Below are 57671 nucleotides of genomic sequence, written 5' to 3'. Positions count from 1 at the left end.
GGATAATGCCAGCCATACAAGTATTGACCATCGACGACGACCTTAGGTTCATTGAATGTGAACCAATGATCGACTCGGTCACCAAATAGCTTGAAGCATTGTTCAGCAAACTTAACAAATAGCTCAACAACATGCTTAGACTCCCATCCATGATACTTGTCATAGAGTTCGACCGGCAAATCAAAGTGATGCAAGTTAATGTAGGGTGTAATATGATGTGCCAACATGGCGTCGATCACGCGGTTATAGAAGGCGACACCATCCCGATTCAAGCTCGCCGTTTCAAAATCATCAATCAGCCTGGTCCACTGAATCGAAGTTCGCAGCCCTTGAATGCCAGCTTGTGCCATCAGCGCCAGATCTTGTTCATAATCGTTGTAAAAGTTCGACGCCGTATCTGGTCCAACACCCTGATCAAATTGGTCAGGTTCCGTTGCGAACCAGTAATCAAATACATTCTGATGTTGCTTATGAAAATTACCTTCCGTCTGAGGGCCAGATGTCGCAGCTCCCCAAACAAAATTAGTGGGAAAAGTTACCATGCTTGTATCCTCCTACACCTGCTGGGACTGTTCAAAATCAACGGCAGCTCCACGTAAGTTAGCTTCATCCGTATACTGACACAATGCGAGCTCAGGCTTGAGCGTCGCAATTTCAACTTGTTCATAGATTCCAGCTAACGCCCGCTGAATCCCTGGAATCAAGTCTGGGTTATTTGAAACACCGCCACCGAGAATAATCTTTTCTGGATCAAAACTATATTGCAAGTTAAAAATGCCTTGAGCCAACGCGTCATACATTGTCTCAATTTCGTGGCGTGCTGCGATATCACCCGCATCCGCCAACTGATACAACTGCTGGCCCGATAGCGCACCCGTTTGACCGGTCATTTCCTGATAACGGCGAATCGCATTCGGAACGGTCCCTAATTCACTCAACGTACCGGTTGCATCGATCTTCGTGTAACCAAATTCACCACCAAATAGATGAGCGCCATGCCAGATTTGATGATTGAAAATCAACGCACCACCGACACCCGTACCGATCACGAGGAAGGCTAAACTGGCTGCACCTCGTCCAGCACCCGTGGTTGCTTCTGCCAACGCCGCGCAATTCGCATCATTTTCCATACTGACTGGTAAGTTGAACAGCGCTGTCAATTCAGCCTGAATCGGAAAATTATGAATGTATGGAATCGCACTCGCACCTTCGATCACACCCGTGGCTTTATTCACGGATCCTGGCGAACTAATACCAACGCCCACAATGTCTGCTTGTGCCTTCATCGCGTTAACTTCTCGCTGCAACAAATCCATAAATGCCGCCTTAGTTGTCGGCGTTTCAATCGCATGGTGGGACATCAATGTGGCGTCTTGCCAAATCGCAAATTTAATCGAAGTGCCACCAATATCGATCAATCCTAATGGTGCCATCATGAGCGCTCCTTTTCCGTGAATAATAACGTCTTGATCTCTGCTGCTGCTAATGTCGTCGAATCGACATCAGTTAAGGGCTCTTCAAAGAAGTTGACGGGTTCCGCCTGCAAATCGCCTACTGACACGCTCAATGGCACTTGGCGATCGCCTAAGTTATAGCCGCGTAACGTCATTCCCGTGCCGGTATTGGCTCGTTTCAAGCTGGTCACTGCAAATTCCGGCGTATTTACCTCAAGATACTGATGATCCGCAGCCAACGTGCCAGCGTGCCGTGTTGTCTGTTGAACACTAAATGGTGTCTGAGCACCTTGAGCACGCTGATAACTAGCCACCTGTTGCGCTTTTGAGCCATCCGTCAGTTCAACGCTGTAGTTAAAGGTGAATTCACCCTGACACTGGGCCTCTGGTGTTGCAAAATAACCCCAATCACCCATCTCGCCCACACAACGAAGCATCGTCAACGCAATCGTATTATCTTGCGGCAAGATCTCATACTCATTCAAGCCAAAGTTACCGACTGTGACACCATTAGCTTCGTTGAAGACACTCGCAAAGGCTTGTTGATGTTGTGGATTGGTTGGATTCTGCCAATTTTTAGCAGGATGGTTAGGTCGCGTGACCGTTTCATAAATCGAGTCAGCGACGTGCGTTTCAGCGACTAGTGCCGTCTTGAAGAGTACTCGTACCCGATGATCCTTAGCCTGATTATTCAGATGTGATTCAAACTGTAATTGGCGACTATGCGGATTCAGCCGAATCTTGGTCGTGATAGTTAGCGGCACTTTCTCAGCCGACCGTTTTGCAGTCCGCTTTGTGATATCAATCACCGCTTGCGTTTCTTGGGCTAACTGGTCATCCGCCGAAACTGGGACTTCAAGATAATTAGTCAGCTCCAATTCACTACCTAATTCGTCCGCATGAACCAAGCGCACATCCATCGGAAAGTCCGTTGAATAATAAGCGTGATTATCCGCCGTCTGCCGATAAATATACTCATTACCCATGTCACCCGTATCTTCGAAGACCAACATTTGATGATAAACTTTGCCCGTCTCGCGATTAGTCATCGTTAAGCTACCATCGTCTTCGACCACGACCTTTAGCCATTCATTACTGATCAATCGGGGTTGGGCCTTCACTGCTGAATCTGCCACACCTGCCTGGGTAGCTGGTTGTAACGCTAGTGTGCGCCATGCACAAGCTGGCATATCAACCATATTCAGTTCGATCGTCAATTCGATTGCCTGGAAAGGTTCGCGGAACCGATCCTTAGGCAAGTCATAGTGAAATGCCACTTGTTGATCAATCAGACGGAACGGTACACTTTGGCCATGGGCGTCCACGACCATCAATTCTGGAAGCGTCTTTAATTGTTGGACAAGTTGGGCCCGTTGTTCTTGAATCGAGCCAGCGGCACTAAAATCAATCCGATTCCATTCAACAACGATCCGCGTCAATCCAGACTTTGTAAATCCAGTCGTATTGACCACCACAAATGGTTTTGCTTGCGCACCAAATTCAACGGTATTGATTTTCGCCGTCAGCGTCATCAATGCGTCGTGGGTAATAAATCGAGCCACTTCTTGCGATTTTGCGAATCGCGTTAACATTTCACGATGAACTTCGTCGACAGAACAACCACAAATACTGTCATGTGGGTGATTCTGTAATAACAATTTCCAGGCATATCGAAGCCGATCGTGTGGGTAATCTTGCGCGGCATAAGCCATGGTCGCTAAGGGTTCGGCTTGATTTTCTAACAAGCGTTCGTTTTTAGTGTTTTCCTGCTTCAAATAAACGCGGCTCGAAGCTGTATTGGCCAAGGTATACCAGCCATCCGTCTCCTGACTCGTCAGCTCCCCATGAATCGTACTTAAATCTTGAGGTAATTCCGCACTCAGCGTTGACAGATAGTCAGTAAAGTTCGTATGAATAAATTCATAATCTGGATAGAGTTCATTGGCAACTTTAATTGCCGCCGTAACGTCTAGTTGAACTGGCTGGTGGTCGACACCATTCATCATCAGTAAGTTATCCGTCGAGGCAAATTTTTCGGCATCCGCCAACTTTTGATCCCAGAAAGCCTTCGCAGCGGTTTTCTCGACTGGAATCTCATTCCCATTACTATACCAATTAGCAAATAATAAGCCTAAAATGCGTGTGCCATCAGGACCTTGCCACCACATTTCAGAATATTGTGACGCATAGTCCGCATCGCCAACCTGATTATTAAACCCAGTCGGTGTCACGCCGCGGCCAAATGCGGCAGTCTTCAAGTTGGCTAAGGCCATTATTTGTGGCGTTTGACCCATGTTACCGAATGTATCTGGGAAATAACCGAGTGGGACTTCCTGCCCGTATTCACGTGCTTGGTCACGGCCAATAATCATATTCCGCACGTTAGATTCAGGACTGATGAGGAAATCGTCCTGGAGGATATAGAATGGTCCGATGCGGAGCTTACCCGCCTTGATGGCAGCTGCGAGTTCTGGTTTGCGTTCTGGACGAACTGCCAGGTAATCATCCAAAGCAATCATTTGGCCATCTAAGTGAAAGCTATCGAAATCTGGGTCATGTTTGAAAACATCTAACAAATTATCGATTAATGTGACTAATCGCATGTGGTGCTGCTCAAAAGGCATGTACCACTCGCGGTCCCAATGACTATGGGAAATGATAAAAACTTTTTTCTTGGTCATATTTAATTACCTCTCAATTTTGAATCCCAGTGTTGTCAGTAACAATTCGCAATACATCATATTGGCCCACGAGAACCACTCGCGAGTGAATTGAGTATCGTCATCCACGTTGAACGATTCATGCATCAAGTCCGTGCCACCAGTGGTCTTAATTAACGTCTGTAACGCAGCTAGCTGTTGGTCACGACTATTGGTCGTCAAGCCTTCCATGGCAATCGCAATTGGCCAAATGTAATGTGCTGGTGTGTGGGGGCTTCCTTGGCCCGCTGCCAAGTGACCGCTGTAATAATACGGATTTTCCGGACTCAACAAAGTCTGGCGAGTACGTTGATAGTTAGGATCCAGCAAATCACAATAGCCGAGGTACGGCGCGCTCAACAAGCTGGGAACATTACCATCGTCCATTAATTTGGCATGACCGAGACCATCCACTTCATACGCATAGACTTTTTCACCATTCGCGTTCGTGGTGTACCCATACGTTTCAATCCCATCACGAACTGCGGTTTGGAGTCGGCGTGCTCGAGCAACGATATTAGGATCATCTAGGACGCTACTGAAGATAACTTGTAGATAGTCCAAGATCACAACGGCAAACATGTTCGCCGGAATCAGATACCCGTACTCACACGCATCATCGCTTGGACGAAAACCGGACCAGATCATCCCGGTGTCCGCAACTGGCGTCCCCAGACCATCCCGTTCAAGTGTATCTTCAGGGCGATCGACAGTCCGCACAAAGCGGTATGGTGAGGTGGCATGATGTTGCTCAGTCTCAAAGGTTGTCAGCAGCCTTTTGACACCGGTTACAAAATTGTCATCGAATTGGGCAGTTACCCCAGTATTTTTATACAACAGATAGGCCAACTGAACCGGATAACAGAGTGAATCGATCTCAAACTTCCGTTCCCAAATCCACGGTCCCATCTCGGTCTGATCGGTCTGATGACCGTGTCCATTGGCCGTCTCGTTGAAGGCGTTAGCGTAGGGATCGATCGCCATATTAAAGAATTGGCGTTGAACGACTCGCGTAATTAAAGTCGCAATTGCGGGTTGCTCATGTGCTAGTGCCAGATATGGTCGAACCTGGGCCGTCGAATCGCGTTGCCACATTGCTGGAATATCACCGGTCAAGATAAAGGCGTAACCTTGTTCATCATCTGAAATCGTCGTCTCTAGTGTGTTCAAAAACGTCTTTTGAAAGACCGTCCCTAACTGGGGATCGATTGGTTGACTCAATTGATTGATCTTATTCACAAATTGTTGAACGTGCGAATCTACATAGTTGGTTGTCATGTTTTCACCTCGTAATTTGGTATATCATTTCAACTAATTATAGCATGTACACCCTGATTGTCTATATCAAATATCAACTAATTCTTCCCTTTTATCGTCAAAAATGATATATTTACACTAAACTTATTTGGAAGAAAGGAACTTTTGATGTCGAAATCTGAACCACGCTATTTAACCATCTATAATCACCTAAAAGCACAAATCACTGCCGGCACCTTAACTGCCAATGAACAGCTCCCGACTGAATTACAACTCGCTAAAACCTTTAATGTCAGTCGAATTACATCTAAACGGGCACTCACAGAGTTGGAAAGTCAGGGACTGATCTACCGTAAGCAAGGTAGTGGTAGCTTTGTACAACCAACTGTACAGACTGCAGCTAGCAAGCAGATTCTACTGGTCTTACCGTTTCCCACGGACGCTGGGCTTGGCGACTATGCCTCTGGTGTCAGCGCCGCTGCAAGCAAACACCACTATCAAGCCGTTACGATGGATCCAAGCAGCTTTTTTCAATTATCAACGCTTGAGATCCAGCAAAACTATGCGGGTGTCATTTATTTACCCCAAGACTTGTATCAAGAAGCTGAGCAACTCTTTAAGCTGAAGCTCGCACAGGTTCCAATCGTCATTCTTGATAAGACCCTGCCTGAACTAGCGCTCCCCGTTGTCAGTGCCGACAACTTTAGTGGTGGGCAAATTGCCACGAACCACTTAATTGAACTAGGCCATCAGCAGATCCTATTCTACGCACAACGGAATCAGACCGTTCTACCAAGCTCGGTCTATGAACGCTATTTTGGCTATTTACAGGCACTGCACCAACATCAGTTAAATCCGGTGGCGGCCTTGGCAGATTTGCCTAAACTGAACCAGTACAGTGCATCAGACTGGTTAACGTTCCTGAAAGACCAGAACATCACCGCCATCGTTGTCGAAAACGACTTGATTGCGATTAAATTAATGAATGAGTTACGTCAAGTCGACAATCAGATTTGGCAGCAACTTTCAATCGTTGGCTTTGATAACATTCAAGCAGCTAATCTGACTTATCCAACACTAACCACTATCGCTCAAGATTTTAAAGGGATGGGCAAAAAGGCAGTAGACCTATTACTAGACGCACCAATGACAACTGAAACAATCCGTTTACCCGTACAACTCATCACCCGTGATTCGACTCGACCATTGCAACCAGCATCCAAGGAGGATTAACATCGTGAAAATTGATCAAATCGATATTCGTCAAGGAACCGCCAATCGCCCCCAACGCTCCAACGGGAATTGCCTGCCGTATAGCGGCGTCCCGTTTGGGATGAACTACTTTACCGTCCAGACTAATGGCAGTGAAGGCGCGTGGTTCTTTCAACCAGATACCCCTAGATTCGAAGGCATCCGCCTGACCCACCAACCCAGCCCCTGGATTGGTGATTATTGCCATCTCCTACTCATGGGCGTGCAATGGCAAGATCCCAAAAGCCGGCCCGACTTTTCTGGAAACTACCGGCCAAGCGAAGCAACTTTTAATGCGCATCACCTCGCGATTTATGACGATCATTTTAACGTCCAAACTGAGTTAGTGCCCTCCACGTATGGCGCCATCATCCGCTACGATTTTCAACAACTGGAACTTGCTCACCATGGACTTATGATCCAACTACCCGACCAAGGCAGATTCACGTACACGGCAACTGGCGTCCAGCTAACTGTTAGCGACTACCACGGTGGCGAAGATCCCAACCTGACGATGTACATCGAATTGACTATTCCTGGCTTCGACCCAGCTAGTTCTGGCTTCTATGATGACCAGAATGGCTGGCACCAAGCGACGACCGGCGATGGCCATCAATTAACACTCTTGTTAGCAACAACTCAAGCAACCATTGACTGTCATCTAGCGACCTCCTACATTAGCGCCGAACAAGGTCATTTGAACTTATCACGCCTTTCAGCCGCCGATTTAACGTCGCTCAAGAATGTAAGCGCTGCACAGTGGAACGATTATTTGAGTCGTGTCACCATTCAAGATCATCATCCAGCGCTTGTACAGACTTTCTACACCTGCCTCTACCGCCTATTTCTGTTTCCACAACGGTTTTATGAACTCGATCAAGACAACCAACCCATTCATTACGATACCAAGGCACGGATGGCCAAACCGGGCCTGCTTTATACCAACAACGGTTTCTGGGATACTGCCAAGACGGTCTACGGATTGTTCTCAATCCTAGCACCAGAATTATTACCACGCTTCCTGCAAGGGTTTCTAACTAGCTATCAAGAGACCGGCTTCTTACCGCGGTGGCTCGCACCAGATGAACGGGGCATGATGCCTGGCAATCTAGTGGATTCAATTATCGCGGAGAGTGCTCGAAAAGGGATTGCACTAGATTTGATGCCGGAATTGTTAGCCGCAATGCGTGATAGCGATTCTAAACCTGCTCAAAGCGAACGCTATGGCCGCCAAGGCAGCGACGACTACGAACGCCTCGGCTATATTCCAGCGGACAAGTATCCTGAAAGTGTCAACTGGACCCAAGATTATTCCTATAGTGACTACTGTATTGGTCAAGTGGCAGACGTTTTAGACGATACAGCCGTTGCTGATACTTACTGGAAACGATCCAAACGCTACTTGAACCTATTAGACGCTGAATCTGGATTTCTACGTCCTAAAAATAGCGATGGCCAATTCAAGGAACCGTTTGTCCCAGATCGCTGGGGAAGCGACTACACCGAGGGCAGTGCCTGGCAAAATAGCTATAGCGCCTTTCATGATATTCCAGGGTTAATAGCCGCACTGGGCGGCGCAGAACGCTTCGATGCGCAACTCACTACCCTGTGCAATACACAACCAAGTTATCATGTGGGCGGCTATCAGATGGTCATTCACGAAATGAGCGAGATGGCGGCGATCGACTACGGCCAACTCGCGATCTCTAATCAACCAAGCTTCCACCTGCCCTATCTCTTCAGTTACGCTGGCCACCCCGAAAAAACACAGGTACTCATTAAACAATTACGCAAATTATTTGATGCTTCGACGACCGGCTTTCCTGGTGATGAAGACAACGGCTCCATGGCTGGTTGGTTCATCTTCGCCTGCCTAGGCTTTTATCCAGTTTGTCCGGCTGATGCCACCTACGTCCTGGGAATTCCAGCGTTTGACCACGTGACATTGCACTTGGCTGACCATGATATTCAATTAAATACAGCTAATAATCATGATCATAATAATTTTGTTCAGCATGTCGCGCTAAACGGACATGACTACTCACAGCAAACGATCACGCATCAACAATTGATTAACAGTATCACCATCGATGTTCGGCTCGGTCTAGTCCCTAATCATTCGACCACTGATAATCACTAAACCAACGAGTAGCTCAAATTTCAGCACGTACTTGTCGTTATACAATTCAACGTGCAGCTGACAGAGAAAACAGGATCACCATAGCGGTTGATCCTGCTTTTGTCATACTGAATAACCAAATAATATACAATGACGATCTTTCGTGGTACCTTAACGATGAAGTGAGGAAGATGCAATATGCTCAAGAACAACAAGCAACCGTCTCTGTTGAAGTCAACCCAACTGATAAGCAGCTAGCCAGCGAACTCTTTGATCATCTAGGACTCAGTCCCTCAACTGCGATCAACATCTTCATTAAGAAAAGTATCGCTGAAGGCGGCATGCCATTTGAGGTCAAGGACCCCTTCTATAACACAGCTAACCAAGCAGAACTTCAACGTCGTTTCAATAAACTTAATCGTAATCAAACTCAGGACAATAAGCTTGATTAACCAGTCCTGAGTGATGATAATGGCCCACCAAAAAAGTAGTATCGTCTGTAAGTTCGCAAACGATACTACTTTTTTAGTGATGCTGACTGCCACGAGTATCCAGTCATCGGAGTGGGGTTCTAATGATACGGCCATGGCAGTGGCGTACTGGCTAAGCCTGTTGTGTCGCCTCTTCTTCTTCGTCCAACATGATTGAGTTGTGCGTATCATTGTCAAAGAAGTGTGCTTTGTTAATGTCGAAGCCCATCTTAACCTTGGAGCCCGGTTGATGGAAATCTCGTGAATCCACATTAGCAACGAATTCAGTATCTCCAACCTGACTGTAAAGCTGACTCGTCGCACCCAATAATTCTGAGACGTTAATCGTTGCTTCCACCGTTGAGTCCGGCCACGTATCAATGAAGATTTCTTCGGTATGAATATCTTCAGGACGAATACCAAAGACAATATCTTTGCCATTATAGCCGCGTTTATCCAACACCTTAGCCATCCCTTCAGGAATCGTTAGCCGCACGCCTTTGTGGTCATCAATGACTTTATCTTGGTAATGAACCTTGAAGAAATTCATTGCTGGCGAACCGATGAAACCCGCGACAAACATATTACGTGGCCGATCATAAATCTCTGATGGCGTCCCAATCTGCTGGATTTCACCAACAGACATAACGACCACACGATCCGCCATGGTCATCGCTTCAGTTTGGTCATGGGTCACATAGATCGTCGTCGTATTCAGCCGTTGATGCAACTTAGCAATTTCGGCACGCATCGACACCCGCAACTTAGCATCCAAGTTGGAGAGCGGTTCGTCCATCAGGAAGATTGGTGCATCCCGCACAATTGCTCGACCCAATGCAACCCGTTGCCGTTGTCCACCAGACAAGTCAGCTGGTTTGCGATCCAAGAATTCAGTTAACCCGAGAATCTTAGCTGCCCGGTCAACCCGATCGGCAATATCGGATTTGTCATATTTTCGGAGTTTCAACCCGAACGCCATATTACCGGCAACCGTCATATGTGGATATAACGCATAGTTTTGGAATACCATCGCAATATCCCGGTCCTTTGGCGAAACATCATTCATCACTTTGCCGCCGATTTCTAAGACCCCTTGGGTGATATCTTCAAGTCCGGCGATCATCCGTAACGTGGTTGATTTACCACACCCAGAAGGGCCAACAAACACAATGAATTCCTTGTCTTTAATGTGCAAATCAAAATCATTAACTGAGTTTATTTCGGCATTTGGATAACGTTTATAAATGTGTTCAAGATTAATTTCAACCATGATAAATCCCAACCTTTCTTTCACTTATTAGCTTAACGGAAAGCGCATTCATTATGAATGGACATAGTATCTGAAAAAGACGTCTATTTCCGGCAACTTGCCCAAAGTTAGACGACACTTGCACATTAGCTTTTTCCTGCGCCTGTATCTGCGACCAAATCTGCTGTTATAGCCCATTAATCTTGCGTTTTTTCGACCGTTTTGGCGGATCCGATTCCAGAATAGCCAATTAAAGCCCAAAGTTGATATATCAACTTTGGGCTAAACTAAAACTTGATTTGATTTGATCGCTGCTTATTCAAGCAATGATAGCGCCAGCGCAAAATCACCCACCGTTGCCGAAGCGTTATCAGGGAAGTGACTATGCACGATTAGATCTGATGGAACTTGCACATAACCATTATTCAATTGATCGAAGTACTGGCGAACCTTCACCATGTCGGCGTCATTAATGACAGATCCACCAAAAATAATTTTTTCTGGCGTCAGATTAACATACGCATTGAAGGCCATTTGAGCCGCGTAGTAATCAATATAGTCAAATACTGGATTATCGCGCTGTAAATTCTCACCACGTTCTCCAGTTCTCGCTTCAATGGTTGGTCCGGCCGCAACACCTTCAAAACAATGGTTGCCATGGAACGGACAACCGCCTACAAAGTCATCATCTGGGTGCATCATCACCGGCGCATGGCCCATTTCAAGGTGTGAGCAACCACCGATAAACCGCCCATTCTGGATGGCCCCACCGCCAATTCCGGTCCCAATCGTGAAGTAAACTGCCGCATCCACATCCTTCGCTTCACCGGCAATATATTCACCATAAACGGATGCATTCACATCGGTTGTGAAATAGATCGGTACCTGTAACGCTGCTGTCAAAATACCGACAATGTTGGTCCCAGCCCAACCTGGCTTAGGCGTTGCTAGAATATGTCCGTAGTCAACGGTGCCTGACTTAATACCAATTGGTCCGAACGACCCTAACCCGATGGCGTCAACAGGATTTGCTTTAAAAAAGTCAATACAAGCGGCTAAAGTTTCATCCGGCGTCAGGGTCGGAATTCGCTTCTTAGCGACAATTTCATACGTTTCATCCGCAACTGCTAAAATAAATTTGGTCCCGCCTGCTTCGATACTACCTAATCTTGTCTTCATGATGATTACCTTCACTATTTCTATTAGATTTTTTGTCATCGGTGGTGCAACTATGAACGATTAAACGGTGTCAAATGATTGTTTTTGCATTAACAACTACTCAACACCCCAGCCTTCCGATAATCGCCAGGTGACATGCCCGTTTGCTTCTTGAACAACTTGTAAAAATAACTAGAATTTTGATAGCCGACCGTCTCGGCAATTTGACCAATATCCTGATCTGAATCGCGCAACAGATCAACTGCCACGTCAACACGATAATCGTTAAGAAACTGGGCAAAGCTACGGCCGACTTCTTGCTTGAACAATTGGCCCAGATATACGGCATTTAAATGTAATTCACTGGCCACCATTGCTAGCGACAGCTGTTCAGAATACCTAGTTTGGATAATGTGGCGCATGGCCACAACATTCCTTGAAAACTGTTGGTTTCCTTGTTGTGCCGCCAACTTAGCGACTCGTTGTAATTGGGCCTTTATTTCACTGACATCCGTGGCATGATTGATCATCGTAATCACGGCTGATTTATTATCAAAAGCCGTGAGCCGATCACTAAGCACTAGCAAGACGACTAGTGCAAACTGGCGGGCTAACAAGTCTGAAGCATTAGCACGTTTCATGGCTTCAAACTGTTGGGAAAGCCATGCGGAAAACGTGGCCAAATCAACGCCATCCAAAGCTTTCTTAACCTCTGAATAACTAGGCAGTGTCAGCGGCGTATCTTGTTGGGTATCGGGTAGCATCATCCGTAACCCAGCTGCGGTTTCAAAGAAGTATTGACGGGCAATTTCACGACGTAATTGTAAATAACGATTATGCAACTGAGTCTCATCTTGGATTGGAGCCCCAATTAGAAATGGTCGCCGCTCCGCACCAATTTGATGTGGCGCTTCATTAATAAAAATATTCAGCTGGTCCGTGGTTCCTTGGAAGATAATGATAAAATCCTGTCCTTCAACGTAGAAGCCTTTGACCGCATCTAAAATTTGTAAATAACTAACTAGATCCTTTGGTGGTAACGGGTTCAAGACACCAATCAGTCTGACAACCGTCGTCGGATCAAATTGAATACCTAACGCATCAATCAGCTGTTGCCGTTCCATCTCCTGATCAGTTGTCACTAACGTCCGCGTTTGCGTTTGAACAGCTAGCGATGCAATCTGGTGTTGCTGCTGTTGGGCTTGTAATCGATCTAGTGCACCATGTAGCGTTTCTAATAATTCGTCCGTATCGATTGGCTTTCGCAAATAATTAACCGCATTTTGTTGCAGTCCTGCGCGCACGTAGTCAAAATCAGAATAGCCGGAAATAACGATCAGTTCCATTTCGGGTCGAATCGCTTTCGCAGCTGCGACAAAGTCAGGACCCGACAGTTCCGGCATATTCATATCAGAAATTAAAATATCGACTGGATTGTCGTGTAAATACTTCAATGATAATTTTGGGTTCTGCTCGGTATTGATAATCTCTAACCCTAATGATTTCCAATCAACTAGCAGCTTCAGGCCGCGTAATAGCATGTATTCATCGTCAACCAACATTACCTTTCGCATCATTTAATCCTCCCCATGATCATTGATCATCAAATTGAATATCGACCGTCACACCCTGCTCACCGGCACTACTAATTGACATCTTAAAGCTGTCGCCAAAGCTATCTCGCAACCGCAAATAGACATTTTGTAGTCCGATCGATTGCTGTTGATCTTCTGCCAATGGTTGGCGTATTTTTTGATTGACTGCGGTTACGGCTGCTGGAGTCAACCCGCGCCCATTATCAACAATTCTGACATGCACTAGCCCGTTCTCCCGCCAGGCTTTCAAACTCAAGGCATTGTCTCCTCGTGAAAAGTTGACGCCGTGCACAAAATAGTTTTCGACAATTGGCTGCAAGCTGAACTTCGGAATTTCCACACCAGCAACATCCGGTGCGACCGTAAATTGATAGGCTAACCGATCAGGAAAACGTACTTGGTACAAGAAGACGTACTTCTCAATAAATTTAACTTCCTGCTTTAACGTTGTACGTGAGGATAAGTCCGTATTATTCCGTAATAACGCGGCAAAGCTATAGACCACATTGGCCAGTTCTGGTTGGTTGGCCTCCAAAGCAGCCATTCGGATGTATTCCAACGTATTAGACATAAAATGCGGATTGATTTGCGCTTGCAACGCCTTACGATTGGCTTCTTGTTGGGCAATCTGCAATTGGTAGATGGTATAAATATGTTGATGAATCTCTTCTAGCATGGCATTAATCCCATCCGCCAACGTATGCAAATCAGTCGGTCGTACATTCATTGGCACGCGCGCATCCAAGTTTCCATCCGAAACCGCTTGGACGGTATCAACAATTGTATTGAACTGATGCTGATAACGCCGAAATGTGAGCCATAGACCCACACTGAGTCCGAACAACAAAATTAAGCCTAGTAAAATCAGTGGCAGAACGTGGCCAATAATTAAGCGCCCCAATAACTGCCGATTGAGAACCGTGGTTACAGTATCACCGGAAGATAACCGTTTCTTCGTCACATGATAATTTTGCAACATCGTCGTATTATCAGAGGCTAGTGCGCGTTTTAAATCATGCTGTTGCTGGGTGGTGACACGTTTACCTGCAAAGTAGAAGATCTCATCATCCGCATCTGATCGCACCACAATCTGAAAAGGATCCACCGCCCGAATTTGAGCCAATTGACGCTTGAGCTCATGTTGATCAAAGCTAATACTCAAGACACCATCCGTCTCAAGCGTCGTTTGATTAATCAGCGGCGCATTAATCGCAAATTTTTGATGAACGTCTTTCGCCGAATACAGCGCACCGCCCGGATTATCCTGAGTTGCCACAAACACCTTGTTTTGACTCAATAGCCGCAGCGTTACTTGGGTCACTTGATCATGCTGAGTAAAAAACTGGCGCGATTCAGTCGGCCAGAAGAAATATGGACTCCCCGCAATACTTTTATCAATGGCATAATTACTATAATCTGAAATCGAGGAAGTAAAATATTTCGTGATACTCGGCAAGTTATTCGCTGAACTCGTAATCTGGGTGGCAAATTGCGCGGCAACCTGCTGATTTTGATTCAGCATTTGCCCAATTTGAACGACCGCCGTATTCTCAGCCTGATCAACTTCCGCATCATAAGTACGAATGCTCACAGCCACAAAGACGGTTGTTGCTAAAACAACCATCACCGAAATGATGGCTGTATATACCTTGATCAGATGCGCAAAACTAGCTTGCATGATATGATTTTTCAGCAACATCTAAGCTGCTCCTAACATCTTATCAATCTTGTCATACCACCGCTGCGACAACCGATCTGCGCCCACCATATAGATTCCAGGGCTCAAGAATAGAATCATTCCTGGCCATTTGAGTGAGACGATGATTAATACGATTGTCGCGATAATAAACGTCAATAACTGAACAAAATTGCTAAAAAACTGAACAATGGCTAGTTTCAGGCTATCTCGAAACGCGACATCGTATCGTGATCGTAGCATTACCGTAAAAATCGATAAGCTAAAGTCGAAGACTAAAGCGGCAACAATGATGAACTGAACGAAAAGAATCCAAAAGGTGTGAATCGATAAACTCAAATATAAGTTATAGGCAAGAATCATCCCAATTCCTAGGAATAGCCAGGTGTGTAAATTAATTGACCAGAAGTTCTTTTTAAACCGGTGCCAACCTTCTTTGAAACTATAAGCGCGATAATCCCATTGTTTATCCATATGCATTTCAGTGACGGTTCGAAATGCCGGTCCCACTCCCAACACGATTAAACCAGCAATGGCATAAATCCAAAAGTATACCGTCATTATCAGAAAAATGAATACTCGTGTGAATATTTTATCTGCTGCACGTCCAATCATTAACAGTTCCCCCTATTTCTCGAATCTACTTGTATAGTACCAAAATTCATTTATTGATAATAGCGTTTCCACTTTCAATTAAGCGCGACAATAAACGCTTCATATGGTCGTAAAACCGTCTGGCCTAGTTGTCCTGGACCATCTGGATAGTTGCTGATGACCAGTGTTGACTTGCTCTGAGGCAGCTTAACACTGACAGCTTGCGCGCTATAATTACCGCAAACCAACCATTGTGTCTGTTTCCAGGTCCGAGTGTAAGCCATCACGGATGCAGGCATCGCCGGCAGTGCTTCAAATTTGCCGTTCTGCAAAACTGGTTCCTGATGACGTAGCGCAATTAATTGTTTGTAAACCCACCATAGCGATTGGCGACGCGCTTGTGCCGAGGCAACGTTGATTTCGCGATAGTTCGGATTAACTGAAAGCCAAGGTTGAGTCGTACTAAACCCCGCATAGGGATCATCATTCCACTGCATTGGTGTCCGGGCATTATCTCGATTGAAGACATTAATTTTCTGCATGGCCGTATCAGCATCGTCGCCCCGTTGCCGCAATTGACGATAGATTGTCCGCGCCTCCACATCGTCCACTTGATCGATCGAATTTACCGGACAATTCGTCATGCCAATTTCTTCACCTTGATAAATGAACGGTGTGCCTTTAAGGCCGTGTAACGTAATCGCTAACATTTTTGCGCTTAGCTCACGTTGCGGTCCCGTCGTACCAAATCGTGACACGGCCCGTGGCAAGTCATGATTGTTCCAAAACAAGCTATTCCAGCCATGGGTGGCCATAGTCGTCTGACACTCATACAAGGCATTTTTCAACCGTTCGACATCCAAGGGGCGTTCTTCCCATTTGTCACCGCCGATGCGTCGGTCGGCCCACAAATGGCCAAATTGAAAGGTCATACTTAATTCTTGATGCCGTTCGTCACTGTAGCGTAACGCGTCTTGTGGGCTTGCACTCCAAGCCTCACCAACTGTCAAGAAATCACGATCTGCCCATGTTTGACGATTCATCTCATGCAGATATTCGTGAAGCCGCGGTCCGTTAACCAACACCTTATTCAGCGGTTCCTTAGCAATCATATCGATGACATCCATCCGAAACCCACTAATGCCCTGATCAATCCAAAAGTTCATCATCTGATAGATGGCCTGCCGTAGCTTTGGATTCTGCCAGTTAAGGTCGATTTGTTTTTCGGAGAACAAGTGCAAGAAGTATTGTTCGGACTCGGCATCCCACTGCCATGCAGAGCCACCAATAAATCCAGAGGTCAGATCGTTAGGGACATGGCCGTCAACCGGATCCGCCCACACATAGTAATCACGTGTTGAACGATCAGAACCCTGCCGCGCACTAACAAACCACGGGTGTTCGTCACTAGTATGATTGACGACTAAATCCATAACGATTTTGATATTTCGCTTTGCTGCTTCACTGATCAATCGTGTCATATCAGCCATCGTGCCATATTCCGGATTAATCGCTTGATAGTCGGAAATATCATAGCCATTGTCCGCATTGGGACTCTGATAGACTGGACTCAGCCACAAAGCGTCTACCCCCAGTTCTGCGAGATAATCCAACCGGCTGATAATTCCAGGAAGGTCACCAATGCCATCACCATTACTATCTTGAAAACTTCGCGGATAAATTTGATAGACCGTTGCACGTTGCCACCAATGTTGTGTCATGTCATTGCCCCTCCTTCTTGTGTTCTCGCGCTATGTAGTCAAAGAGGTCGTAGTGCCCGGCACCCGACCTCTTTGTGGTAAATGATTTAAGTGTTATTGCTTAGCTAAGAAGGCATCATATTGCTTCTGTAATTCCTTCTGAACTTTGTCATAACCAGCAGCCTTGAGTTCCTTGTCCATCTTCTTAATCGTTGGTACTGGGTCGGCAGTCCCCGTATTTAAGATATCGAGATACTTACTCATCACGTTGGATAAGTTCGTAATTTCGGTCTTCAATGAACTTGTATCTGGGTTAAAGCCTAATGCTGCAGAGGTCTTCGCGTCCTTAATGGACTGATCACGCTTCTTAATCATCGCTTCAGTTGTAGAATCTTGAGTATAAAGATTCTTGTTATTACCCATCATCCAAGCACCAATGAACGTGTTTGGTTTGTACTTGCTTGTAATCTTGATCTTACCCTTAGCCTTGTCTGTGAAGTTCCACTGAGTCCCTTCAAGACCCCAAGTAATATTGTTGAGTAAGGTCTTGTTCGTATTCAGTAAGTTCAAGACTTGCATAGCTTCCTTCTTATGCTTGGAAGTCTTGGAGATTGTCCATACCGCAACTTGAGCTTGGGCTGAAGACTTGTAAGGATCCGTAACGGCCTTGGACTTCATCTGCTTGCCACCGGCGTTTCGAATCAAGGTTGAATCGCCATAATCGAATGGTCCTTGGGTTTCTTGACGAACGAACCAAGTGTTATCTTGCAAGTTGTATTGCGTGCTTGATGTTGCTGCATCCTTAGGAATATAGCCCTTTTGATAGTAGCTGTGGAGGGTCTTTAAGATCCCTTGCATCTCGCTAGTATCGTAAACATTCACGACTTTCTTATTTGCGCCACTAGAATCAATTGCGAATGGCAAGCCGTTTCCTAATGGGAAGTCCATGTGCTTTGGTGAAGCCCGGTAACCTTGTCCAATTGCGAAAGCTGCTACCCCAGGCTTTTCTTTATGGAACTTCGCCAGCGCTGTTTCCATACTTGCATAAGAATCAACATCGTTAATGTTAATGTTGTACTTCTTCAAGAAGTCACCATTAAACGTCAACATGTTTTGCGCATAGATGTTGGCATTAACTGGGAAGCCGTATGTCTTGCCCTTAATTTTCAGCCCTTTCCAGTAGGCTGGATCAACTTGCTTGTATGCTTTGTTAGCAACGCCGCCACTCTTAAGTTCGCTATCCATGTCGGCATAGGCACCCTTAAGGGCATTCGAAGTATAACTCTGGGCGAATGCCAAATCGTAACCGCTACCAGAAGTAACCATAACGTTGTATTTCTGTTCGTAATCGCCCCAGCCAATGAAATTCATCTTTAAATTGATATTCTTGTAAGTTTTATGAATTTCCTTGTTGGCACGCTTGATCATTGCGTCATAGTTCTTCGGCTTGTCACCCGGCATATACATATTGACGGTAGTGGCCTTACTTGATGAGTCACTGCTGGACTTACCACAACCGGCTAGTGCAACCGTTCCAAATGCCACGGCACTAACCAGGGCAGCGCCCTTTACAAATTTGTTCATAGCTGTTCTTCCCCCTCGGAAAAGTCTCTTTTTTAGTTACTGAATGATACCCCGAACAGTTTAATTGAATTGAATATCCAAGTCTGATAATTAACCCTTAACCCCACCAATCGTCATTCCTTTGACAAAGTACTTCTGGAAGAATGGATAGGTTAAAGCGATTGGTAATGTCGCAACGACAACGATGGCGAAACGCATCCCTTCACTTGGAACGCTGACAGCACCTGAAATTGCCCCGTTGGCCTGCATATTTTGTGTCATATACTGAATATTATTTGAGATCTTGATCAGCAAGTATTGTAATGGGGTGACGCTATCCTTGTTAATGTACAGCAAGGCGTTCATCCAGTCATTCCAATACCCTAGTGACGTAAACAGACTGATTGTGGCAATCCCTGGAATTGCGAGTGGCACCACGATACTTCTGAAGATCCGTAATTCACTACCACCATCAATTCGTGCAGATTCGATAATGGCTTCTGGAATAGATGTCTTAAAGAATGTCCGCATAATCAGAACGTTGTAAACCCCAAAACTCATTGGCAAGATCAAGGCCCAAATATTATCTTGAAGTCCTAACATCTGCGTCACAATCAAGTAAGTTGGCACCATCCCAGGAACAAACAACATAGAGATTAGTGCAAAAATCGTGAAGAATTTAGCATAAGCAAAGTCCTTACGAGAAATTGCATAGGCATAGGTTGAACTGAACAAACTATTCATAATCGTCCCAACAACCGTTACAAAGATCGTAACACCTAATGAAACTAATACTTGATGGCCCATTTTGGACAAGTATTGATAGCTCGCGAAGGTCCAGTGTTTCGGCCAGAATTGATAGCCGTACGTCGTAATATCCGATTCTTGCGTCAGCGATAAGATAATGATGAAGAAGAATGGCAAGATACACGACAAGGCAAAGATTGCCAGAAAGATGTTGAAAAACAGGTTGGCGCCAGGTCCGAACTTGCGAATTTCAACGGCTGAAATATGTTTCTTTTTACGCAATGACGGCACCCCCTAAAATAATGCTGATTCTGGTTGTTTACGCCGAACCACCCAGTTACATATAATAATTAACAGTGCCCCAACAACCGATTGCATTAACCCTGCAGCAGTCGACATCCCAATATCATTGGTGGTCGTCAACGCCCGGTAAATATAAGTATCGAATGTCTGGGTCACATTAATCAGTGTTCCTGATGAACGTGGAATCAGATAAAATAGCCCGAAATCACTACGGAAGATCCCCCCGATGTTCAGGATTAACATTAACGTCGCAACTGGTAAGATATGTGGTAGCGTCACGTTTTTGATCTGTTGCCACTTATTGGCCCCATCCATCATCGCAGCATCGTAGTATGACGGATCAATCCCCATCGCGGTTGCAAAGTATAGAATACTATTGTATCCAATTCCTTTCCAAACCCCTAAGAAGATAATGATAAACGGCCAGACCCACGGTGTATTATAAAAGTCCATTGGCGTCCCACCAAAAGCTTGGATGATATGGTTCAAAATACCTTTATCCGTACTCAAGAAGGCGTATACGAAGTAGGCCAAGATTGCCCACGATAGGAAATATGGAAATAGCATCGACGTCTGATAAACTTTTAACAGCCGTTGGTTTCGCATCTGACTCATGACGACTCCAAAGAAGATGGCAAAGAAAAAGTTAAGCAGTAAGAAGGTCAAGTTGTACCCAACCGTGTTACGTAACACGATCCAAAAGTCTGCCGATTTGAAGAAAAAGGCAAAGTTCTGAAACCCAACCCACGGACTATGCATCACACTGTAGATGAAGCCTTGATCCGAGTATTGAAAGTTTTGAAAGGCTACAACGTTAGCCAATACGGGAATGTAGAAGAAGATAATTAAGAATAGCGCACCTGGAGCAACCATGAGCAAGAATACGCGGTTATCCCATAAACGCTGGAAGAAATTACGCTTCTTGACGATTGGAACTACGGCATTTTGTGCCATCGGTTCTCCCTCCTTTCATTATTACACTTGTTATAGTAACCGCTTTCTTGAGCACCAACAATCAACTAATTTAAGGGATATATTCACAAATTCAAGATTTCTTCAAAATTAGGTATAATCTCGCCCACAAAAGCAACCATGCGGTGTTAACTGCGCGAATTAAGCTATGCCTATTACACCGATCACGCTTTGTGCTCGTTATTCTGTAGCATTAAAGATGATTAAATCATGCCAGTTGATGGATTCCTGTCCGTCAGCCGGTGATCTCCTATTCCGACCTCCGGGGCTGGCTGACAACGCTGGAACAGGGCGGACATCGATTTGAACTCACGCAGAAATTCACTGCGCAATTTCAAATACGAGTCTTCTTCTAGCCCGGGAAGACCACCCGGACAAGAAGAACTTCGCCTTTGAGCATTGTCAGCCAGCCCCTCCGGTCGGGAAGCCGCTCGAATGGCGGATGAACGGCCACCTAACTAGGTACAATTGACCACTGAATATTAGAAAATAGATCCTTCGATCAAGCTTTTAGTCGATATTGATGATGCTTTATGGCATTTTAGTACTGAGAAAATTACTGAATATGATTCACCAATTCAATGGACACTAGTCTTGAAATTGTTCGATAAAACTACCTTCGTTTATAATTTGGGATTGTGCTATATCAAACGACTAAAGAAAAATTCTGACAAGTTCAGTGAAGCTGTTTGTCAGAAGCTTTAGAGCAGAGTGAGGAACTTTAGCTATCATTGGAAACCAGTCTGATAGTTGAATGACAAAATGACTGTGTACCAAGAAACCAACGACTAATCCAATAAAAAGTTGGGCCCGCACGTGTCTGCCTTTCGAATACCATCCCCGGCTGGAGGGCGTTTCTGACAATGCTCAGCGATGAAATTCCACCTAGCAAGCGTTGTGTGCTTGGTTAGTGGAAGACCAGTATTTAAGACGTGGGTTGTCGGCTTAAATCTGTGTCCATCGCGTTCCAGCGTTGTCAGAAATGCCTGGAAGCCGGTGTAGGACGCAGCCATAAAGCAGGTTTACGCTAACTCGCACTGTTTCCAGCGGCCTCAGCTGGCAGCTCTTGAATTTAGAAAATGGCATGATTTAATCATGATTCATAACAAATTAACTCCCACAATGCGTACCGATCATGTGATTTAGTAGATCCCACCGTACTTTTGGTACAAAAAATGAGCTCTCATCTGAGAACTCATTTGACTCGTCTTAGTTAAAGGCGATTATTCCTTCAACAAATAATGGGTGCTGTCGCCTATTTTTATTAAAATGATAATTCGCACGCACTGACAATTTCTTTGTAGAGACCATGCCCAACTAATCCATTGTTGCGTTTATCCATCGGTAACACTGGTTCATGCAATTCTGCCAGTTCATCACGGCCTGCCAGCCACTCGTCAATCCGCCAAATGACCGTTTCACAGCGCGTAATCTGACCACCCAGGCGAACATCAATAATTTCAAATCCATTGCCACGACGTTGCTGATGCCACAATAGTCGAAAATCAACCAGTAGTTGTTGCAGGGCTAGTTTACATGCTTTCACCGCAGCTAATGCACGGTGCGCCTGCCGACCATCAGCATCGGCTGCTCCTAACGCCGCTACTGCCTTTAACGCACGTTGTTTGACTAGTACGGTCTGCGCTAGCTGATGATAGAATGTCACGGTGAGCCGGTTAGCGGCCCGTACCTTCACCTGATCAAGCGCATCAATTAACTGTTGATACTGACCTTCAATATCGATTGGGGCTAGATTGGCCCGATAACGTTGCAACATCAGATCTTCGTACAAGACAATCTTGCTCACATTATCTGCATCAACGTTGACCGTTTTAGTGAAATTATCAAATTGATCTAATAACCGATAAAAGGCCGGCTGCTCTCCTTGCGTCAATTGGTAAGCTTCGTCAATAACCTCTGGCGTCACATCATCGTGATACTGATAAGTGGCGAACGCCTGTAGGCCATACCAAGCTGCACTCACTGGCACTTCAGCCCCATCATCAAACCACATCGTTGCCACAACTTGTTCGATTTGACTTGCTTTAGCCGCTTTCAGGCCAGCATCAATCGTTGCTAACATTTTACTTTGATTTGGCGCTAGTGCGCTCCAGGTCCAGATTCCGCCGGCAAATGCGACATCATCGCTGAGTTCAAAGTGTTGAGCAAATCGATCTCGATAGGTCTGCTCGTCCTCATGATAGTAATCCCAATAGACTTGGCCAACTGGTGGCAAACTTGCTTTGAATGCCGAATCAAAGTGGACATCTGGATCGTACATTTCATGCTTAGCGGACGCAAACGTAAACCATAAATCACTCCACATATAAGCCTGTAATCCTAGCTGTTGCGTTAATGAAACCACTAGCTTGAGCTGTTGAAGAATTAGCGTTTCTTGATCGGTAAAGCCATTTTGGTCTAAATACCGGCCACGCCCTAATTGATAGGCTTCATCCATTCCAATATGAATTTTATTAGTGGTAAACGGGGCACTCGCCGCTTGTAATAAGTGTGTCAAAAATTGGGTTGTTTCCGGTGCACCGACTAATAAGGTATCATCCGTATCCTTAACCGCCATATGCGCATCCCACTTGAGCGCATTATGCAAGTGCGCTAGCGTCTGAACTGCCGGAACCACGGTTACCCCAAATTTATCACCATAGACAGCAATTTCATGCAATTCAGATTGGCGATAGCGGCCACGACCACGGCCAAAGTACGGTTCTTCAGGAATTTCAAATAAATCTTCAAGGTAGAGCCATAGTTCGTTATAGCCCATGCTAGCAAGTCGCTCAATCATTTGTTTGACCATCGCGACGGTTGGTACCCCATTGCGAGCAACATCTAACATTGCAGCCAGCACTTTAAATCGTGGGCGTTGTTGAAGTTCAAATTGCGGTTCATTTTGGGCCCGACCACACAGTTCAGCGGCGCCATGCATTAAATCTGCGGTACTCCCATAAGTTAGCGTTGCTTGACCATCATGCCGTTGCAATTGCACCCCCGCGGCACCTTGCTGACACGTTACAACCAGTTCCATCGCCGAATTTAACGGTTCACAGACCTTTTGAACTGCTTGTAATTGGCTCGCATCTAGTCCTCGCCATACAATCATTGATTCATCCTCCTCAACTACTTCATTAGCCTGGTTTTCCAGAACTATTTTTTGATTGAAATATATCATAGTAGCATCATGCACTAAAGGGTAGCGCTTACATTAACGTATAAAGTTGTCTGCTCGACTATACCAACTTACTGTATTAGCAGCACCTTACGCTTCATTTTTCATCATAGTCGGCGTCACACCGAAATACCGTTTAAATAGTTTACTGAAATAATAGGGATCCTGATAGCCGACCGTTCGTGCGACAGCGTTCACACTTAGCCCGCCTTTTTCAAGCAATGTTCGCGCCTGCTGCAATCGCAACTTCATTAAGTAAGTGCTAGGAGTCTCTCCTTTGACGGCCTTAAAAGTTCGCGATAAATAGGCTGCACTAACATGTAACGTGGCTGCGACGTCGCCCAATGTCAGTTCTTCTTGGTAATGGGCATTCAAATAATAGGTGGTCGCATTAACCAAGGCCGTTTGATCAACATTATTACTCTGGCTTTGCTTTCCGGCATAATCATTGCTGACCTTATTGTCAGGTAGCGATCGCAATAACCAGCACAGCTGTTCAATCACCATTGTCTGCGTTAATAAATCATGACCAAAGACAGTTGGCCGCTGGTTTTCGGCGATAATTCGACGAGCATTAGCCATAAATTCTGCGCGATATTCACCTAAGTTAATCAAACTATCCGAAAATGGCATATGATTAGGCGGCTGTCCTGGAAGTGCGATATGTCGAAACCCAATATGCAACTGTAAACTTTCAGAATTCGGGGGTTGGGTCTCTTGGTGATGGATGCCAGGATTAAACAGTAGCGCCTGACCCGCGACCACCCGCCGCCACTGACCCTCCACGTTGTAATCAGAGTAGCCAGTTACCATGATTGACAGCTCCAAAAAATCGTGTTGGTGATACACGTAAGTCCCTGGCTGCTGATTTCGAAAAGGAAAAGCATATAAGACTTCCGGTTCAAATGCACTTAGTGACAACACTGCTAGCACCTCCTTGCAAAAAAAGACATTAAATCAGTCAAAATAATCTATTTCCTATCAACACAAACATCCGCATAATTAATCTCGTTAAGTCGCCTAGGTTTGAATGACATTATTAACGGGAGGGATCATAAATGAATCCATATCAATGGGTCTGGCAATATGCACGTCGAAGTCAACTGCAAATCATCCTTGCCAGTATCCTGATCATCATCAATGCAATTGGCGTCGTGGCAGTCCCATTATTAGGCGGAATGCTTGTCGATCTCGTCATTAATCAGCGCCATCTGAAGCTATTATTACCATTACTGGCCGCGATGATTGGCATTACTTTAATCCGAACACTGATGCGCTATTGTTATATCATTTTGTGGGAACGCGTCGGCCAAAACTCACTGTTTGCGATCCGACATGACTTATTTACGAAATTGCAATCATTAGATGATCCATTCTTTAAGTCAGTCAGCAACGGCGACATCATGGCACGTCTAACCGGTGATACGGATGCGATCCGCCATTTCTTATGCTGGGTCACTTATAACGCTGCCGAATGTATTCTGTGGTTTCTGACCGCTGTTGTCGTGATGGGCTGGATCAATTGGCAACTCATGCTCGCCTTAATTATCCTGACACCGTTCATCGGCTGGCTAACTACCAGGATGAGCAATGAAGCACACGCCGTCTTCTTTAATATCCGTCAGAGTTTTGCACGTTTAAACGCCATGGTAGAAGAGAATATTTCCGGCAACCGAATCGTACGTGCATTTGCCCGTGAAGACTACGAAATTAACAAGTTTGAACAGCTTAATCACGATTACAAAAATAAAAATATGGCTTCAGCGGCAGTTTCAAGACGTTACCTACCCGCACTAGACTTTTTAGCATCCTTGTTAACCGTGATCGTTTTGCTACTAGGTAGTTTCTTCGTTATCAACCATCAGATGACGCTAGGGGAACTGGTCTCCTTTAATGGTTTCTTGTGGATGCTCAATCAGCCCATGCGGATGAGTGGCTGGCTAATCAACGATATTCAGCGTTTCTCTGCCGCAACAATTAAAATTCGCGCCATGTTAGCTGCTCAGCCACAAATCACCACTGAAGAAGTCCCATCCGTCGGCAAAATCCAAGGTACGGTCGAATTCCAGCACGTTGACTTTGCTTTTCCAGATGACCCTAAAAATAACATTTTAACGGACATCAGCTTCAAAGTGACCCCTGGACAAACCTTGGGAATTTTAGGTGAAACGGGATCAGGAAAGACAACGCTGATGAATTTAATTGCTCGTTTTTATGATCCCACGAGTGGGCGGGTCCTTATTGATGGTCAGGATGTTCGCCAATGGGCGGCACAAACTTTACGTGATCAAATTACGATTGTGACGCAGGATCTCTTTCTGTTCTCGGATTCGATCACCGACAATATTAACTATGGTAATCACGAGGCCTCACTTCCCTTCATCCATCAAATGGCCAATATTGCAGATGCTGATAATTTTATCAATCAGATGCCAGAAGGCTATGATACCGTGGTTGGTGAGCGTGGCGTGGGCCTCTCGGGTGGTCAAAAACAACGAATTTCTCTTGCTCGAGCATTGGTTAAAGATCCGCAAGTCCTAATCTTGGACGATACCACCAGTGCGCTTGACATGGAGACCGAAGCGACCATCCAGCAACGGCTCCAATCGGTGACTCAAAATAAGACGGTCTTCATCATTGCTTCACGCATCTCATCATTACGCCATGCCGATCAAATTATCGTCCTGCGTCATGGGAAGATTGTGGAGCAGGGTACACATGACACGTTACTCGAACAAGCCGGATATTACGCCGAAACCTACCAACGACAACTTGGACTGCTTGAAACTGCTAAGGGAGGTGAGGACCATGGCTAAACGCAATACGTATAACGAAGATGAATCCTTGACCACTCACTTCAACTGGCACGATTACGCCCGATTAGGTCACTATTTGCGTCCCTATCGTTGGCGATTACTCTTAGTGCTATTCACCATTGTCATCGGTAATATCGCAGTTGTCTTAGGGCCATTCTTGATGAAGGTCGCGATTGATACCGCAATTCCGAACCGTGATATGGCACTAATCTGGACACTTAGCGGCATCTTCTTAGCCAGCCTGTGCATTGCCTTTACTTGCTTTCGCTACCGTATTTGGGCAATCACTGAAATCGGACAGAATTTGTTGATCGATATGCGAACGGATTTATTCACACATCTTCAAGAATTACCGTTTGCTTACTTTGACTCCCGGCCACACGGTAAAATTCTGATTCGAGTCGTTAACTACATCAACACGTTGAGTGACCTATTAGCCAATGGATTAGTGAATCTGATTTCAGATATTATTTCAGTTATCGTTACACTGATATTTATGTTCACCATTAGCTGGCGGCTGACGCTTGATAGTCTGGTACTCATTCCAATACTCATCTTGTGGGCTTACGTGATTCAGAAGAAACAACGCCGGGCTTTTCGCCAATTAAGTAATAAGCAATCTAACCTTAATGCCTATATTCACGAGAGCATTGCTGGGATCAAGGTCACCCAAGGATTTGCCCAAGAACAGTCTACGATTCAGCACTTCGATCAGGTGGCTGATGATAATCGTGACGCGTACATGCAGGCGGTTAAGATTCAGTATGCTTTGAGCCCCGGCGTTCAAAATATCTCCACCATGACAACGGCCTTAATCTATTTCATCGGAATTCAACAGTTAGGCGTTGTTGTTAGTACCGGGACATTAATCGCGTTTATCGGTTATATTAATAATTTTTGGAATCCAGTTATTAATATCGGTAATTTCTACAACGACTTGATTACCGCCACCGCCTATCTTGAGCGGATCTTTGAAACGATGGATGAGCGCCCCCAAATTCAAGATGCGCCGGATGCTTTTGCACTACCACCGATTAAGGGCGACGTTCGCTTCAATAACGTCTCATTTCGCTACGATGACGAGGGTCCTCTGACTTTAAGTGATGTCTCGTTTCACGCACAAGCCGGTGAAACGATTGCCTTGGTTGGTCCCACTGGAGCTGGTAAGACAACCATCATCAACTTACTCTCGCGTTTTTACAACGTCACCGCTGGAACGATCACCATCGACAATATCAACTTGCAACAAGTTACGCTAGATTCGCTGCGACAGCAGATGGGTGTCATGCAGCAGGATACTTTCTTATTCTCGGGAACCATTATGGACAACATTCGTTATGGTCGCTTGGATGCAACAGACGACGAGGTTCAACAGGCTGCCAAAATCGCACATGCGGATGACTTTATTCGATCGCTCCCGTCTGGCTACCAGAGTATGATTCAAGAACATGGTGATAGCTTGTCTGCCGGCCAACGCCAACTACTCGCCTTTGCACGTGTCTTATTAGCAGATCCACGTATTCTTATCTTAGATGAAGCGACTGCCGCTATCGATACGAAGACTGAAGCACTCCTTCAAGCTGGCCTTAACGAACTGCTAAAGGGGCGAACCAGCTTCATTGTTGCCCACCGACTATCTACGATTCAACATGCAGATCAAATCTTAGTCGTTAACCACGGTCAAATCGTTGAGGCCGGACGACATGAACAGTTAATGGCACAACACGGCGAATATTATCAATTGTACGAATCACAATACCAAATGCTACAAGCGCAAGACTAATTCACTTAGACGACAACCACTCATGAGTATTATTTAATGAGTGGTTGTTTTTCTGTCGTTAAAAATAAATTGTCCATTGCTGGAACCATTAATTTTATGATTTCCTATCCGTCAGTTAGTTCTTATCAGTCATAAATTGACCATTCTGACCAACTTCACGTCAAAAAGATATAATTTGTGCACATCTTGATATAGTTTCTCCCTAGGAATATATCATGTAAGCGGTTAAAATTACACTGAAGTTAGCCGATTTATCCCAAAAGTTGTTGGTTGGACTATACCAAGTGGAGGTGAGCTCTTGGCTAAATACGAAATTTTATTTAAACAATTACGGATGGCCATTCTTCGCGGCGAATATGCGCCTAATGACCGCCTGCCAAGTGAAAATGCCATTGCCATCAAACATGGTGTGAGTCGAATCACCTCCAAGCGAGCGTTAAATGAATTAGCAGCCGCCGACTTGGTTTATCGCGTTCGAGGTGGCGGGACCTTCGTCAAACCACACAAAAGCACCACTCAGCGCCAAATTTTACTCGTACTACCTTTTCCTGAAACAACTGCCTTTGGCGACTACCAAAGTGGTATTAAGGCGACCCTGACCGGAACAACTTGGCAATTAAAATTAATGGCGAATGAAGCATTTCTTCAACTCGACTTGACGCAATTGGCTGATCAGTACGCAGGAATTATCTACTACCCTCAGAATCTCGCTACTGAATTACCGGTACTGATGACTTTATCGGCACAAAAAATGCCACTAGTCGTCCTGGATAAGACCCCCGCAGCACTCGCGGTTCCAAGTGTGACTAGTGACAATGTTGCTGGGGGCCGAATCGCTTGTGAACACCTTCAAAATCGAGGGCACCAGCGAATTGCGTTCTTACCTGAATCTCCATTCTGGCAGACTTTTACCGGCACTGTGAGTGATCGCTTTTTAGGCTATTTTAACTGCTTAAAATTGACCGCCAATGATACTGGGCTCCCCTTGCGATGGGCCCAAGCATTACAAGCTTGCACTAATCCCATGCAACTGCACGCCTATATTCAGGCACAAGGCATCACGGGACTCATTGCTGAGAATGATGTGGTGGCATTGCGCGCTCTACAGCAGTTGCAGCAAATCGATCATGGGATCGGGACATCACTGGCGCTAGTTGGTTTTGACAATCTGCCGGCAGCGGCCAGAAATCACCCGGCACTGACCACCGTGGTTCAAGACTTTGGGATGATTGGGGCCAAAGCTGTCGAAGCCTTACTCGACCAGATCAATAATCCCAAGCATTGTTTTGATCGCCAAATTGTCGTCAGCGTCAAACTCATGGTTCGCGAATCCACCAATACACATTAATGACTCAAATCTTTATCAGGGAGGCCCTTTTATGAATACACAGCAATTACTCAAAATTTATCCGCAAGCAACCGTTTCTCCCCTCCCATCAATGGCAAAAAATGTGGTCTGCATTACTATTAATAACGGTAAATATGTCTGTATTGATACGACTAACCTAAATCAACGTGAACTGTCATTGCTAGAATTATTGACACAAACTAAACCGCAGCCAACTGTTGAAGATAATTGGTCAGAATTTTTAATGGGCCAGCGTACTACGGCTCCTCACACGATAGCCAAAAGCCTGCAACTCTTACATTTTCGTGTCCGCTTTACCGATCAACATACGAACCGGTCTCAGTGGCTACACGCCTTAGCCGATACATTCGAGCATGTGCTACATCAGGCCTTTACAACCTCTAATACGGGTTATCTTATCCTTGCTGAGCCCCAGACGGATACCAAAAATGACCTAACCAGCTTACTTGCGCTAATTGACAACGATTTTTATACCAATACCCATCTGTTTATTGGTAGTATCCATACGGACAGTCATGATTTACCAGCCGCATTTACACTAGAACAACAGTTATTTACACGTAATCAACAAGACACCATTGTGACGTTAAGCGCCAGTTTATTGCCATTCTTAGCCAAGCAGCATCGCCCGGAACTTGAAGTTTTATGTCGTAATTTATGTTTAGATACCGATACTCAGCAGTTGATCAGTGCACTCTATCATACCCAAGGCAACGTCCGCCAAGCGGCTAGCCAATTATTTATCCACCGGAATACGCTGCTCTACCGCATCGAAAAATTCGAACGGTGTAGCGGCCTTAATCTTAAAAACATGGACGATCTGGTTTATTGTTACCTACTCACACTTGCAAACTAATTGAATTTTATCAAGAAGTTGACAGCAGCATGTTTTGAAGTATCGCGATTTTTATCGTTCACTATTTTGAACGGCCTACTTTTTGATCCCGTTTTTCAAAGATTGTTATGATCTTTTGCGTTAAGTTATACTCACTCATAATGCTCATTAATGTGTCTTGAGCATGGGTGAATAAAACCGAGTATTCGACAGTGTCACCTTCCGCTTCACCCTGTAATTTTTGAGTTTGTAGCCGATGCGCTATGAGTAATTTATCATTTGCCTTCTCCATATTAGCTCGCGCTAAATCGTAATCGGCATCACCGATATTATCTAGCGCCTCAGCGATAAATACACGCGCATCACCAGCGTTGATGATGATTTCCATCGTACTCTTTGCGGCTTCGTCTCTAGTTTCTTCCTCGTTCATACTATTTCCCTTCATTTTTTAAAATTTTAGCCGTTCGCCGCTTCTTCTTTAGCAATCTGCCCATCGTAAACTTTGAAGAATGGGAACCAAATAACCCAAGAAACGATAAAAATAAGAACGACTAGGATGATCGCTCCCACGGACGGGCTAACTAACCACGTTGAGACTGGAAATGGAATGTACCAGAGCTGCATCAACGCTTTAGGTATCGTCGCTAATCCGGCCTTCAATCCGATCCAAGTTATGATTGGAATGACGATTCCATTAATCCATAGCGGGATCATCAAGTATGGATTCCACACAATAATCCCGAAAACGACGGGTTCATTAATATTGAACAGTGATGGAACAACGCTGGCCTTACTCAGTGCTTTTAGTCGTTGCGACTTTGCTAAAAACAGCATCATTAACACGAGCGGCATTGTACAGCCAATACCACCGATCCAAGTCCAGCCGCTATAAATTACTTCACTTGTGAAAACATGCGTTGCAGATTTACCGGCAGCAATCGCAGCTGTATTAGCAGCAATACCACCAAGCATCAATGGTTGCATAATCGGCGCAAGCACCCACCCAGAGATCCCCATGGAATAAATAAAACAATAGATAAATAGAATTAACGTAAAACCATAAATCGTCTCAACGCCATTTGCTAGTGGTGAGAATACTGCTTGGATCATGTGATACATGTTGAAGTGACAAACATCAACTAAGATCCAGCCAATCGCAATAATCACGCCGATCGGTAACATCGAATCAAACCACGCCGTTACAAAATCTGGTATGACGCTATCTTCACTAAAAAATGAGAAACGTCCAAACATTTCTAAAACGACACTGACAAAGATTGCGACACTAATCGCGACAAACATCCCCCCAGCACCAAATTCGCTGAATTGAAAGGAAATTACCGTGCCTGATGAGGTAAACGTCGGATTTAGTAACATCATAAATAGTGCCACTGACGTCAAACCAGCAATCATCCGTTACTTGTTCAACTTTTTGTCGGTGAGATAGTTAAACGGCACCAAAAATGCAATAAAGATTGATAATAATCCGAATGTAAAATTGCTAATCGGCGTAAAATTCGGCCACCATTTCCAAAAATTGCCTGGAATATTAAGTAAACTAACGATCGAACCCACTAAAATAAAGGGTAAAACCTCTAGAACTGACTTCTTCAATGTGACAATCCACTGATTATTCCCAACAATTTGCGCTTTGGGTGCAAATTTATTATTGAGAAAATCCATAAACTTATTCATTTAGTACACTCCAATAATCGAATTTCATCAGCACACCTTATTGACCGAGTTCCGCACGTAAATGTGCAATTGCGCCCTGGCCATCTAGAATGGCATAGTAATCGGGCCGCATTAAAATCACAACGACATTCTCGGGTACCCGTGATTTAATCGCATTAAACTCCGCCTTCAGATGTGGACCAACCATTAGCGCATCAATTTCGTCTGCGTAGTCACTAAGCTCTGCTTCACTGCGCGCTTTAATCTTGTAATCCAAGCCTTCCTTTTTCACTGCTTTACGCATATTTGCGGCCATAAATCCGGAAGAAGCCCCGGAGCCACAAATTAATAAAATATTTTTCGCCATAATAATTACCCCCAAATAATTGTTCATTTACTTCTGAAACTAGCCGGTCTAAATAAAAAATCAGTTTGGCAACGTCAAACTGATTTTTTGTTTGATGATTAAAATCCAGACGAGCGTTAAAGTTTTAGCGAATCACTAACTAGTTCTTGATAAAGTGCACGCATGATATAAATGATTGCTGCAGTTAAGAAGAAGGAGAACGTCACGTCAGACAAGAAGTGCGCTCCAATAACGATTCGGCTGATCCCAACTAAGATGCCCCATACCACACCAAAGACCCACAATATTTCACGTGTTCGTTGCTTAGTTGCGAACCAAGAAAAAATCACACATGAAATTCCCGCCATCGTATGACCTGATGGGAAAGACTTATGACCATTAATGCCATTAGGATGAAGCCACGATGTAAAATTCGTCTGTGACGCGTTCAATTCATAAGGTCGGAATCGACCCCAGTCATTTTTCAACGTTGCATTGACCTCTTCAGCAAACCATACTGTTAGCGATGCAAACACTGCAACTAGTAAGTAACGCGCTAATTGTTGATCACTTTGTTTATGTAACCAATAATATTGAAGAATCGCTGTAAAGATAAGGTAGACAACCAAGCATATTAGAAATGACATCGCCAGTGAACCCGTCCCAGCCATTCCGTCACTATTAGCTAGACCAATTGGCCGATGTTTATGAACGTTATTAATCGCTGAAAATGTATAGCTTAGCACCACGTTTAAAAATTGTTTCATCTGCCACACTGACAGCGAGACACTACCGACGAATAAAAATACGGCAAAAACTTTATCTCTCAAATGTCGACAGGCGTAGGCTATCCCGATTTGACCACTCAAAAAGAAGACAATGTGAATTGGAGACTCACCAACCGTTTGAAATACGGTTCCAAAAATACTGTTGTAATTAATAACTGCATTGCTGATTTGCAAATCAAAAAAGGTCGCAATCACTAATAACACGACACAAACGAGGCTTGAGACAACCAACAGCTTATTTCTTGTATCTGTATTCAAAATCACACCTACTTTCTTAACAACATGATAGTTTTGCATTGTATAGTTATCGTAGGATTTTGGTAAATATTTTGAATCAATTATGTAACGAAGCTGTAAGGCCTCGTATTTTGGCGCCTCGCTGGCTTAGTTTTCAACGATTCAATTCAATTTGATTAGTTCCTGAAGGCCGGTATATCAATTTTAACGCTAGTATGTTTCACATAAATTAAGTTGTATTCCTTACAAACTTTCTGAAATTAAGTTGTGATATTCAATTTTAAATCCGTCAATTTAACCGGCTTTCTTTTCATAATCACTTTTACGGAGGCGACATAAAAAACGACCGAGTAAATGTCTTACCCGATCGCTTAATTGATATTGATTATCACTATTTTAATGTGTGTCGAACTGTAACTAAATCATTACCGTAACCGCAGCCGCCGCAATGATCAGCACTAATCCACCAATCGTAACCCACATTTCTTTGGTGGTCTTCTTCTGACCAAGGAACCAAATCCCAGTCAATGTCGCTAAGACAACGGAAGTTTGGGAAAGAATGAAGCCAGTAGCTAACCCGTTCATATCTGGTTGTGCAGAGATTAAGTAAGTCAGTGCAGCAAATGCGAAGAAGAAACCAGAAATGATGTGCGTGTATGAGACGCCTTCGACAAGGGCTAACTTTTCACCGCGAGAAGCTAAGAACAGTGCGTAAACAACGGAGACAATTACCATCCCAATTGCTTGCGGAACGAACGCTTCTTCACCACCGATACTAGTTGCTTGGGGTGCAGCTGAGTAGGCCCAGTAGCCGATTTCACCGACTGCCAACCAGATAACGGCTTGACGTAATGTCCGGGAATTACCAGCATCCTTATGTTCGGACCACACGGTTAAGTAAGCCCCGATAATGATTCCGACTAATGCTAAGCCACCAAGGACTTTATCCATCGAGCCTGGCCAGTCGCCAAGTGCAAAGACGCCCCAGAGTGAGGCTCCTAATAGTTGAAAGGCCGTGGTAATCGGCATTGCTCGTGAAGAGCCAACCATCGTGAAGACTTTGAACGTCACGATTTGGGCACTGGCCCAGCCAATCCCTGACAAAATCGAGAACCAGAGATTCATGCCACTTGGAAAGGCAATCCCTTGAGACCATGCATAGATCAGCGCGAAGATCAGCGTCCCAACAGTCGAACCTAAAATCTGGTTAACAGGCCGGCCACCGATCTTGGAAGCAATCGTGGGGTACAGCCCCCAACCAAGCAACGGTCCTAAGCCAATTAGTAAAGCGGTAGTATTCATTCCAATCCCTCCATTAATCGCCAGCTACCCTAAAAAGTAACGCCACTTTCCAATAAGATGTTTGAATATGGTGTCATTTCACCAGTCCGTACGAATGCCTTGCAGTCCGCTAAGTCCTTCTTCATTTCTTCATGAGGAATAAAGGTGATTGGCGTGTCTGGCAAGCGCTTCTTGATTGCCGTCAACATCTTAGGATTTTGAACTTTGATTTCTTCTGCCAAGAAGATTCGTTGAACTTCTAGTTCTTCCAAGACATTATTCAATACTTGCATGAAGCTTGGAATACCGTTATCAACGGCCAAATCAATCTTTTCAGTCGTGCTTGGTACTGGCATCCCAGCATCACCAATGCTTAACTTATCAAAATGACCCATGGTTGCGATAACTCGTGACAAATCTGAATTAATAACTTTAGTCTTTTTCATAATTATTTACCCTCCGCGGCTGTAATTTCATTTTTATAAGGAATCGATGGTTGAGCGCCAAACCGTTGTACGGCAATCGATGAGGCCCGGTTACCATAACGAATTGCATCTTCCAGATTACTGAAATCTTTGTCTAATACGCTGCTCATCGCACCAATGAAGGTGTCGCCAGCTGAAGTCGTATCAACCGCTTCAACCTTGAACGCTGGAATAACGCCGTGCCGGCCATTGATATCGTAGAAAGCACCCTTACTACCAATTGTAATAATGACTGCCGAAATGCCTAGTTCATGCAAAGCAGCGGAGGCCTTCATCATGCTGGCTTCATCCGTAATCGCAATGCCGGTCAACGTTTCAGTTTCAGTCTCATTTGGGACGATCATATCCGTCACTGCTAGCAATTCAGCGGGTACTTTTTCCATCGCTGGTGCAGGGTTCAAAATCGTTTTGACACCGGCTGCCTGCGCAATCTTGAACGCTTCGACCGTACTGTCTACAGCGCTTTCAAATTGAGCAACAACAAAATCACTTGCTTCAATGATATCCCGGTGAGCTGCAACGTCATCTGGTGTGAACGCCATGTTAGCACCGCCGTGAATCATGATTTGATTTTCACCAGCGTCATCGACCGTCACGTAAGCTTGCCCAGTAGACTGCTTCGTCATCTTGGTGATCCCTGCTAAGTTGATTTTTTCTTGGGTCAGTAAGTCCAGCATGGTTTTACCGGCATCATCATCACCAACTGCGCCAATAAAGTGAGTCTTCGCACCAGAACGTTGAGCTGCGACAGCTTGGTTCGCACCCTTACCACCACCAGCAGAAAAGATTTCTTTCGTGTGAATCGTTTCGCCAGGTTTTGGCATATTTTTAACCCGAATCGTCCGGTCTAAGTTGATACTCCCAATAACGGTTACCGTATTCATAATGGTCCCTCCAAATAGTTGAATTCGTCTGAATTAGTTTTTATTAAAACGTTTTATGAAAACGTTTTAATTAGCTCATAAAAAATATAACACATTTGAATTGTTAATTCAAATGTGTCGTTGAATTTCTGACAATCAATTTAACTGGTAAGTGGTGCTCTTCCCATGGCTGACGCGGGTTAGCGATCCGTTCAAGCAATTGGTTCGCAGTCGTTTGCCCTAGCTCAAAAATCGGTTGGGCAATCGTCGTAAGCTGCGGTGCGACATATTGACACATCTCGACGTCATCATAGCCGATCACGCTGTAATCTTCAGGGATTCTTTTACCATGTTCGGCCATCCCTAAGTACACGCCAAAGGCAATTTCATCGTTGACGGCAAAGATCGCCGTTGCGGGCGTCGTAAAAATTTCTGGCACAACTTGGCGACCACCTGCTTTAGAGAGTGGCGTCGCAATGACGTGAACAGCCTCCCGCGGATACACACTATAGAATCCACTGAGCCGCTTTTGAACATTGGCAGACGGCTTTGCCGGAATAAGGACGGCAACTTGCTGGTGGCCTAGGTCTTTCAAGTGTTGGGCTGCTTGGCGGCCGCCATCATAATCATCCGTCAGCACAGAATCACTAAAGCCTTCCGCCCGTTTTTGATCCAGCACAATGAATGGATGGCCCTTTTGCCGCAGAATATCATTAATGGCATCGTTAGAGACCGCTGAACTCGCGATGATGAAGCCGTCTACCCCTCGCCGACTCAATTCATCCAGATAGGCCCGTTCCTTATCCTCATCCAGATCAGCATTACAGAGCATCGTAATGAAATTGTGTTGGTAGAGGACGTTTTCGATACCCCGAATCAGCTCACCGAAGAACGGATTTCTAATATCAGGCACGAGCACCCCAATCGTTTTACTCGTCTTATTAATCATCCGCTGAGCAAAATAATCGGGTTCATAATTTAATTCATCTCGGGCTGCCTCCACCTTCGCAACCGTCGTCGCACTAAACTTATCCCCATGGCCATTCAATATTTGCGAGACCGTTGCAATCGACCGTTCTGCAAGGCGCGCAACATCTTTGATGGTGACTGGTTTGTTTTTCATTTGAGCACCTCCAGTAATACTTTCAATGGATATTGTATCCTAGATTTTGAAAAACACCTAGTCTAATATGGGCGAGGAGTTGATAATAAATAAAAATCGTTATAGACGCTGTGTAGCTACCAGGACTCAAAAGACACGTAAAAAATCGCATTGTCGTATAGAAGAATCCAAAAAAGTCTATACATCAATGCGATTTTACCTCGTTACCTTTAATTAGTGTTGTTTCCTTTGTTCCAATAGTCCAGCAGTGATTGGCTGCGTTTGAACGTATATTTGTTGATATAACCGATACATTTCCTGATATTGTGCAACATGCGCGGTAACCGGATAATATGCCTTACCGTAATGAACAAACGTCTGCGCACAATCAGCTAGCGTTTTGAACCAGCCCAAACCAGTCGCTGCAATCATTGCTGCGCCCATTCCAGGGCCTTGCTCATTTTTCAGACTGACCACTTTACAATTAAAAATATCAGCTTGAATTTGTAACCACAACGCGCTCTTAGCACCGCCACCAATTGAAACAATTGTCTTAAACTCAGCACCATTATGCTGATATAGCTTGATCAAATCTTCGAATGAAAAGATAATTCCCTCTAAGACCGCCCGTACAAAATCAGCGCGTTGGTGACTACCATCCACACCAATGAAACTTCCGCGAATGGTTGCATCCGCATATGGCGCTCGCTCACCAACAATATACGGGGCAAATAACAAGCCGTTGGCACCAATGGTAGATTGCTCAGCACTAGCAACAACTGTTCCGAAATCCTCATCGGGTGCAAAGGTTTGTTTGAACCAATTCAATGAGTATCCGGCCGCCAATGTGACCCCCATTGAATAATATTTCCCGGGAAATGCATGCCGTTCATATTGCAAAACGCCACGATAATCCGTCTGTGCATTATCTTCATACTTTAAGACTACTCCTGAGGTTCCAATGCTAACTAGTGCTTTATCTGAAGATAAAATGCCCGCCCCAACGGCTCCTGCCGCATTATCAGCCGCTCCACCAAACACTTTAGTATTGACGGATAATCCCGATAATTGAGCATAGGTTTGATTAATATGACCCACATAAGTAGTCGATTCAATTAATGGCGGACACAGTGTCAACGGAATATCTAGCTGATTGCACAAAGTCTCACTCCACTGACTGGTTGTAATATCCAACAATACTGTTCCAGTCGCATCAGACCTGTCCATCGCCAGCTTTCCTGTCATTCGATAACGCAAATAGTCTTTGGGTAACAAGAATGTCCGTGCCCGCTTCCAAATGTTAGGTTCGTTTTCTTTAACCCACAACAATTTCGGTAACGTGAATCCCTCCAGCGGTCGGTTACCCGTTATCTTAATAAAGTCATCGCCAAATTGTGATTCTAATTTTCGACATTGAGGTGTCGTTCTAGTATCATTCCACAAAATTGCAGGTCGCAACACGTTGGCCGCGTCATCTAATAAGACTAAGCCATGCATTTGTCCAGAGTAACTTAATCCTTCAATCTGATCTGCGGTGACCTCAGACTGCTGCAACAATTCACGAATTGCTTGCGTTGTTTGGGTCACCCAGTCTTCTGGATCCTGCTCACTATAGCCAGGATGAGGCTGTTGTAATGCATATTTAGCACTAGCTTGGGCCACGACATTTCCTTGCTTATCAATTGCCGAGACCTTAACCGCACTCGTCCCTAAATCAATTCCTAATACGACTGCTGACATTTTGCATCCTCCTCACATATGTAAAAACACGCCGAAGTTCAAGCCTCAAGCGCGTTTTTACATCTCTTATTTACTTAACGTCTCGATAATATAATGATTAATTGTATCCTTAACCTCTTCTAGATGATCTGAAGAAGTGGCTGCAATCAACTCTGATTGAGGCTTATCAATGGCATATGATTCTAGTGATTTGAAGTCAGCCGTTCCAGCTTCGATTTCGGCACCAACACCACTTTGATAAGAGCTATAACGGTCTGCAACCAATTTTTCTAAGAAACCGTCTTGCTTCATCTTAAGTGCGACCCGCAATCCAGCGGCAAAGGTGTCCATCCCAACAATGTGCCCATAGAACACATCATTAGCCGCAAATGAACTCCGGCGTGGCTTAGCATCAAAATTCAAACCACCCCGTGGCCCAATGCTGCCATTTTCAACAACTTCATACATTGCAGCAGTTGCTTCATACAGGTCTGAAGGGAATTCATCAATATCCCAACCGATTAACTTATCACCTTGGTTAGCATCCAATGAACCAAGTAAGTTGGCTTCACGGACCACTCGAATTTCATGTTGATAGGTATGTCCTGCTAAGTTGGCATGGTTGCCTTCCAAATTCAGCTTAAAGTCTTTATCTAAATCATACTCTTTCATGAACGCAATTGTCGTTGCTGCATCAAAGTCATATTGATGTGTCGATGGTTCCTTAGGTTTCGGTTCCAACAACATTTGTGCATCAAATCCAATTTCGTTGGCATAATCTTTAGCCATGTGGAAGAACTTGGCAGCATGCTCTTGTTCTAGCTTCATATTGGTGTTCCATAGAGATTCATAACCCTCACGACCACCCCAGAAGACATAGTTTTCAGCACCGACACGTTTCCCGATTTCCAGGCTGTGCTTTAACTGCGCAGCAGCATACGCAAAGACATCCGCATCTGGTGACGTTGCAGCCCCTGCTACAAATCGTGGATTCGTAAACATATTAGACGTGTTCCATAGTACCTTCATGCCAGTCTGTTTCTGATAATCGACGATTTTATCAATAACCTTATCCAAGTTACGGTTAGTCTCCCGCAGCGTGTCACCTTCAGGAGCTAAATCACGATCATGGAAACAGAGATAATCAACACCTAATTTGTGATAGAATTCAAACGCTGCATCTACCTTTGCTAACGCCAAGTCCATCGGGTCTGTGATATGGTCATAAGGCCGTTGTGCGGTTCCATCACCAAATGGATCTACTAGCCGTTGATCAAATGTGTGCCAATAAGCAACAGAGAATCGTAACCAGTCACGCATCTTCTTGCCACCAATTACTTCATCAGGATTGTAATATTGAAACCCTAGTCCTGACTTTTTATCTTGATGACCAATATACTTAATTTGATCGACGCCTTGCCAATATTCGTTTGTCATAATTTCTGCCTCCGAGTTAGTTTGTTTCGGCAACCAACCTACAAATAAGATTATAGCGTATTGGCCTATTTTTGTAAACGCTTTCTAGAACAAAAAAATAAAAGAAGCGGTTAATCCGCTTCTTTAAATTGCAATTCATAGTCAACCATGCCCAACACATAGTGCGTAATTAAAGAACATCCGCCCAAAGAAGTTGCAAATTGGGTATTCTTAGTCAATATGATTGGCAACTGATCCTGCGCAATATCCCGATAATTATCTTGAATATCACTCAGTAATTCTGGCGCCTCCGCTAACAATTCCGAATTAATGAAGATTGCATCCGGATTCAAGGTTGTTACGACGTTATATATTAGGCCCGCAATCACACTGCACGATTGTGAAAGAATCCGTTCAACTTCTCGATCATGTTGTTGGTACAACTGAACAACGGTTTGCCGATTAGTCGTCTCGTCTTGTTTGATCCGTTTGACCCGGTTAATGATCGCTTCCTCAGAACATATCGACTCCACCGATTGCCCCGCCGTATTCGGCCCTAGCAGGGTTAACGACCGACCGACTTCTCCGGCCTCACCCTGTTTGCCTCGGAACAAGTGCTTATCCAGAATAATCCCCGCACCAATACCGCGATGAATGCTCAAGGTGATTGAGTTACGATAATCACGTCCGGCATTAAAGTCACGTTCATAAATCGCCGACAAATTAGCTTCATTCTCTAATATAACGGGCACATCAAACTCAGCTTTAAATTGCTTCACAATATCGATATCGTGCATGTCGATCCATGGTGAATGGACAATCTGATTATCATTGATAATGCCATGAATCGAGAAACAAATGCCTAATAAGCCATGAATCGCATGAACTTGTGATTGCATCTCTTGTACAAAGTGCCGGCAGTCATCTAACATGTCTTCGATGGGCCGTCCCTTGGTATCAATTTCTTGATAATCAATAATTTCAGCGTCTAAATAATTTGCCATCGCATGTAGCTGACGATAACCAAGATCAAAGGTAATCGTATAGCCGTATTTTTTATTCAGCCGCGCCATGATTGGTTTTCGACCGCCCACATTAGATGCAGCACCTTCTCCAAGTTCTTCAATAAAATGATCAGCTGACAAGCTATTATATAGCGATGAAATCGTTGATTTATTTAAATTCAATTCATGTGAAATCGCAATTCTAGAAGTTGCAGGATGATTAATAATCTGTTGTAAGACCAGCTTTAAGTTCCGGTTTCGTAACTGTGTACGACTGATGCTTCGGTTCTCCACGACATCACCCTCTCGTAATCCTATAATTAGTAAATCTCTAACTTAATCTAACAAAAAAATAGTCAGGTTACAATTGAAAAGCGGCCGTCACAAGAATGTGATGACCGCTCAATTACCTGTCAAATTCTTACTAAAGCGTTACTTCCGCTTTTCCGTCCACCAAAGATAACTTAATCGTATCATTATTCTCATGTACATAGACGGTTGAATCGCCCGTTAGTCCCACTGTATTGATCACAATGTGCCCATTAGATCGTTCGACCTTAATTTCTGCAGCATCTTGACCGTGTTCATCAACAACCTTGCTTGACACGTTGCCATCTTGGATCTGATACAAATGAATATCGACATCCTTCGTATAATCATACGCGGCATGCACTGCTTTTTCATTCCGAACAATGATTGAATTCTGACGAACCAGCACTGGTAAGTCTAATTCATCAAACACTTCATTGACCCATTCACCTGTGCGTGGTGCTTGATAAACTTTACCATCCAAAATACTAGTCCACTTACCACTTGGCAAGTAAAAGTGCGCTTTACCCTGATCATTAAAGATCGGCGCTACTAATATGTTTGGGCCAAACATATACTGTGTCGCATTATCATAGACATTGTCATCATCGCCAAATTCCAAGAACATCGGCCGCATCAACGGATTGCCATATGCAGCAGCATGTGCAGCTTCCGTGTAGATATAAGGCATTAATGACAGTTTTAAGTTAACGTATTTCCGTGTGTTTTCAACCGCTTCATCGTCAAAATTCCACGGTACTCGATAAACATCGCTTCCGTGATAACGGCTATGGGAAGAGAGCAACCCAAATTGAGACCACCGCTTATAAAGATCCGCAGTTGGCGTACCAGGGCCATCCTCAAAGCCGCCAATATCATGGCTCCAGAAACCAAAGCCTGAAAGCAAGAACGATAATCCACCTCTCAATGTATCACGCATTGAGCTGTACTTCGAGAGATTGTCGCCGCCCCAGTGTACTGGATAGGATTGTGAACCAACCGTTGCGGAGCGCGCAAATAAGACCGCTTCATCCGCACCTTTTTCCTGTTGAATGACTTCATAAACCGCTCGATTGTATTGGAGCGTGTAGTAGTTATGTTCTTGTTGCGGGTTAGAACCATCGAAGAATTTGACATCTTCAGCTGGAATTCGTTCACCAAAGTCCGTCTTAAAGCTATCAACACCCATATCCAATAACACTTTTAACTTATCTTGATACCACTTAACCGCCGCTGGATTAGTAAAGTCAATAAACCCGTTACCGGCTTGCCACAAGTCCCATTGCCAAACATCGCCATTTTCCCGAGTTAATAAGTAACCCTTATCCTTGGCTTCCTTAAATAATGGTGATTTTTGCGCAATATACGGATTCAGCCAGACACACACTTTAATACCGCGGTCATGGATTTTCTTCAATAACCCCTCTGGATCCGGGAACTGTTCCTTATCCCACTCTAACGTGCACCATTCAAAGCCTTTTTGCCAGAAACAATCGAAATGGAAGACGTCTAACGGAATATGATGTTCTTGCATCCCATCAATAAACTTCAAAACAGTTTCTTCACTGTAATCAGTCGTAAATGAAGTCGTTAACCATAGTCCAAATGACCATGCTGGTGGCAGCTTAATTGCACCAGTTAATTGCGTGTAACGATGCAACACTTCTTTTGGCGTTGGGCCATAAATAACGTAGTACTGTAGGGATTGTCCTTCCGTGCTAAATTGGACACGATCGACGTTTTCTGAGCCGATTTCAAATGAAACACGTTGGGATTCATCTACAAAGACCCCATAGCCGTTACTACTGATGTAAAACGGAATATTTTTATACGCTTGTTCACTACCCGTTCCACCATCTTGGTTCCAAGTATCAACTACTTGGCCATTCTTGACAAAATTAGTGAAGCGTTCACCGAGGCCATAGATTTTTTCATCAATCCCCATTGAAAGCTGTTCGCGCATATAATTAACTTTAGTATCATGATTCCAAATCGTCGCCTGGGCGTTCGTCTCTGATTGTGTAACCAATTGGCCGTTAGCCGTGAACTTCATTTCAAAATCAGTCCGCAATGGTAACGTCACCTTTAAGTCGCCACTTTGCAAACTAGCAACTTGATCATTTACTTCAATCGCGACCTCTGGATCCAAATTATTGATTTTAAATTCAGGGCCGTGTTCATTAGTATCGAAATGTTCCAGTTTAACCCCGATAACATTCTCAACTGGTGATGTTAAAGTAATTGTCGTTGCGCCCAAGTTTAATTGATCGCCACGAGACATAATTCGCTTATACGGTGCAAACGCCGTAATCGTTTTACCATTTTGTTGAGCATCATATGTTTCCTTTGGCGAGTTAACGTCATATTCCTCGCGATTTAGCCAATAACCGTTTGTAAACTTCACGATATTTCATCCTTTCTTATCCCATCTTACTTTTGATCGTCAGCAAGTGCATTTTCTTGTGCATGCTTCTGTTCCAAATCAGCCAACATTTTAGGTTCGATCTTATCAACTTTATAGAACAATAGTGCGATTGCTGAAAGCCCGAAACCAACGATTGGCACCCATACATAATTCATTTCAATCGCATTCAAGGCTTGGGCGCTTTGTGCATGATTAGCGACGTAGCCACCAGCAGATAGAATTAAGCCAGTGACGGCACCACCAATTCCCATCCCAAACTTAGCTGAAAAGCTAGAGAATGAAGTGACAATACCTTCTGCACGTACACCATTCTTCCATTCGCCATAGTCAACTGAATCAGCCAACATTACGGCAATTAACCCTGAAACAAAGCCTGTTCCTAAGTAACCAACAATCGTCCCAACTGTAATCGTGGGTACGTTCAAAGCTTTAGAACCGCCCCACAGAATTAATTGACCAACAATGGCTAGCAACATTCCCATCAGCATCGTGTTCCGCTTACCGATTCGTTTGGCAGTCCATGGCGTAATTACAACCGCCAACAAGGCAACTAATTGTAAGCCTAAGATAAATGAAGCTAGTGTTGCATCATGCATGTTGTATTTAAAGAAATATACCGTTACTTGTGAGCGTGTCTGCATGCCTAACCAGTAAATAAAATTGATAAAAATAACAATAACCCATGGCCAGTTCCGTTTAAGCGCTTTCAAAGATGTCTTGATTGGAATACTCTTTTTGGACTGAACCGTTTGAACGCGTTCCTTAGTATTCGCAAATACGATAAAGAAGATAACCATTGCGATTACCGCCATAATCAAGGCGACCATAAACCAACCGTGTGCAGAAGACGTGCTCCCACCACCGAAGTAGGCTACTAATGGCAACGCAATCGTTGAAATAATCGTTGCACCTAAAGTTCCCATAAATTGCCGAATTGTTGATAGCGTCACGCGTTCTTGCGGATTGCTTGTCAGACTAGGCAGGATAGATGTAATTGGGATATTGACGGCGGAGTACAAAACATCGACGCCAATGTAAGTCACGTAAGCCCACACAACTTTCATACCCGTGCTCATATTTGGAACCGTGAAACATAACACACTGAATACAGCAAATGGGATTGCGAACCATAACCAGTATGGCCGGCTCTTCCCCCACCGAGTATGCGTATGGTCAATCATAATTCCCCAGAAGGGACCATCAAACGCATCAACAATTCTCGCAACTAGGAATAATGTTCCGACAATCGCTGCACTAATTCCAAATACATCTGTATAAAAGAACATCAAATACGTACTAACTAGTGAAAAAGACAAGTTACATGCAAAATCAGATAGTGAATAACTGAAACGTTCACTCCATGGCACCATATTTTTATGGATAACACTTGCTGGTTGAGTAGCCGGACTGGCCTCGCTACTATGATGCTGCATACTAACGCTCATCGATCCAAGCCTTCTTTCTGAATTCAATCCATTGCATTTTTATCTATTCATTAATATTTGTAGGTTGGTTGGTTGTTGAATGCAACTAATGATAGATAAAAAAACGCGACCACTTTTCAAGTTTTAGCAACCGCTTACAAAGAAGAGTATACCGCTTTCATTTTTGATTGCAAGCCTTTTTCGTTTAAAAAAATTATCGTTTGGAGATCCTCTAGCTTCCATGGCTATTAACTCAAATATAGCGCCGGATGCGATATCCGGTAATAACCGTCCACTCTAGCCCCTATATTTGGTTTTAATGCAAAAGTATCTGATAAAAATACCATACCTGAATGATTACAGAAGTATTCTGGACCAAACACTCTCAGTGCCATAGATCTTCTGAACGGTCTTCTTCACTGCACCGACCGACATCGACAGCCTTTCCACCTCAAAAAAGCCCCCGCTCACCCGAGCGAGGGCTCCCTTAATTCACAAAGGGCTATTTTTCAGTACCTTGGCCGTCCCATTCGCGTTCGATGATCGCCTTTAATTCACTGATTAAAGGTTCGCGAGGGTTTGCGGTCGTGCATTGGTCTTCGTAGGCCAATTCAGCTAATTCGTCGACGGTGGCGTCAAAGTGCTTCTTTTCAACCCGGTTGGCTTTCAAGGATAAGGTGACATCCATTGAGTGAGCCAAGTCGATATAGGCTTTAACTAAGCTTTCCTTGAGTTCTTCGTCCGTCTTACCTGGTAACCCTAAGGCCCGGGCAATGTTGGCGTAGTCGGCTAAGGCAGTGTTGTGGTTGTACTTCGGCCACATTGCTAACTTGGTTGGAATCTCAGCATTGTAGCGCACAACTTGTGGGTAAGTGATGGCAATCGCTAACCCGTGTGGTAAGTTGAATTCCCCACCTAATTTATGCGCGATGGAGTGGTTAATTCCTAAGAAGGCGTTGGCAAAGGCCATCCCGGCTAAGGTTGACGCATTGTGCATCTTCTCACGGGCCTTCTTGTCGCCATCATAAGAAGCTTTCAAGTACTTGAAGGCTAATTGTAAGGCTTCAATTGACCAGCCACGCGTGTAGTCAGAGGCCATCGTTGAAACGTACGCTTCAGTAGCATGGGTGATGACATCCAGGCCAGTCCAAGCAGTCGTCCGCTTTGGCACCGTTTCAACAAATTGTGGGTCAACGATGGCAATGTCTGGTTGCATTGCGTAGTCGGTGATTGGGTACTTAACGTGCGTCTTGGAGTCCGTAATAACGGCGTATGGCGTCACTTCAGAACCCGTCCCAGAAGTCGTTGGAATCCCAATATAGGTGACCTTTTCAGATACGGGAACTTTGTAGGTCCGTTTCCGAATATCCAAGAACTTCTGCTTAGCACCTAAGAAGGAAGCTTCTGGATGTTCATAGAAGAGCCACATTCCTTTGGCCGCGTCCATTGCGGAACCACCACCAAGGGCGATGATCGTATCTGGCTTGAAGGCCTTCATCCGTGCGACCCCTTTGTAAACCGTATCCGTCGATGGGTTCGGTTCAACTTCAGAGAAGATATCGATATCGACCGGATCCGTCCGCTTGTTCAAGACAGCCGTTACACGGTCAGCGTAGCCAAATTCCACCATCCCAGGGTCACAAACTAGGAAAACCTTTTTAATCCCAGCCATGTGTTCCAAGTAGCGAACGGAATTGCGTTCGAAGTAGACTTTGGGAGGCATTTTGACCCATTGCATGTTATTACGCCGTTTTGCCACAGTTTTGATATTAATCAGATCCATATCCGTAACGTTATGAGAAATCGAGTTGCCACCATATGACCCCGTGCCCAGTGTTAATGAAGGTTCCATATTGTTGTAGATGTTCCCTAAACCACCTACTGAAGATGGCGTGTTCACTAAGATCCGGCAGGCTGGCATTTGAAGGCCGAATTCCTTGACCAAATCATCATCAGTCGTGTGAATCCCAGCAGTATGGCCTAAACCACCATAATGAAGTAATTCATCGGCCCGTTTGAACGCAGCTTCATGTGAATCAGCCTTGTAAACGGTCAAAACTGGTGATAATTTTTCGCCAGATAATGGATACTTGACCCCGACACCGTTGATTTCAGCAATCAAGACGCGGCAATCCTTGGCAACATCCTTTAATCCAGCCATCTGGGCGATTTCGTAAGCAGTCTTCCCAGCAACTGGTCCCCGAACGGTGTGCCGGTTAGGATCGATAACGGCATCACTTAAAGCTTGAACGTCTTTTGGTTTTACATAGTAGCAACCGAGACGAATAAATTCTGCTTTGACTTCCGCATAAATTTCTTTATCAATAATGGCGCTGTTTTCAGAGGCACAGATCATCCCGTTATCAAACGTCTTGGATAACACAATGTCGTTAACGGCTTGCTTAATGTCAGCCGTCTTTTCAACGTAGGTCGGGCCGTTACCAGGGCCAACACCTAAGGCTGGTTTACCTGATGAGTAGGCCGCGGTAACCATGCTTGGACCACCAGTGGCTAAGATCGTTGCCACGTCGGTATGGTGCATCAACGCATCCGTCGCTTCAATACTTGGATGTTCGATGTATAAAACGGCATCGGCAGGACCACCGGCAGCTTTGATGGCTTCACGCATCACATCAGCGGCCGCGGAACTACACTTCTGAGCTTGTGGATGGAAACCAAAGACGATCGTGTTACGACCCTTCAAGGAGATCAAAGTCTTGAAGACTGTCGTTGAAGTTGGGTTCGTAACGGGGGTGACCCCGGCCACGATCCCGACTGGTTCAGCGATTTCCATTAGTTGTTCTTCATCGTCTTCTTTGATGACGCCAACGGTCTTGTCGTGGCGCATGCTGTTCCAAATATATTCACTGGCGTAGATGTTCTTGATGGCTTTATCTTCAACCACCCCACGGCCAGTTTCTTCAACGGCCAACTTGGCGAGTTTCATATGATTATCAAGTGCAGCAACTGCAACTTTTTCACATAGATCATCAATTTGTTCTTGTGTATACGATTTCAAAACGGCCAATGCTTTCTTTGAACGTTGAACTAACTGGTCTACTTCGTCGGTAACCTTGGCGGTTTGGTTCTTTTCTGTCTTAATCATGAAGTGCTTCCTCCATTTCAATTCCTTTGTGAATTAATTTACAAACTCCATTATAGCTATCCTTGCTCATAATGCAACAATAAATTATAAAATAATTGGTTTTTAGTATATAAATAATAGTGAAATCGCCTTTTTAGCGGTGTTTATCGCCAATAAAGTTTTTTCGATCGCTAAGTTCATTAATGAACAAGGTGAGCTAAAAAAGAATCGCGGTCACCGACGACTAACCTGTCGGACCACGATTCTTTTTAGTAATAACTGAGTAATCATGACATCAGTCGATGTCACCTGTTGGACCGCTTTATCGGACCACAATAACGGAGATTGGGGCTTTTCGTGCTAACCGGGGCCCAATTGCACCCGAAATCTTAGAGTGAGCAAATTCCGTATCCGCACCGGTAACCAATAAGTCAGGTTTGAAATCCGGAATCACTTGGTCCAAGATCACATCATCCACGTCGCCACCTTCGTAAACCAGTGGTTCGACCCGTTTGACGCCACGTTGTTCAGCAAGCTGAACATATTCAGCGACGACTTCTTCAACGTGTTTGCGCTTGGCTTGGATCTTCGACGGGGTCAGTGAATCAAAAATATTAATATCTTCGCTTTCCAGCACCGAGCAAATTCCCAGCGGTGCGTCGTAATCGCGGGCCAATGTCGTTGCGTAACGGAAGGCCCGTTCAGATGAAGTATTGTCGTCCTCATCAACGGTAAGCAGAATGCGTCGATAAACGAGTGGTTCTTGCATTTTTGAGTTTTCCATAGTAATCTCCTCGTCTCATTGAGTTGAATTGATATTGACCACTGTCATTATACCAGTTTCACACCCCTAACGGACGATTTCTCACCAGAGGCGCTCTCGCCGGCAGCTTAAATCATCGCCGCGGTTCAACACACGCCTGCTACTCCCTGGTTGCCCGCGACATCTGCTTGAAAACATCGACTGCCAAACCAAACGGTACTCGAACGTCAATGTACCAATCACACTAGTCGCCTGATGCCACCGTCACGCCAGTATGCGCCTATTCCGATTTCTTCGGCAACGCCTGCAGCGTCTGCTTAAGCCAGTCAACGTAGTACGTCTCACGGCCAATCGCGTGTTGTAAGATCAAATAATGACCATAGTGTTGCTTCGCAGTCGCTGGTTTTGGAAACACGCTCTCGAGTCGCTGCTGCAAGTGGGTCAGCTTGGCTGTGTGCAAGGTCAGTTGTTCGGTAAGCATCTCGCGCAAACGCGGATCTTGATTCGTTTGAATGAAATAGAGTTTTAAAATAAATTCGTCCTTAGTGGCCGTCAAATCCGGCGTGCCGATACTGATCCACTCATGGAGTAAATCGCGACCAGTTGTCGTCACGTGGTAGAGCTTCTTTTCCAACTTTTCGCCACTGACGGTGATTTCATGGGTCACGTAGCCCTGCTCTTCTAAGCGTTTTAATTGCGGATAAATTTGACTATGTTGGGCTTGCCAGAATTCCCCGATCTCATCATCAAAGGCCTTCGTCAGGTCGTAACCCGTTAACGGTTGTTGATTTAACAACCCTAGAATAATAAATTGCAACTTATTTTTTTGCGCCATTGGATATTCCTCCTTGACGATTCTTTGATAACAGTATACACTAACCTTGTTGATTAAAACATGTAATAATTTACACGTTTTAAATGACATATATTTTTAAAAGAAGGTAATTTAAATGACGAAAGAATTTAAAACGCTAGATGACTTCCTCGGCACCCACTTTATTTACACTTACGACAACGGTTGGGAATATGAATGGTACGCGAAAAACGACCACACCGTTGACTACCGGATTCACGGTGGCATGGTCGCCGGTCGGTGGGTCAAGGATCAAGAAGCGAACATCGTCATGTTGACACCCGGCATTTACAAAGTTGCCTGGACAGAACCAACTGGTACCGATGTCGCCCTTGACTTCTTGCCTAACGAAAACAAATTAAACGGGACGATTTTCTTCCCTAAGTGGGTCCAAGACCATCCTGAAATCACGGTCACGTTCCAAAACGAACACATTGATTTAATGGAACAGTCTCGTGAAAAGTACGCGACTTATCCAAAACTAGTTGTTCCAGAATTTGCCCACATCACTTACATGGGTGATGCTGGTCAAAATAACGAAGACGTCATCAGCGAAGCGCCTTACTCTGGTTTACCGGATGAAATCCGTGACGGTAAGTACTTTGACGAAAACTATCATCGTGTAAACAAATAATGTTTCACGTGAAACACTAAAGGTTGAAAGTACCAAAACAGACCGTACTCATTGGTATCATTGAGTTACGGTTACATAAATTAGGCGTTTTCGCTTTTTAGGCCTTATCAAGTAGTTTTACCAGACTACTTGGTAAGGCTTTTATAAATTCATCAAAAATTGCGTCTAAAACGGCTGCTTCCATGGCGAATTTTTTTCTAGACCAGTAATAGTTTCTAATAACCAGTTCAAAGCTTTAGCTACATCGATGTCCGGCATTGGTCGGCCATAGTCATAAAACAGATCGCCCAGTGTACGTTCGTCTTTGTTTTCACGCGCCGCCAGCGCTAAGATGTCATATCCCATCAGAACCATTGCCAAATGGCCACACAACCCATCGTAGCTTTGGATTTGTGTTTGATCGAATTGAAGATATTGTTTTGCGACCTTGAAAAAGCATTCAATCTGCCAACGCCGACCATACATTTGAATAATTTCATCAGGTTTTAAGCTTAACTTGGTCGTCGCTAAGACTAGGTATTGGTCTGATTGACCACGCTTAGTTACGTATACGAGATTCATTGGCATGGTTTGCCCATCGACTTCAAAGGTCACGATTGGACTGTAAAGGTAAGTTGTTTTGGCTGCATTTTGTTGTATAGTAGACATGGACATGAAACTCCTCTGTATGTGTTTGTGTGATGCTTATATTATACAGATGTGGAGTCTTTCATGTCTATTTTTGTATAGAAAAACCCCGAAATGACGGGGCTTCTCTGTGTTTTTTTAACTTTCAACCTTTAGTTATATACAGGTGATTTCCAAGCAAATTCAGCAAGGAGTTGGGGTACTATCCACGTAAAGAAGGATAATATTAATATCCAAGCAGCAGGTTTATTTTTTGATTTCATTTTATTCTCCTAAATTATTGGATTCTGTTGATGTAAGGTCCACAGTTGATTAGCTGAATTTGTTTCTGTTTGCAATGTTATTCGTTCATCAACAGCACCACCAACACTTGTTATAAATAAATTACTATCTGCCAATCGAATAGAGTACTTATCGTCGGTTTGTCGTTCAAAAATCCAGTGCTGATGTTGATCATTTCCAATCGGTCGCTGTTCCAGCAATGCACCAGCTTTTATTTCTCCAACTGGAGCAAATGATTTTTGTGTATATAGATCTTTTAATAAGTACTCATTATTTCCGATTCCAATCATTTGCCAAGTTGTGCATTCCCAATTCTTTGGTGTGTACTGAATAATTGGGACACAATCAGCTATTTCAGCATTTTGCGGTCGAATGACTAACCCTGACTGAACATTTTGTATCATATACGCATCTGGAGTTTGAATCTTTCTGTAATAATTTTTTATCAGTCGATGTCCAAACACAACAATTAAGCCAATGACGATTACCGCATCAATGATTAAGATAGTACCTGCATTCATAATTAAAACACTCTAGCTTTCTTCGTTATTGTCTGTTGACACTCGCATCATCCGTTTTGTAACTCTACTCATCAAACACTTCCAGATCAATGGATGATTACGCGCTATATACACATTCATCCGATCAGAGACACTTTTGTAGTAGCGCATTTTAGGTCTCAAAGCTGTTGCCGCCCTATAAAATACGCTTGCTAAATCTTCTGCCGTTGCACTTGCCTTATAGTTTTTGGACATATTAGCAACACCAGCCATCAAAGATGTATATACCGAGGTTGGATGAGTATTTCGTTCAAAGCTTGCAAACATTTTGGAAATAAAATCAGTTTTGGTAGCTCCGGGACTTACAATAGTTGATTGAATTCCAAACGGTTGTACCTCTATATTTAATGTATCACTCCAAATTTGTAGAGCTGCTTTACTGGCAGCGTAGTAACCACCAGTTGGCATATATGACGTCCCAATACCTGATGATACATTAATAATCCGGCCACTTTTATTCGTACGCATTGAAGGTAATATTGCTTGTGTCATACGAATTGCGCCAAAGAAATTAGTCGAAAATTCGGTTTTGATTGCAGAAAGTGGCACTTCTTCTATTGGACCATACTCTCCATAACCAACTGCATTAATAAGTACATCAACATGATCAGTACGTTCCCAAATAAGATTCATGAAATTTTCTACCGATTCTTCACTTGTAACATCCAAATGAAGTGCTTGGATATTATTGATAGTCGGAATATTTTCACTGTGACGTGCTCCGCCAAAAACCAACCAACCTTTAGTGGCAAATAATTCCGCAGCAGCCTTGCCCATGCCACTAGAAGCACCTGTAATAACGACAACATTTTGTTTCAAAAAAATCCCTCCATTTTATAACTAACTAGTTAGTTTTTAATTACCAAATAATAAAGGCTCAAACCTTTAGAGCCTTTAAAATTAAATCAATTGTCTGATCAATTAATGCTTGATCATTATTTGATGCAAGTTGACGTACCGTTCCTGGTAGTGACGCAAATGCTTCTAAAATTACCCGTGGTACATTGATAAATGCTGGATTAGCATCGATTCGAGCAAAAAGGTCAACTAGAGGTCCTTCTTTTTGATTGCCGCTTTCGATTGCAGAAGCGTCTAGCAGTTCTTGGTTAGTCCATAAAGCATTAATAAATTCACTTTCTTTTGGATATTTATGCCATTGTTGTACCGAATAATTCAATACTGCCCTTAATTGAGCTTCGACATCGTCTCCAGCATCTAATATAGATTCCTGAACGCCGGCGTGAAGTTCAGTTTTAACCTCTTCATAAATTCGACTTAACATATCAGTTTTATCTTTATATTTTAGATAAATAGTTGCGGGACTAACCCCAGCTAATTTTGCAACTTTAGCAGTTGTTAAATTAGTTAATCCCTCAGATTGACTAAGCTCGATTACAGCGTGTTTAATTGCTTTTGTTTTGTTTTCATCTTTTGTTCTCATGAATTTAATAATAACTGATTAGTTAGTTATAGTCAACCCTTATGCCATCTAATTGCAAAAATCTGCTCTTCTCATACTGTTGATTCATTTGTTTCGCAGTTTTTGGCATATATTATAGTCAGCAGTAGCACAATTTAGCCAGTTGTTTCTATTGAGATTGTTCAATGAGGTAATCAACACCGACAGTTTGTTCCTTAATCATGGCTCTCTGCTGTGCAGATAACTTGGCGTTCTTGATGTCCTGCATGGTTTCCAGCGTTCCTTGATAGCCATCAATATTGAATAATACTTTCAAGGTGGGCGCCACTTGCGTCCGAATCCACGCACGTTGGCGGTTAACGTTGGGTAGTTCTGGGGCTAAGGTCAATTGCACCGGTGCGCGGTTCTTACCACAGAATTGTGCCCAGCGCTTGTTCAGCGGCCATTGATTACGGACTTTTCCAGCACGTTTATCAACAAAGCGTACGTATCGTTGAACAATCCCAAACACCGTATTTTCCAAGTTACGGTGGCTGAGGAAATCTTTGACCGCTAATATGGCGCGATCATTGAATAAGCGCACTTCAAACCGCGTTTTAATTGGGCGTTGCTCTGCATTTAGAGTGACGCCTTTTTGCGCTTGTTCAACTTCCTTGTTATAGATACAGAAATAGATATCACTTTTCTTAGAGCCTAGATACAGCGTATCACCAGTCGCTTCACTTTTATCATCTAGCAACTTACCGGAGGCTAGCGCTTCATATTTGCGCATGACTGAAATATATTCGTTGTTTTGGCATTTCTTAACTAGTTCAGGAATGGCGAGTAGGCCAACGTGATCGTTAATCGCAAAGTCGATCCGTTTGATAATGCCTTTTTCTTGTAAACAAGTGTAGAGAAAATCTTCCCAAACCATACCGTGCGCAATCAGCATACTTTCAAATTGCCGACAGCCGGAACCGTGCATTTCTAGTAAAGTCCCTAACTTTTGTGTTGGAGTAGACGTTAAAATAGTGATATCGCCTAATTGATATTGATCGGCATAGCCATAGCGTCCCCAATCTTTATAGTTGATGAAATCTTTGTCGATCCAGCATAAATCTTCGATGATATGGTCAACTTTATTAGTGGGAAAGCGAACCCGTAAGTAGTCAACTTGCACCGTTAGTGGCGGTAGGTCACTCCAATCTTTCAGCGTCCGATCAATCTGTGCCTGTAGTCCACTACTTGGATGGGCGTGGGTGTTTTCCAAACGGGCAAAGTAATTAGTTGTAATCCCTAAGCGGCTAGCAACCGCTGTTTGCGTCAACTGTAGTTCGTGACGCCGTGCTTTAATTTGTTCATTCCAAGTCATATTCATTACAATACCTGCTTTCTATTCAAAATTACTGTCTAACCCCAACAAATGAATTTTGATTGGGTTGAGCTACATAGATAGCCACTAAACCGCGCTATATAGCTATTTGTACCGTGTTCTAAGGATAGTTAAATGTTATTTTGTACCCCCCTAGTTAGATACTGGGGGTTAAAGCGGCCGGCTTACGCCGACCGCCCGTTGCTCGCGCCTGCGCTTTCGCGCTGCCCGCGCGTCGCGGCAACGGTCAAGCTTGATGGGAAGCTACACCAATTTATATGGATTACAGTTTACTGGCTGATACTTGATCGTATTCTTAATTTGTTTGATTGATTTTTGCGACAGAAAAAGACGATTAATTCGGAATGAATTAGTCGCCTAGAATGGTTTGATTTTAAATTTTGAGATGCACAGTTGGTGCACACTTCGGGGTCAATTTAGTATTTTTTAGTTTTGTATAATGGCTTCAAAGCCCGATATATCAGCAATGTTGCTAGAACATAATAGTTTAATCGGTTTCACGTGAAACATTGTCGAGAACAATTGGGCACAGTAGCGATAACGGGACTAAAATTGCCCGTAGCATCAGCCTTGCGACCCTAAGCACCAATTTTGCTGGTTAGAATCACTTGAGTTCTGCAGTCGACCTGCTTAGCAGTTATCCCGCTTGTTTCACACCCATAACGTCAACACCCCAAAAAAGCCGTTCAAGGATTGTTTCACAACAATCCTTGAACGGCTTTTGACCTAGGCCAGTAATTCCACTTATCCTTCGTCTGTCACATCTAGTGCGACCTGTCCCAGTCCACAATCAAAGTCGGCCTGCCAGTGCCCCGTGGTTAAATGTGGCGGTAAGACGAACGTTCCTGATGAGACGCGTTGGCCGGCAGTAAGTGTCTTGCCCTGCTCAGCTAACTTGCTGACTAACCACTGCAAGGACTTGAGTGGATTGCCTAACACTTCGCTCGCTTGACCCGTTTTGACCGTCTCGCCATCATGGACGAGGGTACATTTCGGCGTTGCGACCGCGTCAACGGAAGCGAACCGCTTGTCGGTATCTTCTTCCGTCCCGTAGACCACTAACCCACCAACGGCTGCATCAGCTACCACTAGGTTCTTTGGTAAGTCTGGGAACCAGTCACTAAACCGAGAATCCGGTAATTCTAGGCCAGGTGCCACCGTGGTTTTATGCCATAAATCAGTTAATGAATCAGTGGCACTCAAATCTTCCTTGGCCTTAAAGACAAGTTCGACTTCAACGAGTGGATCCATCAATTGACCCCGTCGAACTGTGGTAGGTGCTGCAAGGAAATGATCCGCGACTTGCGCACCATAGAGTGGTGTATGCGCATCAAACATCTTCTGGGTTTCGGCGCTGGTTAATGAGACTTTGTAGCCGCCAACGGGTTGCTGTTTTAACGCCGTCAGTTCAGCTTGAACGCGGTATGCGGCGTCCTCATCGGTGACACTGGTTGCATAATCCGCCATCGTTAAGGCGTGTTGGGTTTGATAGGCATCAAATAATTGTTGTGCGACTTGCGTTTCTGTTTCTGTTGTTGTGGTTGTCATAAGCGTAACCTCCGTTATGTGTTTGGTCATTGACTAATGCATATGTGTCTCTACTATGTGTTGCGTTTGCAAAATCGACTGACTATGTGTTGAAATCGTTCCTAAATCGTTTCGTTTGTGATGACTTCATTTGCTAATTATGTGTCGCATGACTGCGATTGATTGATCTATGTGTTACAAGAACCTGCGAGAATGCGGTGCTAAATGCCGCTGTTAGCTTCTCGTCTTATCTGAGGAGCTGCTGCTCCCGCGCGACTAATTGCCGTTGCCCACACTGATTGGCAATTAGCCACCAGAATGTCCGATTCCATACTCCTCACCACCTTTAAATAATAAAAGACGTCCTTTAACTAACTCCAACGAGTTAATTAAAGGACGTCCAGAACGGGTTACCACCTTTATTCGCGACTACTTCACAATAGTCACCTTAGTACGTACAGCAAATGCGATACGCCGGTACATTAATGGGTACCATCCAACGCCTTCTCCAAATAATTTCGGGGCGCGACTCCAAGGTGATCTATGTTAAGTGGTATTGACTGCCTTGCACCAATCTACAGCTCGCTAACTAACCGGCTTAACACCGTTCCTTATCACGGTCTTTAATCTAAATTTAATTAATGATTAGAGTTTAGCGCCG

General features: G+C 44.3%; 46 protein-coding genes (1 of these 46 cut by a window edge). 8 read left to right on the top strand and 38 right to left on the bottom strand.

Translation table 11 applies throughout. The features are described from left to right. The 4 genes in view from MZO40_RS02695 to MZO40_RS02680 are tightly spaced (at most 12 nt apart) and all read right to left on the bottom strand, a layout consistent with a single transcriptional unit that may run on beyond the window. Positions 1 to 542, bottom strand: partial view of a glycoside hydrolase family 1 protein gene (locus MZO40_RS02695; RefSeq protein ID WP_105961172.1) — the 5' end (the start) only. The gene continues 844 nt to the left of window position 1, outside the view; 542 of the gene's 1386 nt are visible here — the first part of the coding sequence; it begins with the start codon at positions 540 to 542; its stop codon lies beyond the left edge, outside the window. 12 nt (positions 543 to 554) lie between these two features. Continuing rightward, a complete protein-coding gene (locus MZO40_RS02690; RefSeq protein ID WP_056952965.1) occupies positions 555 to 1433 on the bottom strand; it encodes an ROK family protein in 879 nt (292 codons plus the stop codon). Continuing rightward, a complete protein-coding gene (locus MZO40_RS02685) occupies positions 1433 to 4135 on the bottom strand; it encodes an alpha-mannosidase (RefSeq protein WP_252133082.1) in 2703 nt (900 codons plus the stop codon). The genes MZO40_RS02690 and MZO40_RS02685 overlap by 1 nt, the downstream gene beginning before the upstream one ends. 6 nt (positions 4136 to 4141) lie before the next feature. Continuing rightward, a complete protein-coding gene (locus MZO40_RS02680) occupies positions 4142 to 5431 on the bottom strand; it encodes a glycoside hydrolase family 125 protein (protein WP_105961174.1) in 1290 nt (429 codons plus the stop codon). A 147-nt stretch (positions 5432 to 5578) separates the two neighbouring features. On the opposite strand from MZO40_RS02680, the gene MZO40_RS02675 reads away from it, so the two are divergent. The 3 genes from MZO40_RS02675 (at position 5579) to MZO40_RS02665 (ending at position 9232) form a co-directional block, all read left to right on the top strand. Next, positions 5579 to 6643 carry a substrate-binding domain-containing protein gene (locus MZO40_RS02675; protein ID WP_252133081.1) on the top strand — a complete coding sequence of 355 codons (1065 nt, stop codon included), beginning with the start codon at positions 5579 to 5581 and terminating at the stop codon, positions 6641 to 6643. 4 nt (positions 6644 to 6647) lie between these two features. Beyond that, on the top strand, positions 6648 to 8801 hold the full coding sequence (locus MZO40_RS02670) for a GH92 family glycosyl hydrolase (protein ID WP_216681129.1): 2154 nt from the start codon (positions 6648 to 6650) through the stop codon (positions 8799 to 8801). Positions 8802 to 8971: 170 nt separating this feature from the next. After that, on the top strand, positions 8972 to 9232 hold the full coding sequence (locus MZO40_RS02665) for a type II toxin-antitoxin system RelB/DinJ family antitoxin (RefSeq protein WP_105920114.1): 261 nt from the start codon (positions 8972 to 8974) through the stop codon (positions 9230 to 9232). 151 nt (positions 9233 to 9383) lie between these two features. On the opposite strand, the gene MZO40_RS02660 is transcribed toward MZO40_RS02665, so the two are convergent. From MZO40_RS02660 to MZO40_RS02610, 11 genes are all read right to left on the bottom strand, one after another. Continuing rightward, positions 9384 to 10520 (bottom strand): ABC transporter ATP-binding protein, encoded by a 1137-nt coding sequence (locus tag MZO40_RS02660; RefSeq protein WP_050338097.1) that lies wholly within the window; start codon positions 10518 to 10520, stop codon positions 9384 to 9386. 294 nt (positions 10521 to 10814) lie between these two features. After that, a complete protein-coding gene (locus MZO40_RS02655; RefSeq protein ID WP_252133080.1) occupies positions 10815 to 11678 on the bottom strand; it encodes an ROK family protein in 864 nt (287 codons plus the stop codon). Positions 11679 to 11767: 89 nt separating this feature from the next. Then, positions 11768 to 13234 carry a helix-turn-helix domain-containing protein gene (locus MZO40_RS02650; RefSeq protein WP_252133079.1) on the bottom strand — a complete coding sequence of 489 codons (1467 nt, stop codon included), beginning with the start codon at positions 13232 to 13234 and terminating at the stop codon, positions 11768 to 11770. 16 nt (positions 13235 to 13250) lie between these two features. Continuing rightward, complete coding sequence (locus MZO40_RS02645) at positions 13251 to 14951, bottom strand: histidine kinase (protein WP_050338094.1); 1701 nt, start codon at positions 14949 to 14951, stop codon at positions 13251 to 13253. Then, positions 14952 to 15563, bottom strand: coding sequence for a YesL family protein (locus MZO40_RS02640; protein ID WP_050338093.1), 612 nt, complete (start codon positions 15561 to 15563; stop codon positions 14952 to 14954). Between the two features lie 74 nt (positions 15564 to 15637). Further along, the gene (locus MZO40_RS02635; RefSeq protein WP_050338092.1) at positions 15638 to 17263 is read right to left on the bottom strand and encodes an alpha-glucosidase; all 1626 of its coding nucleotides are present in this window, start codon (positions 17261 to 17263) and stop codon (positions 15638 to 15640) included. 93 nt (positions 17264 to 17356) lie between these two features. Continuing rightward, positions 17357 to 18826, bottom strand: a complete 1470-nt coding sequence (locus tag MZO40_RS02630; protein WP_050338091.1) for an ABC transporter substrate-binding protein — start codon at positions 18824 to 18826, stop codon at positions 17357 to 17359. A gap of 90 nt (positions 18827 to 18916) precedes the next feature. Continuing rightward, positions 18917 to 19834, bottom strand: a complete 918-nt coding sequence (locus MZO40_RS02625) for a carbohydrate ABC transporter permease (protein ID WP_021337442.1) — start codon at positions 19832 to 19834, stop codon at positions 18917 to 18919. A gap of 12 nt (positions 19835 to 19846) precedes the next feature. Further along, complete coding sequence (locus tag MZO40_RS02620) at positions 19847 to 20809, bottom strand: sugar ABC transporter permease (protein WP_050338090.1); 963 nt, start codon at positions 20807 to 20809, stop codon at positions 19847 to 19849. A 1282-nt stretch (positions 20810 to 22091) separates the two neighbouring features. After that, positions 22092 to 23942: a beta-N-acetylhexosaminidase gene (locus tag MZO40_RS02615; RefSeq protein WP_105961381.1), complete on the bottom strand. Its 1851-nt coding sequence runs from the start codon at positions 23940 to 23942 to the stop codon at positions 22092 to 22094. Positions 23943 to 24098: 156 nt separating this feature from the next. Continuing rightward, positions 24099 to 24932: an AraC family transcriptional regulator gene (locus tag MZO40_RS02610; protein WP_050338088.1), complete on the bottom strand. Its 834-nt coding sequence runs from the start codon at positions 24930 to 24932 to the stop codon at positions 24099 to 24101. Positions 24933 to 25066: 134 nt separating this feature from the next. Here MZO40_RS02610 and MZO40_RS02605 point away from each other — a divergent pair, with 134 nt between their 5' ends. The 4 genes from MZO40_RS02605 (at position 25067) to MZO40_RS02590 (ending at position 30832) form a co-directional block, all read left to right on the top strand. Further along, on the top strand, positions 25067 to 26824 hold the full coding sequence (locus MZO40_RS02605) for an ABC transporter ATP-binding protein (protein ID WP_105961382.1): 1758 nt from the start codon (positions 25067 to 25069) through the stop codon (positions 26822 to 26824). After that, complete coding sequence (locus tag MZO40_RS02600; protein WP_105961383.1) at positions 26817 to 28607, top strand: ABC transporter ATP-binding protein; 1791 nt, start codon at positions 26817 to 26819, stop codon at positions 28605 to 28607. Before MZO40_RS02605 ends, MZO40_RS02600 begins: the two co-directional genes overlap by 8 nt. A gap of 298 nt (positions 28608 to 28905) precedes the next feature. After that, positions 28906 to 29955: a LacI family DNA-binding transcriptional regulator gene (locus tag MZO40_RS02595; RefSeq protein ID WP_050338085.1), complete on the top strand. Its 1050-nt coding sequence runs from the start codon at positions 28906 to 28908 to the stop codon at positions 29953 to 29955. A gap of 31 nt (positions 29956 to 29986) precedes the next feature. Continuing rightward, positions 29987 to 30832, top strand: a complete 846-nt coding sequence (locus tag MZO40_RS02590; RefSeq protein WP_050338084.1) for a CdaR family transcriptional regulator — start codon at positions 29987 to 29989, stop codon at positions 30830 to 30832. A 61-nt stretch (positions 30833 to 30893) separates the two neighbouring features. Here the strand turns inward: MZO40_RS02590 and MZO40_RS02585 are convergent, their stop codons facing one another. The 17 genes from MZO40_RS02585 to MZO40_RS02505 all read right to left on the bottom strand — a co-directional run bounded on the left by MZO40_RS02585 (position 30894) and on the right by MZO40_RS02505 (position 50567). Then, positions 30894 to 31241: a PTS lactose/cellobiose transporter subunit IIA gene (locus MZO40_RS02585; RefSeq protein WP_105960690.1), complete on the bottom strand. Its 348-nt coding sequence runs from the start codon at positions 31239 to 31241 to the stop codon at positions 30894 to 30896. A gap of 26 nt (positions 31242 to 31267) precedes the next feature. After that, complete coding sequence (locus MZO40_RS02580; protein WP_225367140.1) at positions 31268 to 32224, bottom strand: PTS transporter subunit EIIC; 957 nt, start codon at positions 32222 to 32224, stop codon at positions 31268 to 31270. Between the two features lie 3 nt (positions 32225 to 32227). After that, entirely contained in the window at positions 32228 to 32506 is a 279-nt protein-coding gene (locus MZO40_RS02575; RefSeq protein ID WP_225367141.1) for a hypothetical protein, read from the bottom strand. A 37-nt stretch (positions 32507 to 32543) separates the two neighbouring features. After that, positions 32544 to 32852, bottom strand: a complete 309-nt coding sequence (locus MZO40_RS02570) for a PTS lactose transporter subunit IIB (protein ID WP_050338081.1) — start codon at positions 32850 to 32852, stop codon at positions 32544 to 32546. A gap of 116 nt (positions 32853 to 32968) precedes the next feature. Next, entirely contained in the window at positions 32969 to 33916 is a 948-nt protein-coding gene (locus MZO40_RS02565) for a phosphatase PAP2 family protein (RefSeq protein ID WP_050338080.1), read from the bottom strand. Between the two features lie 357 nt (positions 33917 to 34273). Then, the gene (rbsU, locus tag MZO40_RS02560) at positions 34274 to 35158 is read right to left on the bottom strand and encodes a ribose/proton symporter RbsU (protein WP_021337391.1); all 885 of its coding nucleotides are present in this window, start codon (positions 35156 to 35158) and stop codon (positions 34274 to 34276) included. A gap of 29 nt (positions 35159 to 35187) precedes the next feature. After that, complete coding sequence (rbsD, locus tag MZO40_RS02555) at positions 35188 to 35583, bottom strand: D-ribose pyranase (RefSeq protein WP_050338079.1); 396 nt, start codon at positions 35581 to 35583, stop codon at positions 35188 to 35190. Positions 35584 to 35585: 2 nt separating this feature from the next. Beyond that, positions 35586 to 36506, bottom strand: coding sequence for a ribokinase (rbsK, locus tag MZO40_RS02550; RefSeq protein ID WP_003640204.1), 921 nt, complete (start codon positions 36504 to 36506; stop codon positions 35586 to 35588). Positions 36507 to 36609: 103 nt separating this feature from the next. Further along, entirely contained in the window at positions 36610 to 37608 is a 999-nt protein-coding gene (gene rbsR, locus MZO40_RS02545; protein ID WP_088770346.1) for a ribose utilization transcriptional repressor RbsR, read from the bottom strand. Positions 37609 to 37821: 213 nt separating this feature from the next. Then, a complete protein-coding gene (gene xylB / locus MZO40_RS02540) occupies positions 37822 to 39327 on the bottom strand; it encodes a xylulokinase (RefSeq protein WP_050338077.1) in 1506 nt (501 codons plus the stop codon). Positions 39328 to 39393: 66 nt separating this feature from the next. Further along, entirely contained in the window at positions 39394 to 40743 is a 1350-nt protein-coding gene (gene xylA / locus MZO40_RS02535) for a xylose isomerase (protein WP_252133078.1), read from the bottom strand. A 110-nt stretch (positions 40744 to 40853) separates the two neighbouring features. Continuing rightward, positions 40854 to 42020 (bottom strand): ROK family protein, encoded by a 1167-nt coding sequence (locus MZO40_RS02530; RefSeq protein WP_105960692.1) that lies wholly within the window; start codon positions 42018 to 42020, stop codon positions 40854 to 40856. 130 nt (positions 42021 to 42150) lie between these two features. Further along, on the bottom strand, positions 42151 to 44439 hold the full coding sequence (gene yicI, locus MZO40_RS02525) for an alpha-xylosidase (RefSeq protein WP_252133077.1): 2289 nt from the start codon (positions 44437 to 44439) through the stop codon (positions 42151 to 42153). A gap of 26 nt (positions 44440 to 44465) precedes the next feature. Then, entirely contained in the window at positions 44466 to 45830 is a 1365-nt protein-coding gene (locus tag MZO40_RS02520) for an MFS transporter (protein ID WP_371862620.1), read from the bottom strand. A gap of 556 nt (positions 45831 to 46386) precedes the next feature. Beyond that, positions 46387 to 48990: a bifunctional acetaldehyde-CoA/alcohol dehydrogenase gene (adhE, locus tag MZO40_RS02515; protein ID WP_105960694.1), complete on the bottom strand. Its 2604-nt coding sequence runs from the start codon at positions 48988 to 48990 to the stop codon at positions 46387 to 46389. A 301-nt stretch (positions 48991 to 49291) separates the two neighbouring features. Continuing rightward, entirely contained in the window at positions 49292 to 49753 is a 462-nt protein-coding gene (locus MZO40_RS02510) for a universal stress protein (protein WP_050338074.1), read from the bottom strand. Between the two features lie 259 nt (positions 49754 to 50012). Beyond that, positions 50013 to 50567: a PadR family transcriptional regulator gene (locus tag MZO40_RS02505; protein WP_105960695.1), complete on the bottom strand. Its 555-nt coding sequence runs from the start codon at positions 50565 to 50567 to the stop codon at positions 50013 to 50015. A 115-nt stretch (positions 50568 to 50682) separates the two neighbouring features. On the opposite strand from MZO40_RS02505, the gene MZO40_RS02500 reads away from it, so the two are divergent. Then, complete coding sequence (locus MZO40_RS02500; RefSeq protein WP_003640211.1) at positions 50683 to 51219, top strand: phenolic acid decarboxylase; 537 nt, start codon at positions 50683 to 50685, stop codon at positions 51217 to 51219. 165 nt (positions 51220 to 51384) lie between these two features. Here MZO40_RS02500 and MZO40_RS02495 read toward each other — a convergent pair whose 3' ends face one another. The 6 genes from MZO40_RS02495 to MZO40_RS02470 all read right to left on the bottom strand — a co-directional run bounded on the left by MZO40_RS02495 (position 51385) and on the right by MZO40_RS02470 (position 57031). Continuing rightward, positions 51385 to 51867, bottom strand: a complete 483-nt coding sequence (locus tag MZO40_RS02495) for a transposase (RefSeq protein WP_396415497.1) — start codon at positions 51865 to 51867, stop codon at positions 51385 to 51387. 251 nt (positions 51868 to 52118) lie between these two features. Beyond that, the gene (locus MZO40_RS02490) at positions 52119 to 52649 is read right to left on the bottom strand and encodes an RICIN domain-containing protein (RefSeq protein WP_120769434.1); all 531 of its coding nucleotides are present in this window, start codon (positions 52647 to 52649) and stop codon (positions 52119 to 52121) included. A gap of 12 nt (positions 52650 to 52661) precedes the next feature. Then, entirely contained in the window at positions 52662 to 53507 is an 846-nt protein-coding gene (locus MZO40_RS02485; protein WP_105960698.1) for an SDR family oxidoreductase, read from the bottom strand. A 58-nt stretch (positions 53508 to 53565) separates the two neighbouring features. Beyond that, the gene (locus MZO40_RS02480) at positions 53566 to 54129 is read right to left on the bottom strand and encodes a TetR/AcrR family transcriptional regulator (RefSeq protein WP_105960699.1); all 564 of its coding nucleotides are present in this window, start codon (positions 54127 to 54129) and stop codon (positions 53566 to 53568) included. Positions 54130 to 54277: 148 nt separating this feature from the next. Further along, positions 54278 to 55468, bottom strand: a complete 1191-nt coding sequence (locus tag MZO40_RS02475; RefSeq protein ID WP_225367142.1) for a replication initiation factor domain-containing protein — start codon at positions 55466 to 55468, stop codon at positions 54278 to 54280. Between the two features lie 759 nt (positions 55469 to 56227). After that, positions 56228 to 57031 carry a 2-keto-4-pentenoate hydratase gene (locus MZO40_RS02470; RefSeq protein ID WP_105961092.1) on the bottom strand — a complete coding sequence of 268 codons (804 nt, stop codon included), beginning with the start codon at positions 57029 to 57031 and terminating at the stop codon, positions 56228 to 56230. Positions 57032 to 57671: the final 640 nt, after the last annotated feature.

The sequence above is a fragment of the Lactiplantibacillus sp. B652 genome (assembly GCF_023806745.1).
GTDB lineage: Bacteria > Bacillota > Bacilli > Lactobacillales > Lactobacillaceae > Lactiplantibacillus > Lactiplantibacillus pentosus.
This window is presented reverse-complemented; position numbering and strand designations above follow the sequence as displayed.

Excerpts from the sequence above, each read along its gene's own strand:
- rbsU (WP_021337391.1), bottom strand. The coding sequence starts at position 35,158 with ATGAATACTACCGCTTTACTAATTGGCTTAGGACCGTTGCTTGGTTGG.
- MZO40_RS02510 (WP_050338074.1), bottom strand. The coding sequence starts at position 49,753 with ATGGAAAACTCAAAAATGCAAGAACCACTCGTTTATCGACGCATTCTG.
- MZO40_RS02645 (WP_050338094.1), bottom strand. The coding sequence starts at position 14,951 with ATGTTGCTGAAAAATCATATCATGCAAGCTAGTTTTGCGCATCTGATC.
- MZO40_RS02660 (WP_050338097.1), bottom strand. The coding sequence starts at position 10,520 with ATGGTTGAAATTAATCTTGAACACATTTATAAACGTTATCCAAATGCC.
- MZO40_RS02655 (WP_252133080.1), bottom strand. The coding sequence starts at position 11,678 with ATGAAGACAAGATTAGGTAGTATCGAAGCAGGCGGGACCAAATTTATT.
- xylA (WP_252133078.1), bottom strand. The coding sequence starts at position 40,743 with ATGACAAACGAATATTGGCAAGGCGTCGATCAAATTAAGTATATTGGT.
- MZO40_RS02490 (WP_120769434.1), bottom strand. The coding sequence starts at position 52,649 with ATGAATGCAGGTACTATCTTAATCATTGATGCGGTAATCGTCATTGGC.
- MZO40_RS02630 (WP_050338091.1), bottom strand. The coding sequence starts at position 18,826 with ATGAACAAATTTGTAAAGGGCGCTGCCCTGGTTAGTGCCGTGGCATTT.
- MZO40_RS02570 (WP_050338081.1), bottom strand. The coding sequence starts at position 32,852 with ATGGCGAAAAATATTTTATTAATTTGTGGCTCCGGGGCTTCTTCCGGA.
- rbsD (WP_050338079.1), bottom strand. The coding sequence starts at position 35,583 with ATGAAAAAGACTAAAGTTATTAATTCAGATTTGTCACGAGTTATCGCA.
- MZO40_RS02470 (WP_105961092.1), bottom strand. The coding sequence starts at position 57,031 with ATGACAACCACAACAACAGAAACAGAAACGCAAGTCGCACAACAATTA.
- MZO40_RS02575 (WP_225367141.1), bottom strand. The coding sequence starts at position 32,506 with ATGAATAAGTTTATGGATTTTCTCAATAATAAATTTGCACCCAAAGCG.
- MZO40_RS02505 (WP_105960695.1), bottom strand. The coding sequence starts at position 50,567 with ATGGCGCAAAAAAATAAGTTGCAATTTATTATTCTAGGGTTGTTAAAT.
- MZO40_RS02650 (WP_252133079.1), bottom strand. The coding sequence starts at position 13,234 with ATGATGCGAAAGGTAATGTTGGTTGACGATGAATACATGCTATTACGC.
- MZO40_RS02675 (WP_252133081.1), top strand. The coding sequence starts at position 5,579 with ATGTCGAAATCTGAACCACGCTATTTAACCATCTATAATCACCTAAAA.
- MZO40_RS02475 (WP_225367142.1), bottom strand. The coding sequence starts at position 55,468 with ATGAATATGACTTGGAATGAACAAATTAAAGCACGGCGTCACGAACTA.
- MZO40_RS02635 (WP_050338092.1), bottom strand. The coding sequence starts at position 17,263 with ATGACACAACATTGGTGGCAACGTGCAACGGTCTATCAAATTTATCCG.
- MZO40_RS02580 (WP_225367140.1), bottom strand. The coding sequence starts at position 32,224 with ATGATTGCTGGTTTGACGTCAGTGGCACTATTTATGATGTTACTAAAT.
- MZO40_RS02480 (WP_105960699.1), bottom strand. The coding sequence starts at position 54,129 with ATGAGAACAAAAGATGAAAACAAAACAAAAGCAATTAAACACGCTGTA.
- rbsK (WP_003640204.1), bottom strand. The coding sequence starts at position 36,506 with ATGAATACGGTAACCGTTATTGGGAGTATCAACTTAGACCGGACGATT.
- MZO40_RS02615 (WP_105961381.1), bottom strand. The coding sequence starts at position 23,942 with ATGATTGTATGGCGAGGACTAGATGCGAGCCAATTACAAGCAGTTCAA.
- rbsR (WP_088770346.1), bottom strand. The coding sequence starts at position 37,608 with ATGAAAAACAAACCAGTCACCATCAAAGATGTTGCGCGCCTTGCAGAA.
- MZO40_RS02640 (WP_050338093.1), bottom strand. The coding sequence starts at position 15,563 with ATGATTGGACGTGCAGCAGATAAAATATTCACACGAGTATTCATTTTT.
- MZO40_RS02680 (WP_105961174.1), bottom strand. The coding sequence starts at position 5,431 with ATGACAACCAACTATGTAGATTCGCACGTTCAACAATTTGTGAATAAG.
- MZO40_RS02685 (WP_252133082.1), bottom strand. The coding sequence starts at position 4,135 with ATGACCAAGAAAAAAGTTTTTATCATTTCCCATAGTCATTGGGACCGC.
- MZO40_RS02620 (WP_050338090.1), bottom strand. The coding sequence starts at position 20,809 with ATGGCACAAAATGCCGTAGTTCCAATCGTCAAGAAGCGTAATTTCTTC.
- MZO40_RS02665 (WP_105920114.1), top strand. The coding sequence starts at position 8,972 with ATGCAATATGCTCAAGAACAACAAGCAACCGTCTCTGTTGAAGTCAAC.
- MZO40_RS02565 (WP_050338080.1), bottom strand. The coding sequence starts at position 33,916 with ATGCAAAACTATCATGTTGTTAAGAAAGTAGGTGTGATTTTGAATACA.
- xylB (WP_050338077.1), bottom strand. The coding sequence starts at position 39,327 with ATGTCAGCAGTCGTATTAGGAATTGATTTAGGGACGAGTGCGGTTAAG.
- MZO40_RS02690 (WP_056952965.1), bottom strand. The coding sequence starts at position 1,433 with ATGGCACCATTAGGATTGATCGATATTGGTGGCACTTCGATTAAATTT.
- MZO40_RS02500 (WP_003640211.1), top strand. The coding sequence starts at position 50,683 with ATGACGAAAGAATTTAAAACGCTAGATGACTTCCTCGGCACCCACTTT.
- MZO40_RS02605 (WP_105961382.1), top strand. The coding sequence starts at position 25,067 with ATGAATCCATATCAATGGGTCTGGCAATATGCACGTCGAAGTCAACTG.
- MZO40_RS02495 (WP_396415497.1), bottom strand. The coding sequence starts at position 51,867 with ATGTCTACTATACAACAAAATGCAGCCAAAACAACTTACCTTTACAGT.
- MZO40_RS02590 (WP_050338084.1), top strand. The coding sequence starts at position 29,987 with ATGAATACACAGCAATTACTCAAAATTTATCCGCAAGCAACCGTTTCT.
- adhE (WP_105960694.1), bottom strand. The coding sequence starts at position 48,990 with ATGATTAAGACAGAAAAGAACCAAACCGCCAAGGTTACCGACGAAGTA.
- MZO40_RS02600 (WP_105961383.1), top strand. The coding sequence starts at position 26,817 with ATGGCTAAACGCAATACGTATAACGAAGATGAATCCTTGACCACTCAC.
- MZO40_RS02520 (WP_371862620.1), bottom strand. The coding sequence starts at position 45,830 with ATGGTGCCATGGAGTGAACGTTTCAGTTATTCACTATCTGATTTTGCA.
- MZO40_RS02585 (WP_105960690.1), bottom strand. The coding sequence starts at position 31,241 with ATGAACGAGGAAGAAACTAGAGACGAAGCCGCAAAGAGTACGATGGAA.